We start from the raw sequence: 54,218 nt of genomic DNA on the forward strand, positions 1-54,218 counted from the left end.
CAGCGTCATCAACGGCCTATATTGGCTTTGTGAGGCCGTTCGCCACCCACGTTGGCAGCTCTTAATCGGATAGCGTTGGGTAGTCGGTATAGCCCTTGGCGCCGCCGCCGTAAAAAGTGCTTTGGTCCGGCGTGTTGAGTGGCGCATTGAGGTGCAGGCGCGTCACCAGGTCGGGGTTGGCGATGAAGGGTTTGCCAAAGGCGATCAGATCGGCGCCATCCTTCACGGCCTGCTCGGCGTGCGCCTTGTCGTAGCCGTTGTTCACCATCCAGGCGCCCTGGCCGCCAGCGGCGCGGTAGGCGGCCTTGAGCGCCGGGTAGTCGAACGGGCGCTCGGGCAGGTCGCGCGGCCCGCCGGTGGCGCCTTCAATGATGTGGATGTAGGCCAGGTCCAGCTTGGCGAGCTGCTTGATCACATAGTCAAACAGCGGCTGCGGATCGGCGTCGTAAGCATCGTTGGCCGGTGTGACCGGTGACAGGCGAATGCCGGTGCGGCTGCTGCCAACGGCGCCGGCGACGGCACGCACCACTTCGAGCAGCAGGCGGGCGCGGTTTCGTATGCTGCCGCCATAGTCGTCGTGGCGCTGGTTGGAGCCGCTTTTGAGAAACTGATCCAGCAAGTAGCCGTTGGCGGCATGGATTTCCACGCCGTCAAAGCCGGCGGTTTCGACCGCATTGCGTGCCGCCGCCTGGTAGGTGTGAACGATCTCGGGCAGCTCGCCGACATCCAGCGCGCGCGGCTCCGAGGTCGGCACGAAGACCGGTACGCCGCCTCTGATCAGCACGGTCTTGGTCTTGGCGGTGATGGCCGATGGCGCCACCGGCGCGGCGCCGCCAGGCTGCAGCTCGCGATGAGAAACCCGGCCCACATGCCAGAGCTGGGCCACGATCTTGCCGTCTTCGTCATGCACCGCCTGGGTCACCTGCTTCCAGCCGTCGAGTTGCTCGCTGCCATAGAGGCCGGGCACATCGGCATAGCCCTGGCCCTGCTGGCTGATGGCGGTGGCTTCGCTGATCAGCAGGCCGGCGCTGGCGCGCTGGGCGTAGTAGGTGGCCATCAGCGGCGTGGGAATGGCGTCGGGCGCGCGGTTGCGCGTCAGCGGCGCCATCACGATGCGGTTGGCGAGCTGCAGGTCACCGACCTGGATGGGATCGAATAAGGAAGGCATGAAAAATGATCCGGAATTGAATTGAGCCTCAAGTGTGCGCCGATGTGAATCGGCTGACCAGCCACGGCTTGCCGAAAGCCTGAGGCTGGTACCCTGCTGGCTTACTTGATCAGGCCTTCTTCCCGCATGGCGGTCTGCACGGCGGGGCGGGCCGCCATGCGTTCACGGAAGGCGGCGATATTGGCAAAACCGGAAATATCCAGACCCACAAAGTCGGCCCAGTTGGTGACGGTGAAGAGATAGGGGTCGGCCACGCTGAAGGCCTCGCCCATCAGGTAGGACTTGCCGGCGAGCTGGCCGTCCACCCATTGCAGGCGTTCCAGCAGCTTGGCAATGAGCATGGTTTTGTACTCGGCCGGGGTTGCCGGATTGAACAGCGGGCCAAAGCCCTTGTGCACCTCGGTGCCTATGAAGTTGAGCCAGGCCTGCAGCTGGGCCCGTGCCACGGTGCCATTGGCCGGCGCCAGTTTTTTCTCCGGCACCTGGTCGGCGATGTATTGCACGATGGCCGGACCCTCGGTCAGGCGGGTGCCGTCGTCGAGTTCTAGCAGCGGCACATAGCCCAGCGGGTTGATGCTGTAGTAGTCGGTGCCGTCGTCCAGCTTGTGGGTTTTGGTCGGAGCCTGAATATGTTCAAACTTCAGGCCGGCCTCGTGCAAGGTGATGTGGGGCGACAGCGAGCAGGCACCGGGGGAGTAGTAGAGCTTCATGGAAGTGTCCTTGAATGGCCGGGAAGGGCGGTTGATAAACAGGCACTAAGCCTTTCACCATCCTAGCCGGATGAGGCATTTTGCGCTCGTGGGGTCTTGTCCTACAAGCTCGGGCGGGTGCTGCCGATGGCGCTATGTGGGCGCTGACTTATGCTTCAGTGACCGCCGCATGAGTCTTTTTGCCGGCGGTGCTTGGCAGTCCATCTTTTGTTACACGATGCTGCAGAGGAGATACTGATGATTAAGTACGCGATCATTTTTGCGCTGATTTCACTGCTCGCTGGCGCCCTGGGTTTTGGCGGCGTGGCGGCTGGTGCGGCCGGCATTGCGAAGATTTTGTTCGGCCTGTTTTTAATTTTGGCGCTTATTTTTGTGGTGCTGGCGGCCTTGGGCGTGGGTGCGATCAGCAAGGGGATGAAGTAAATGAAAGTTCGTACAACCAAGCCAGGCGGCGCCGAGCCAGTCGGTGAGCCGCAGGCCAGCGCCACCGAGACAGCCAAGCCCCAGGTGGCGCTGATACCGGCGCCCCGGCGTATTTTTGGTTTTCCGGCCAGTGTGGCCGAGTTTTTGCTGCTGTTTCGCTTGCGGGTGCGCCGCTCCTCGGCTCTCTCGGTCGATGTGCTGGAGCGTGCCGCGCGCGTGGTGCTGGTGACCTGCCAGAACTGGTTCAGCCCCGGGACTGCGCCGAAAAGCGGCCCGGGCAAGCGTTCCTGAAGCGATGGCTTAAAAAACCTTTTTCAGCAGACGATCGATGGAGTGAGCACCGGCGCCGCGCACCAAGATCAGAAAGGTCATGGCGGCCCACAGCAGGGATTTTTCGGCGCCATCGTAACCCTGAGATTTCACGATCCAGTGGAAGTAAACGGTCACCAGCAGCACGATGGTGGTGGCCAGCGCCGCCGGGCGTGTCAGCAGACCCAGGGCCAGCAAAATGCCTCCTATGAATTCCGTCGCCGCCAACAGCACGGCCCACAAAGGTCCGGGGGCGAAGCCCAGCGATTCCACCATGCCTACCAGCTTCATGGGATCCTGGATCTTGGGCCAACCATGTATGGCTAAGGCTACACCCGCCATCACCCGCAGCAGGGCGAAGGAGATGTCGTGCAGGCCGTCATAAAGCTTTCCCAGGGCCGGGATGATCAAGCGCGATGAAGACGAAGAAGTAGGGATGGATGAAGCCACGGGTTTCCTTTTTTGGTTTGAATGCACAAGATGTAGATCACTGTATCTGCATGTAGGCAGAGCGCCGAAGCCAGACAAAGTTCAGTTCGGTGTTGCTGAAGTGCTGCCAAGTCGTTCGGACTTGAGTTGCTATTAAATAAATAGCTGTTGGCGCTTATTGTGCATGGGTTAAAGGCCTTTTTGGCATAAAAAAACGGCCTGGAGCGCAGGCCGCTGAGTGGGAATGCCCCGGCGCTTATTTCTGAGCGCGTATCTTGACCAGTTCGGCCTGGGTTTCGTTCCACAAGTCCATGCCGACGTCGTTGCCGATCTGGGTATAGACCTGGGTCAGCTTGTTACGCATGCGGCTGGCTTCGGCCGGCGACAGCTCGTTGACCTGCATGCCCTTGGCCTTGAGGTCGGCCATGGCCTTGGAGGCTTCGTCGCGCGTGTCCTTGCGCTCGTAGTTGCGGCTGGTCTTGGCGGCGTCCATCAGCACTTTCTGCTCGGCCTTGGAGAGCTGGTCCCACCACTTCTTGCTGACCAGCACGATCCACGGGCTGTAGACGTGGTTGGTCACGGTCAGGTACTTTTGCACCTCGTAGAACTTGCTCGACAAGATGGTGTTGTAGGGATTTTCCTGGCCGTCAACGGTCTTGGTTTCCAGCGCGCCGAAGAGCTCGGAAAAAGCCATGGGCACGGCGTTGGCGCCCAGGGTCTTGAAGCTGCTCAGGAACACGTTGTTCTGCATCACGCGCAGCTTGATGCCGTCCATGTCTTCGAGCTTTGTGACCGGGCGCTTGCTGTTGGTCAGGTTGCGAAAGCCGTTTTCCCAATAGACCAGACCGACCAGGCCTTTTTCCTGCAGCTTGTCCTTGATTTTCTCGCCGATGGGGCCGTCCAGCAGGATGTCGGCTTCCTTGGGGTTGCTGATGAGAAAGGGCGTGTCCCACAGCGCCATTTCCTTGGTAATGCCGACCAGCGTGGCGGTGGAGCCGACCATCATTTCCTGCGCGCCGCCTATCAGCGCCTGCTGCATCTGCGTGTCGGGGCCCAGCGCGGCGGCGCCAATGGCGCGCACCTTCATCTTGCCGCCCGAGGCTTTTTCTACCGCTTCGGCAAACACCTTGGTGGCGCGGCCCTGGTTGCTTTGCTCATTCAGGCCATAGCCAAAACGGATGATGCGCGGCTTGATGTCTTGCGCCAGTACCGAGAAGGAGGCGCCGAGCACGGCGACGGTGGCGGCGGCGACAAGAGTGCGTCGAATAATAGTCATGGGAATGTCTCCTGGTTTTTGGGTGAGGGTGAGGGTGAGGGTGAGGGAAGGGGCTTAGCGCATCCACGCGACGGGCGCGGTGACGATCTGGGGAAAGAGCACAAAGAGGAAGAGGATCAGCGTGTAGGTGATGAGGAAGGGGTTGACGCCCCGTATCACCTGGTGCAGCGGCATGCGGCCCACGCCGGCCACCACGTTAAGCACCGTGCCGACCGGCGGCGTGATCAGGCCGATGGCGCCGTTAAGCACAAACATCAGGCCAAAGTAGACCGGGTCTATGCCGGCCTTGACGGCAATCGGCAGCATCACCGGCGCGAAGATCAGTATGGTGGGAGTGAGGTCAAGCGCCGTGCCCACCAGGATCAGCGCGACCATCATCACGGCCATCAGCAGGCGCGGGTTATCCACCAGCGGGCCCAGCCAGTTGGTCAGCGTGCTGGGCAGGTCGGCCAGGGTGATCATGTAGCTGGCGACCTGGGCGCCGGCGCATAGAAACATCACGATGGCGGTGGTCTTGGCGGCGCGCACCAGCACGCCGTGCACTTCGGCCAGCTTCATTTCGCGGTGCACGAATAGGGCCACGACCAGCGCATAAAAGGCGGCGACCACGGCCGCTTCGGTCGGTGTGAAGATGCCGGTTTTCATGCCGCCAATGATGATGAGCGGCATCAAGAGCGCCCAAAAGGCCTTGACGGTGGCGCGCAGTCTTTCGCGCATGGGCAGCGGCTGGCCCTGGGGCAGGTCGGTCTTGCGTAGCACCAGCTTCCAGGCCACGATCAGGCCGACACCCATGATGATGCCGGGCACGATGCCGGCGATGAAGAGCGCCGAGATCGAGGTGTTGGTGGTGACGCCGTAAATCACAAAGGGCAGCGAAGGCGGAATGATGGGCGCGATGATGCCGCCCGAGGCAATCAGCCCGGCCGAGGTATGCATGGGATAGCCCTGCTGGCGCATCATGGGCAGCAGAATAGTGGCCAGCGCGGCGGTGTCGGCCAGCGCCGAGCCGCTCATGCTGGCCATCAGCACGGCCGCGCCAATCGCCACATAGCCCAGGCCGCCACGGATATGACCGACCCAGGCCTGCGCCATGGCGATGATGCGGCGGCTGATGCCGCCCGAGTTCATCAGCTCGCCGGCCAGAATGAAAAAGGGCACGGCCAGCAGCGGAAAGCTGTCCACCCCGGCGACCAGGTTTTGCGCCAGCAGCTGGGTGTCCCAAAAGCCCAGCACCCAGGCCATGCCAGCGCCGGTCAGCACCAGCGCCAGGCCCATGTTCATGCCTATGCCCATGAGCAGCAGCATGCCCAGCGAAAAAACGATGAAGGCCTGACCTTCGCTGCTCATGCTGCGCTCCGCTGCGCGTTGGCCGGCCCGGTCTGGGCGTGTGAGATGAGGGGTTTGAATGTCATGGGACTTATTCCACTTCCGCACCGTGACCGAGGTCCAGCGGCGTGCGTTTGATGATTTCGAACAGCGCCATCAGGCCTATGGCCGCGGCGCATAAAAAAGCCGGCAGTGGCAGCAGCGCGGTCGGGTAGCCGAGCACCACCGAGTAGCTGTCCAGGCCGACCACCACCTGTTGCCAGGCGCCCCAGCCCAACAGGGCGCAGCCCAGCAGCACCAGCGCGCGTATCAGCAGCGTCATGGCCAGCATGGCGCGTGGTTTTTTTTGCAGCGCGCCGACCAGGCTGGTGAAGGCCATGTGCTCGCCGGCCGGGTAGGCGGCGGTGGCGCCTATGAAGACCATCCAGACAAACAGCAGGCGCGACAGCTCTTCGCTGGCGGCCACGCCGCTGCCAAAGCCGTAGCGCAGCACCACGTTGATGAAAACCGCCACGGCCATCACGCCCAGGCAGCTGGCCATCAGCGCATTGCTGATACGTTGAAAGCGGCTCTTGGGCGCTTCGGTCACGGTGTCTGTAGTCATGCTTGCTCCTGTTGGGCCTTGAGCCAGGCGCTGACCTCGAGCTGCAATTGCGCCAGCGAGTCCAGCGCATCGACGCGCAGCACGCCGGCCTCGCCGGTGGGCAGCTCCAGCGTGGCGAACTGGCTGTCGACCAGGCTGGAGGCAAAGAAATGCAAGGGTGCGCGCGCCGCGACGCGGGCCTTGGCTTGCTCGGGGCTGATGTCCAGGAAGACGAAGCGCAGACCCGGTGCGGCCTGACGCAGGCGCTCGCGGTAGGCCCGCTTGAGCGCCGAGCAAGTGAGCACCAACGCCTCGGGATGAGCCTGCAGTTGCTCGCTCAAGGTGTTGAGCCAGCCCTCGCGGTCGGCGTCGGTCAGGGCCACGCCCTGGCTCATCTTGGCCCGGTTGGCGGGGCTGTGATAGTCGTCGCCCTCGACCAGCTGCAGGCCTGTGGTCTGGGCAATTTTGGCGCCCAGGCTGGACTTGCCGCAGCCGGCAACGCCCATGATGACAAGTGAATGGCTCATTGTGAAAAGTCTTGGATAGCGCTATCCGTGTTGCTGAAAATAAACGGTGAACTGCTGGAATGCCTGTTTTTGGATCACCTGCGTCAGGCGGTCCTAGGGATTCTCCGGCTGGTGCTCACCGTTGGATAGCGCTATCCTATGCCAGGATTCATTCATTAAAAGTTGGTAGTTTCCCTAGACTCATGAGCTCAACTCCCGCCCGTTCCCGCGCCACCGGCCGCGTCACTTTGTCCGATGTGGCCCGCAGTGCCGGCGTCAGCCCCATCACCGTGTCGCGGGCGCTGCGCGGCGAGCGCGCCGTCGATCCGGCGCTGGTGGCCAGGGTGCAGGCGGCGGCGCAGCAACTGGGCTATGTGCCCGATCCGGCCGCCCGGGCGCTGGCATCGCAGCGCAGCTCGCATGTGACGGTGCTTATTCCCATGCTTTCCAACGCCTTGTTTGTCGATTTGCTGGAGGCGGTGCAGCGCAGCCTGCGGCCGGCCGGCTACCAGACGCTGATGGGCGTGACCCATTACGACGCCGGCGAAGAGGAGTCGCTGCTGCGCGAACAGTTGGCGCAGCGCCCGGCCGGCCTGCTGCTGACCGGGCTGGAGCGCAGCGACGCGGCCCGTGCGCTGATTGCGCAAAGCGGCGTGCCCTGCGTGCATCTGATGGAAGTCTGCGCCACGCCCGGCGTCTACAGCGTCGGCTTTTCGCAGGCCGACGCCGGCGCCGAACTGACGCGCCACCTGCTGGCGCGCGGCCGGCGCCGCATCGCTTTTGTTGCGGCCCAGCTGGATTCGCGCACCTTGCAGCGGCTGGAGGGCTGGCGCCGCGAATTGCGCGCCGCCGGTTTGTACCAAGCCGAGCTGGAGTGGCTGAACCCAGCGCCCTCATCAATCGCGCTGGGCGGCCAGATGTTCGAGCAAATCATGCAGCGCCAGCCCGAGGTGGACGCGATCTTTTTCTGCAACGACGACCTGGCGCAAGGCGCTTTGCTGGCGGCGCTGCGCCTGGGCGTGGCGGTGCCTGGGCGGGTGGCGGTGGCCGGCTTTAACGACCTGACGGGCAGCGACCAGATGCTGCCGGCGCTGACCACCGTGCGCACGCCGCGCGCCGAGATTGGCCATGCGGCCGCCCGCATGCTGCTGGCGCTGATGAACGGCGAGAGCGTGGCCACGCCTGGCGTGGATCTGGGCTACGAGCTGGTGGTGCGGGCCAGCACCTGACAGCCGTCAATTGGCTACAAAAATAATAGTAACTTGCGCCCGTTCCTATTGGGCTTAAGGCTGATTTGACTTAAAAGTGCCGCCCAACAGGCCGGCGCCACTCCCGCCTCAGTCCGGCTTGATCTTGGCGCGCGCCGCCACCAGTTTCCAGCGCGCCTGTTCGGTCTTGATGAAGGCCGCGTACTGGGCCGGCGTGTCGCCCACAGGCTGGGCGGTGTCGCCGCGCAGGCGCTCGGTGGCTTGCGGGTTGTGCATGGCCTTGGCGCAGGCTTCGGCGATCTTGTCTATGGCGGCCTGCGGCATGCTGGCCGGGGCGTTCAGGCCGTACCACTGCGTCATTTCAAAGCCCGGGTAGCCGCTTTCGGCCACCGTCGGCACATCGGGCAGTTGCGGCAGGCGTTCCTTGGTGCCGGTGGCGATGCAGCGCAGCTTGCCCGACTTGATGTGCGCCAGTATGGCCGGCGCGCCCACGCTGGCGGCGTCCAGCCGGCCGGCCAGCAGATCTGTGAGCTGCGGGCCGGTGCCGCGATAGGGCACATGCAGCACAAAGGTGTCGCTGACCATCTTCAGGTATTCAAAGGCCAGGTGGCCGGCGCTGCCGTTGCCGGCCGAGCCATAGTTGAGCTGGCCCGGTTTGCTCTTGGCCAGGGCGATGAATTCCTTCAGATTTTTCACCGGCACATTGGCATTCACCACGTACAAGCTGGGCACCTTGGCCAGCAGCGAGATCGGCTTGAAATCGCGGTTGGTGTCAAAGGGCAGTTTGTCAAAGATAAAGGGGTTGACGGCAAAAGTGCCGATATGGCCCAGGATGATGGTGTGGCCATCGGTGCTGGTGGCGCATTCCTGCATGGCGATGTTGCCGCTGGCGCCGGGCTTGTTGTCGACAAACACCGACTGGCCCAGTGTTTTGCTGAGCTCATTGGCGGCCGAGCGCGCCACGATTTCCGAGCTGCCGCCCGGTGCAAAGGGCACGATCAGGCGTATCGGCTTGGCTGGCCAGGCGCTTTGCGCGTGGGCGCTGAGCAGCAGGCCGGGAAAGGCGGAAGCGGCGGCCAGGGCGCCGCCGGCCTGGAGGCCGCGTTGCAGGGCCTGGCGGCGGGTGTGGACTGGGTTCATGAAAGCGTCTCCGGGAGCGTGGTGGTGTCCGCACTGTACGACGGGCGCGCGTCTCGGCGTCTAGGTGGTTTTGCTACGCCTGTTACGACGCGAGTGGTGGCTTGTCGCTGAATCAAGGGTTTTCCCTAGGTCGCTTGGCCGGGAGGAATTCAACAATAGCTATGCAATCTCATTCATAGGCAAGGCATCTCTTGGGTGCCCCAACCCCAAGGAGAGCTCTGATGCAAAAGGTCTTGCACATCGACCCGGAAAAATGCACTGGCTGCCTGCAGTGCGAAATGGCCTGTTCTTTCGAGAACTACGGCGTTTTCGCCCCGGCCAAGTCGCGCATCAAGGTCTTCGACTTCCACGACACCGGCAAGAAGGTGCCCTACACCTGCACCCAGTGCGACGAGGCCTGGTGCTTGCATGCCTGCCCGGTCGAGGCCATCAGCGTGGACAAGGCGACCGGCGCCAAGGTGGTCAATGATTCCACCTGCGTTGGCTGCAAGGTCTGCACCATCGCCTGCCCCTTTGGCACCATCAACTACGTGCAGGAAACCGGCAAGGTGCAAAAGTGTGACCTGTGCGGCGGCGAGCCGGCCTGCGCCGAGGCCTGCCCGACGGCGGCCATCACCTTCATAGACGCCAACTGGACCGGTTTGAGCCGGATGCAGCAATGGGCCGACAAGCTGGGCAACCAGCCCTCCGCCGTTTAAGGAGTCACGAGCATGTCATGGGCTGGAAAAATCCTTCGCGTTGACCTGACTGCCGGCAGCGTCAAGTCCGAACCCCTCAATATGGACTGGGCGCACGCCTATCTGGGCTCGCGCGGCCTGGGCAGCAAATACCTGGTGTCCGAGGTCGACCCCAAGGTCGATCCGCTGTCGCCAGACAACAAGATCATCTGGGCCACCGGCCCGCTGACTGGCACCATGGCCTCCACCGGCGGGCGCTACACCGTCATCACCAAAAGCCCGCTGACCGGTGCGATTGCCTGCTCCAACTCGGGCGGCTACTGGGGCGCCGAGCTCAAGATGGCGGGCTGGGACATGGTGATTTTCGAGGGCAAGTCGCCCAAGCCGGTTTACCTCTACATCAACGACGACATCGCCGAGCTGCGCGATGCGGCGCACCTGTGGGGCAAGAGCGTCTGGGAAACCGAGCCGCTGCTCAAAAAGAGCTTGCAGGATCCGCTGCTGCGCGTTTCCAGCATTGGCAAGGCGGGTGAAAACGGCGTGCTCTACGCCGCCGTCATCAACGACCTGCACCGCGCCGCTGGCCGCTCCGGCGTGGGCACCGTGATGGGCAGCAAAAACCTCAAGGCCATCGCCGTGCGCGGCACCAAGGGCGTGGGCAATATCCGCGACCCCAAGGCCTTCATGAAGGTGACCTTCGAGAAGAAAAAAATCCTGCACGACAACGCCGTTACCGGCCAGGGCCTGCCCACCTACGGCACCCAGGTGCTGATGAATGTCATCAATGAGGTCGGCGGCCTGCCCACGCGCAACCACCAGGACGTGCAGTTCGAGGGCGCCAGGGACATCTCGGCCGAAGCCATGGCCACACCGCGCGCCAGCGACGGCAAAAAGCAGCTGGTCACCAACCAGGCCTGCTTTGGCTGCACCATTGCCTGCGGCCGCATCAGCAAGATAGACCAGACGCATTTCACCGTCAGCAACAAGCCGCAGTACTGGGGCGCCTCCGGTGGACTGGAATATGAAGCCGCCTGGGCGCTGGGCGCGGCCAATGGCGTGAAGGACCTGGAAGCGCTGCAATACGCCACCATGCTGTGCAACGAGGAGGGCATAGACCCGATCAGCTTTGGCGCCACCGTGGGCGCGGTGATGGAGCTGTACGAAATGGGTGTGCTGACCAAGGGGCAGATCGGCATAGAAGCGCCTTTCGGCTCGGCCCAGGCGCTGGCCTTTTTGACCGAGGAAACCGTTTACGGCCGCGGCTTTGGCAAGGAAATCGGCCAGGGCTCCAAGCGCCTGACGGCCAAATACGGCCACCCGGATCTGTCCATGACCTCCAAGGGCCAGGAGTTTCCGGCCTACGACGGCCGCGCCATCCAGGGCATAGGCCTGGCCTACGCCACCTCCAACCGCGGCGGCTGCCATTTGCGCGGCTACACCATTGCCTCCGAGGTGCTGGGCATTCCGGTCAAGACCGACCCGCTGGAAAGCGCAGGCAAGCCCGAGCTGGTGAAGGCCTTCCAGGATGCCACGGCGGTCTTTGACTCGGCCGGCATCTGCGTCTTCACCTCTTTTGCCTGGGGCCTGGCCGATGTGGCGCCGCAGCTGCAGGCCGCTTGCGATGAGCAGTACACGACCGAGGAGCTGGAAAAAATCGGCGAACGCATCTGGAACATGGAGCGCGAGTTCAACAACGCGGCGGGCTTTACCAAGGCCGACGATTCGCTGCCCAAGCGCCTGCTGACCGAACCGGCCAAAACCGGCCCGGCCAAGGGCAAGGTCAACCAGCTGGCCGAGATGCTGCCCAAGTACTACGCCGCGCGCGGCTGGGACAGCGAAGGCGTGCCGACGGCGGCTACTCGAACACGCCTGGGGCTTTGAATGTGGCCCCCACGCTTGTCGCTTCGCGTACTGCGCTGCCCCCCGAGGGGGCGTTGCGCCTGCGGCCCGGCGGAGCCGGTTCCGCGGCCCCGGCTGGTGTAGAGAGAAAACCCTCGTGCTTGTCGTTTGGCCTACCTTTTTAAATTCTGGAGAACGACGTCATGACCCACCATGTCATCCTGGGCGCAGGCCCAGCCGGTGTGATTGCCGCCGAAACGATTCGCCAGCACGCACCCAGCGACCGCATCACGCTGGTCGGCAATGAGGCCGAGCCGCCGTATTCGCGCATGGCGATTCCCTATCTGCTGATGGGCAACATCGACGAGCGCGGCACCTATCTGCGCAAGGGTGCCACGCATTTCGCTGATTTGAGAATAAATCAGCTTCAAGCCCAGGCTGAACGGGTGGATACGGCTACTAAAACAATAGCGTTTAACAATGGCGAAGCGCTGGCTTACGACAGGCTCTTGATTGCCACCGGCTCGCACCCGGCCAGCCCGCCGATTCCCGGTCTGGACAGCGCCGGTGTGCATCCCTGCTGGACGCTGGCCGATGCGCGAAACATCATGGCGCTGGCCCAGCCCGGTGCGCGGGTGTTGCAGATGGGGGCCGGCTTCATAGGCTGCATCATCATGGAAGCGCTGACGCAGCGCGGTGTGCGCCTGACCGTGGTCGAGATGGGCGACCGCATGGTGCCGCGCATGATGGGGCCGGTGGCCGGCGGCATGATCAAGGACTGGTGCCAGGCCCAAGGCGTGCAGGTTTTCACCGGCACCCGCGTCGAGGCGATAGTGCCCGGCACGCCGCCGCACACGCCGCTCCAGGTGCGCCTGTCCAACGGCCAGACGCTGGAGGCCGAGCTGGTCATCAGCGCCACTGGCGTCAAGCCCAATATCGGCTTTCTGGAGCATTCCGGCATCACCTGCCTGCAGGGCGTGCTGACCGACGAGCATCTGCAAACCAATGTGGCGGGTGTGTATGCCGCCGGCGACTGCGCCGAGGCCTTTGACAAGGTCAGCGGCACCACCATGGTCAGCGCCATCCAGCCCAACGCCGCCGAGCAGGCGCGGGTGGCGGCGCTCAATATGGTGGGCCAGCGCACCGCGCTGCGCGGCGTGACGCAGATCAATGTGCTGGATACGCTGGGCCTGATTTCCACCAGCTTTGGCAACTGGCAGGGGGTGGCCGGCAGCGGGCCGGCCGATCGGGTCGAGCTGACCGAGCACCAGGCCAACGGCGGCAAGGGCAGGCACCTGAGCCTGCAATTCAAGGACGATGTGATGGTGGGCTGCAACAGCGTCGGCTGGACCGAGCATGTGGGCGTGATGCGCGGCCTGGTGGAGGGCGCCATCCACCTGGGCCCGTGGAAGGAGCGGCTGAAACAAGACCCGACCCAGCTGATGCAAGCCTATCTGGCCAGCGCCCAGGGCCAGGGCGCCTGGAACGGCGCCAGTGACGAGCGACGCCGATGAAAATCACCTTCAAGCTGTTTGCCACGCTGACCGATTACCTGCCGGTGGCGGCGCGCAGCAGCAATCTTCTCGAGCTGGAGGTGGCGCCAGACGCTTCCATCAGCCAGATCATTGCGCCTTTCGGACTGCCGCCCAGGCTGGTGCATCTGGTGCTGGTCAACGGCCATTACATCCAGCCCGAACAGCGCCTGACCCGCAGGCTGCTTGAAAACGACGTGCTGGCGATCTGGCCGCCGATAGCCGGCGGCTGAGCGCCGTGCAATCCCACTACCCCGAGGCGTTCGAGCGCGACATGGGTTGCACCGAGCGCGAGTGGCTGGGCTGGCTGCCCGCAGCGCTGGGCGACAAGCCCTGGCAGCGCGATGGCGCTGGCGTGCAAGTGGCCATAGGCGCGGGCAGCCTGCGGATAGCCTGGCGGGCGGCCGCACCGCGCGTGCTGGGCCAGGCCCGCATTCCGCGTCTGCTGGTGCGCTTTGCCTTTGCCGGGCTGGATGAAGTCCAGCGCCATGCCTTCATGAAGCGCTTTGACCTTTACATGCAGCGTGGCGGTGGCTAGCTGGGCCTGATGCGGGCATGGCCGGCGTGGGCTGAGGCAGCGGGAAGACTTTGCGCTGGTGCAAGAGGCCGCCAATTCGGGCCCGGCCTTGGCCTTAGCGTAAAAAGTGCTCTCAGGCCAATGGCCATCAGCGCAAGGCGCTAGCAAATAAATAGCGGGCTGGCGCCTGCAGGCGGCTCAGTCCGTGAGGCGGCGCGCCGCAAACAGCACCTGGTCTATCACCGCCTGCACATGGTGGCGGTCCCCCTCCTTGAGCAGCTCGCCGGCCGCATCAAAGGCCTCACCAGCATGGCCTAGGGCAAAGGCCTTGGGCGCGACCCAGCAGTGGGCATTGAGCAGCAGGGGCACCAGATGGCTTTGCGAGCGCAGGCCGCCCAGGCCACCGGGCGAGGCGCTGAGCACGCCCACCACCTTGCCGGTGAAGGATTTGAAGCCTTCCAGCCAGGCCGGGTCGCTTTTGACCGGGCTGGAGACCCAGTCTATGGTGTTTTTGAGCAGGGCGGTGTAGCTGCCGTTGTACTCGGGCGAGCAGATGATCCAGGCCGGGTGCTCGTACATGATTTGCTTGAGCTTCATCACATCGGCCGGCGTGCCGCGCGCTTCCAGGTCGGCGTTGTACATGGGAATGTCGAAGTCGGCCAGTTCGATGTGCGTGACCTCGGCGCCGCTGTCGCGCGCCATTTGCGCGCTGACATGGGCCAGTTTGCGGTTGTAGGAGTTCAGGCGGGTGCTGCCGGCGAAGATCAGGAGTTTCATGGGCTGGAATGAAATGAGAGGGTGAATGAGGCGGATGGCGCTGGCTTAGCGTTCGGAGATGGCCAGGCGGGCGGCCAGGCCCAGGAAAACCGAGCCGGCCAGCCAGTTCAGCGCGCGCTGGGCGCGTGCCGAGCGCTGGAAGGCCTGACCCACCGAGGCGGCAAACCAGGCGATGGCGCCAAAGGTGAGCAGGGTCGCCAGGATGAAGACCCCGCCCAGGCAAACGATTTGCAGACCGACGCCGCCTTGCGCGGGGTTCACGAACTGCGGCAAAAAGGCCAGGAAGAAGATCACCACCTTGGGGTTGCTCAGGTTCATGATGACGCCGCGCCGGTACATCTGCGCGGCGGCCAGCGGCTGGGAGCCGGCGGTGGCCGTGCCGCCTACCGGGGCGCGAAACACCTGCCAGGCCAGATAGGCCAGGTAGGCGGCGCCGCCCAGCTTGAGCACGGTGAAGGCAGTGCTGGAAGCGGCAAATACCGCCGCCAGCCCAAGCGCCACGGCGGCGGTGTGAAACAGCAGGCCGGTGCACAGGCCCAGCACCACGAACAGGCCGGCGCGCCGGCCCTGCAGGGCCGACTGCATCAGGACTAACAGATTGTCCGGACCGGGCGACAGGCCTAGCAAAACCGAGACGCCAAAGAAGGTGAGAAGGATGTCGAAAGAAGGCATGTTGTGGCTGTTACTGCTGGATAGAGATGGTTGGGAGGTTGGCGCTCATTTTGACCTGATTCAGGGGCGATCTCGACGCTCATTAGCGATGCGCTAGCCACCTGCCCCAGAGGGCCAGGGGTTTCTTGAAATCGATAAAATGTACAAATTCAACCAATTTGTACAAATGCATACCCTGTCCTTAAGTGAATTCCGTGCCAACGCCTCGGCCATGCTGGATCTGGTTGAGCAGGGCCAGACCGTGCGTATCTTGCGCCACGGCAAGCCGGTGGCCGAACTGGTGCCCGTGAAAGCCGAGGCTGCCGCCCGCGTCCCGAGCTGGAAGCGCGACATCGAACCGCTGCGCATCGTGCGGCCAGACGGCAAGAGCGGCGCCCAGCTGATGATAGAAGAGCGCCTGGAAGGCGCGCAGGAGGCGGCTCATGCGGGTGCTGTTTGACAGCTCGGCGCTGTACAAGCGCTACAACGCCGAGGCTGGCCGCGAGCAGGTGCTGGCCGCCAGCGAGCGCGCCAGCGAAGTGGTGGTGGCGGCGCATTGCAAGGCCGAGATTGCCTCGGCCCTGAATCGCCAGCGCCATGAGGGCCTGGTCGATGCCGGCGACTACGCCCGCATCATGGCCATTGTGCAAGGCGATTTTGCCGACTTCACCTGTGTGGCGCTGGACAGCCGGGTCGAAGCCCAGTCGATCGCGGCGATGGAGGCCAGCCGGCTGCATGCCATGGACGCCCTGCACATAGGCACGGCGCAGGTGGCGCGGGTAGACCTGTTTGTCACCGCCGACCGACGCCAAGCCCTGGCGGCACAAGCCGCCGGCCTGAAAACCGAACTGATTGAGATCTGACATGTTTTACCCCCAAGAATTTGACGTCATCGTGGTTGGCGGAGGCCATGCCGGCACCGAGGCCGCGCTGGCCGCCGCCCGCATGGGCTGCAAGACCCTGCTGCTGACGCACAACATCGAGACCCTGGGCCAGATGAGCTGCAACCCGTCCATAGGCGGCATAGGCAAGGGCCATCTGGTGAAAGAGGTCGATGCCATGGGCGGCGCCATGGCGCTGGCCACAGACGAGGGCGGCATCCAGTTCCGCATTCTCAACAGCTCCAAGGGGCCGGCCGTGCGCGCCACCCGGGCCCAGGCCGACCGCATTCTGTACAAGGCGGCGATACGCCGCATGCTGGAAAACCAGCCCAATCTGTGGCTGTTCCAGCAGGCGGTGGACGACCTGATGGTGGAGGGCGATCGCGTGGTCGGCGCCGTCACCCAGGTCGGCATCAAGTTCCGCGCCCGCACCGTGGTGCTGACGGCCGGCACCTTTCTGGACGGCAAGATCCATGTGGGGCTGAACAACTACGCGGCCGGCCGGGCCGGCGATCCGCCAGCGGTGTCGCTGAGCGCCCGCCTGAAAGAGCTCAAGCTGCCGCAAGGTCGGCTGAAAACCGGCACGCCGCCGCGCATAGACGGCCGCTCCATAGATTTCAGCAAGTGCAGCGTGCAACCCGGCGACGGCATGCCGGGCGGCAACGGCGACACCGTGCCAGTGTTCAGCTTCATGGGCGGCAGCATTGCCCATCCGCAGCAAATGCCCTGCTGGATCACCCACACCAACGAGCGCACCCACGACATCATCCGCTCCGGCTTTGACCGCAGCCCCATGTTCACCGGCAAGATCGACGGCGTGGGCCCGCGCTACTGCCCCAGCGTGGAAGACAAGATCAACCGCTTTGCCGACAAGGACAGCCACCAGATTTTCCTGGAGCCCGAAGGCCTGACGACGCACGAGATCTACCCCAACGGCATCTCGACCAGCTTGCCCTTTGACATCCAGTACGAGTTGGTGCGCTCCATGGTGGGCATGGAAAACGCCCACATCCTGCGCCCGGGCTACGCCATCGAGTACGACTACTTCGATCCGCGCTCGCTCAAGAGCAGCTTTGAGACCCGGGCCGTGGCCGGCCTGTTTTTTGCCGGCCAGATCAATGGCACCACCGGCTATGAAGAGGCGGCGGCCCAGGGCATGTTTGCCGGCATCAATGCGGCGCTGCAGTGCCGGGGCAAGGAAGCCTGGTTGCCAAAGCGCGATGAGGCCTACCTGGGCGTGCTGGTCGATGACCTGATCACCAAGGGCGTGACCGAGCCCTACCGCATGTTCACCAGCCGGGCCGAGTTCCGCCTGATGCTGCGCGAAGACAATGCCGACATGCGCCTGACCGAAAAGGGCAGGGAGCTGGGCCTAGTGGATGATGCGCGCTGGGACGCCTTCAACCGCAAGCGCGACGCTGTTTCACGTGAAACAGAGCGCCTGCGTTCCATCTGGGTCAATCCCAACAATCTGCCGGTGGCGGAAGCCGAACGGGTGCTGGGCAAGGCGATAGAGCGCGAATACAACCTGGCCGACTTGCTGCGCCGCCCCGATGTGAACTATGCCGGGCTGATGTCCTTGAATGAAGGCAAATACCTCAATCCGGATATTCCGGCCGGGCAGGGCGGTGTTGTTTCACGTGAAACAGAAGGCTTGCCGGCGGATTTTTTCAAAAGCGTGATCGAACAAATCGAAATCACCGCCAAGTACGCCGGCTATATCAACCTGCAAAAGGAAGAGGTGGAAAGGGCTTCGCACTACGAAAATCTCAAACTGCCGGCCGACCTGGATTACCTGCAGGTGACGGCACTGAGCTTTGAGGCGCGCCAGACCCTGGCCAAGCACAGGCCGGAAACGCTGGGCATGGCCTCGCGCATACAGGGCATCACGCCGGCTACGGTGTCGCTGCTGCTGGTGCATTTGAAAAAGAATCTGTGGAAGAACACGGTTCCGGCCCAGGCCGCCGAGAAGGTGGGACTCTGATGCGCAGCGGTGAAAAGGATTTGCGTGCCGGATTGAAAACGCTGGAGCTGGATTTGCAAGACTCGCAAATCCAGCAGTTGCTGGACTATCTGGAACTGATCGCCAAATGGACCAAGGTTTACAACCTGACCGCCGTACGCGATCCGGCCGAAATGATGACGCACCACTTGCTGGACAGCCTGGCGGCCATCGCACCCCTGAGGCGGCATCTGCAACAGGCCGGCCTGGTACAGGGCAGCAGTCTGTTGGATGTGGGCTCGGGCGCCGGCCTGCCTGGCGTGGTGATTGCCATTTGCTGCCCGATGGTGGCCGTGACCTGCGTGGATACGGTAGCTAAAAAAGCCGCCTTCATCAAGCAGGCGGCACTGGCCCTGAAGCTACCCAATCTCACCGGCCTGCATGCGCGGGTGGAAAGCATAGGTCAGCCCTTTGATGTGATCTGCTCCCGGGCCTTTGCTTCGCTGCTTGATTTCACCCAATGGTCGGCCGCTGCGCTGGCGCCGCATGGGGTCTGGATGGCCATGAAGGGCAAGCACCCCGCCGAGGAACTGGCGGCCTTGCCGGCAAGCGTAGAGGTGTTTCACGTGGAACAACTGCAGGTGCCGGGCTTGGACGCCGAGCGCTGCATGCTCTGGTTACGGGCAAAAACCTGAAGGCCATAGCCCCGGTTTGAAATTGACGGGCAAGGCGGCGCCGGCCCTGTCGTAAACTCAAGCCCTCACTTCCGGGGGTATTTCATGCTGGGCTCATTCGTTGGCATTGCCGACTATGGCGCTTTTGTTGCTGCCATCATCATTTTTCTGGCCATTCCCGGCCCTGGCAACCTGGCCTTGATTACCTCCACCAGCAAAGGTGGCATTTCCGGTGGCCTGGGCGCCACCCTGGGTGTGATTGCCGGCGACCAGGTCTTGCTCTGGGCCGCCGTGGCTGGTGTTTCTGCGCTGATGGCAGCCTATCCCGCAGCCTTTCATGCCGTGCAGTGGCTGGGTGCTGCCTACCTGGCCTGGCTGGGCGCCAAGATGCTGCTGGCCAAGCCAGGCGCTGCGCCGATTTTGCAGATCAGGCCACATCACTACTTTCGCCAGGCGCTGCTGATCACCTTGCTCAATCCCAAGGCCATCGTGTTTTACCTGGCCTTCTTTCCCTTGTTTGTGGATCCAGCCCAGCACCAGGGGCTCAAGACTTTTGCCGTGATGGCTGCCACCATCGCGCAGCTGACTTTTCTCTATGGCCTGGTGGCGGTGCTGCTGACCTATACCCTGGCCGAGCGGCTGCGGGCCAATCCCAAGGTCTCAGCGGCGCTGGAAAAAGCTGCCGGCATGTTTCTGATCGGCTTCGGCATCAAGCTGGCGCTGTCCAAGTAAGCCCTGGCCAAGCGCCCATCCATTTCTTTTCTCTCCTTAACCGAACAAGCCCTTCACACACCACATGGCCAAAATATTCTGCATTGCCAATCAAAAGGGCGGGGTGGGCAAGACCACCACCACAGTCAACCTGTCGGCCGGTCTGGCCCAGGTCGGCCAGCGCGTGCTGATGATAGATCTGGACCCGCAGGGCAATGCCACCATGGGTTCGGGGGTGGATAAGCGCAAGCTTGAGCTCTCGGTCTACGACGTGCTGCTGGAGTCCTCCAGCATTGCCGAGGCGCGCGTGCGCAGCGAAAAATGCGGCTACGACGTGCTGGGCGCCAACCGCGAGCTGGCCGGCGCCGAGATCGAGCTGGTCGGGCTGGAGCGGCGCGAAAAGCGCCTCAAGCAGGCCTTGGCTGCCGTCGAGAAAGACTATGACTTCGTCCTGATCGATTGCCCGCCTTCGTTGAGCATGCTGACGTTAAACGGCCTGTGCGCGGCGCATGGCGTGGTGGTGCCCATGCAGTGCGAGTACTTCGCGCTCGAAGGCGTGACCGATCTGGTCAACACCATCAAGCAGGTGCACGCCAATCTGAACAAGGACTTGCAGATCATCGGCTTGTTGCGCGTGATGTTCGATCCGCGCATCACGCTGCAGCAGCAGGTCAGCGAGCAGCTCAAGGGGCATTTCGGCGACAAGGTGTTCAACACCCTGATCCCGCGCAATGTGCGCCTGGCCGAGGCGCCCAGCTATGGCTTGCCCGGCGTGATTTTTGACCCCTCTTCCAAGGGCGCACAGGCCTTTGTGGCCTTTGCCCAGGAGATGGTGGAGCGCATCAAAACCATGTAAATCGCTGGTTTTTGATGAAATAGCCCTCCAGCCCATAGATGACGGGCGCAACCAGCTATTAAAAACATAGCAAATCAATGAATTGACCTGATGCACGCAGACAAAGTCCTGATTCTTCCCGGCTGGCAAAACAGCGACGTCGATCACTGGCAAAGCCGCTGGGAGCGCGCCCAGGGCTACACCCGTGTGGAGCAGCACGACTGGATGCGGCCGCTGCGTGGCGACTGGATCGCCCGGCTGGAGGACGTGCTGCTGGCGCGCGACGTGGCGCGCCACGGCCCCGTCGTGCTGGTGGCGCACAGCCTGGGCTGCGTGCATGTGGCGGCCTGGGCCGCGCACTCGAAAAACACCCACCGCGTCAAGGCGGCGCTGCTGGTGGCACCGCCCGATGTGGAGCGTGACGATGTGCGTCAGCTGCTGCCCAGTTGGGCGCCCATGCCCTTGCAGCCACTGACCTTCAAGAGCGTGGTCTATGCCAGCAGCGACGACCCGTTCTGCGCCCCCGAGCGGGCCAGCCGCTTTGCTGCCGCCTGGGGCGCCGAGCTGATAGATGCCGGCCCGCGCGGCCACCTCAACGCCGAAAGCGGCCTGGGCGACTGGCCCGCGGCCCACGAGCGCTTGCTGCAACTAATTCGTGATGACGCTGCCAGTGCTATGCCCGGCAGCCTCAGCGCCTCCTCGCTTTAAAGAAAGACAAGAAAAGATATGGTCACCAAAAAACCCAAGGGATTGGGCCGCGGCCTGGAAGCCCTGCTAGGTCCCAAAGTCAGCGAAACCGTCGAGGCCGACGGCAGCCAAGGCAACGGCAGCGGCACCAGTCCCGGTTTGCCGGCCTCCTTGCGCCTGGTTGACATGGTGGCCGGCCAGTACCAGCCGCGCACCCGCATGGACGAGGGCGCGCTCTACGAGCTGGCCGAGTCCATCAAGGCGCAGGGCATCATGCAGCCCATCCTGGTCAGGCGCCTGAACCATGGCGCCCACGACGGCAAGTACGAGATCATCGCCGGCGAGAGGCGTTTCCGCGCCGCCAAGCTGGCCGGCCTGGACAGCGTACCGGTGCTGGTGCGCGACGTGCCCGACGAGTCGGCCGCGGCCATGGCGCTGATAGAAAACATCCAGCGCGAAGACCTCAATCCGCTGGAAGAGGCGCAAGGCCTGCAGCGCCTGGTGAAGGAGTTTGGGCTCACGCACGAGCTGGCGGCGCAGGCCGTGGGACGCTCGCGCAGCGCCGCTTCCAACCTGTTGCGCCTGCTCAACCTGGCCGACCCGGTGCAGACCATGCTGATGGCCGGCGACATTGATATGGGCCATGCGCGCGCCTTGCTGGCGCTGGACCGGGCCACGCAAATCACCGCGGCCAACCAGATCGCGGCCAAAAAGATGTCGGTGCGCGAGGCCGAAAGCCTGGTCAAAAAGCTCGATGTCGAGTTCTCGCTGAAGCCGCAAAAAGTGGCCAAGGAAAAATCGCGCGACACCCGCCGCGTCGAGGAAGAGCTGGCCGACCTGCTGATGGCCGAGGTGGAAGTCCGCATCAAAAAGCAGGTCAAACGCAATGGCCGGCGCGAAGACATGGGCGAGCTGGCGATACAGTTCGGGTCCATGGACGAGCTTAATGGGCTGATAGAGCGGCTGCGCGGCTAAGGACCAAGTCATACGCAGTTGCAAAAGCCAGGCGCAGACGGCTTGACGCGCCTTGGGGCTCTCTGTGTTGCTCGGTAGTGGTAGGGGGGCTGGCGCAAGCCAGAAAACGCCCCACAGCCTGGTTTAAAGCGGCCCCAAGGTGACTTACTGCGTGGGCCGCAACAGGCAATAAAAGAGCACGCCATGGCGTGCTCTTTTATATGGCGCAGTGCGTGGGCCACGCCTTCGGCAACTTCAAGCGGCTTACAGCGTAAATATCTTGCCCGGATTCATGATGTTCTTGGGGTCCAGTGCGCGCTTGATGCTGCGCATCATGGCCACCGCACCAGCGCCAGTCTCGGTCACCAGGAAGTCCATTTTGTGCAGGCCCACGCCGTGTTCGCCGGTGCAAGTGCCTTCAAGCGCCAGGGCGCGGGCCACCAGCTTGTGGTTCAGGGCTTCGGCGGTTTCACGCTCCTCGGGCTTGGCGGGATCTATCAGGTAGCCAAAGTGAAAATTGCCGTCGCCCACATGGCCGACCAGGAAGTAGGGAATGCCGCTGGCATCGGCCTCGGCCACTGATTCCAGCAGGCAGTCGGCCAGGCGCGAAATCGGCACGCAGGTGTCGGTGGAAATGGCGCGGCAGCCGGGCTTGCTCTGGATGGCGGCGAAATAGGCGTTGTGGCGCGCCGTCCAGAGTCGGGTGCGCTCTTCCGGTGTGCTGGCCCATTCAAAGGCCTGGCCGCCGTGGCCGCTGGCCAGTTCCTGCACCAGCTCGGCCTGTTCCTTCACGCCGGCGGGTGAGCCGTGGAACTCCATCAACAGCATGGGCTCCTCGCGCAGGCCTAGCTTGCTGTGAGCGTTGACCATGCGCACGGTGTTGGCGTCTATCAGTTCGACACGGGCAATCGGCACGCCGAGCTGTATGGTTTCTATGGTGGTGCGCACCGCCGCTTCAATGCTGGGAAAGGAACAGATTGCGGCCGAGATGGCTTCGGGCAAGGGATAGAGCTTCACCGTGACCTCGGTGATCACACCCAGCGTGCCTTCGCTGCCCACCAGCAGGCGCGTCAGGTCGTAACCAGCCGATGATTTCTTGGCGCGCGTACCGGTGCGTATCACCTCGCCGCTGGCGGTGACGACTTCCAGTGCCAGCACGTTTTCACGCATGGTGCCGTAACGCACGGCGTTGGTGCCGCTGGCGCGGGTCGCGCTCATGCCGCCCAGGGTCGCGTCGGCGCCGGGGTCTATAGGGAAGAACAGGCCAGTGCTTTTGATTTCTTCGTTGAGCTGCTTGCGCGTCACGCCGGGCTGCACCGTCACGGTCAGGTCTTCGGCGTTGATATGCAGCACCTGATTCATGCGGCTCACATCAATGCTGATGCCGCCCTGCACGGCCAGCAAATGACCTTCAAGCGAGCTGCCGACGCCAAAGGGAATGACGGGCACGCCGTACTCGCTGGCCAGCTTCACGGCATCGGCGACATCAGCCGTGTTTTCGGCAAAGATCACAGCGGCCGGCGGCGGCGCGGCAAACGAGGACTCGTCGCGGCCATGCTGCTCGCGCACCACCAGCGCGGTGGAGCAACGCTCGGCAAAGCGGGTTTTAAGGGCGTCAATCAGCGCCGCAGGGGTCTCGCGCTGATGGATTTCGGGCAGCAGGTGTTCGGCTAGGGGGGCGTTCATGTGTGTCTCCGGGATCGGAGACACAGTTTACGGCCTGTGGGCGTAGCCCCCAGGCTTAATAGCTAGAGCCTGCGGCCCGGTTGAGCTCCTCGCGCGAGATGAAATTGTCGTGGTTGGCGTCGATCTGATCGAAGCGCTGCACGACGGCCGGGAAGTGCTCGGTCTCCTGGCGGCTCAGTCTGCCATCCCGGTTCTGGTCGGCGCGGTTGAAGGCGGCGTCCAGGTCCTTGGCACTGGTCTGGTTGTGCGGAATACCGTCTTTGGTGCTGGTTGCCGTCAGTTGCGCGGCTTGTGTGTCGGGGCTGGCGGGAGGCTGGGCCCGGGCGCCTAGGCAGGCGCCCAGCAACAGCCCGGTCAATAGCAGCAGGCTGCGCGCATCAAGCTTGGGCATAGAATGTTTTTTCACGGTCGTCATTACGCGCATGTGGCTCTCTCAAGATGGAACAAGGCGCCCATTGCAACTCAGCAGGCGGTGATCTGCCAGCAGTTTTGCAGGGTGTTGCCTCACTCACACGAGGGCTTATGACGAAACATTCTTTTGCCTGGCGTAACGTCTGTGCGAAGGGATGAATTCAGGTGGCAAGACCATTGATTCACTTTCACATAACGCGCCCAGCGCACCTCAGCACATGGCCAACAGACTTTCACAAATAGCCACCCGCACCGGCGATAACGGCACCACCGGGCTGGGCGACAACACCCGCGTCTCCAAAGACAGCTTGCGCGTGCATGCCATGGGCGATGTCGATGAACTGAACTCGCACATCGGCTTGCTGCTGTGCGAAGAGTTGCCAGCCGGCGTGCGCGAGCTGCTGGTCGAGGTGCAGCACCAGCTCTTCAATCTGGGCGGCGAGTTGTCGATTCCGGGCTTTGAGTTGCTCAAGCCCGAAGCCGTGGCGCTGCTCGATGCGGCGTTGGCGGAACACAATGCCCAGCTGCCGCGCCTGGCCGAGTTCATTTTGCCGGCCGGCAACCGCGCCGCCTCACAAGCCCATGTCTGCCGCACCGTGGCGCGCCGCGCCGAACGCGCCGTGGTGGCGCTGGGCGCGGCCGAGCCGCTGAAAGAAACGCCGCGCCAGTACCTCAACCGCCTGAGCGACCTGATGTTTGTGCTGTCGCGCGTGCTCAACCGCATGAACGGCGGTGACGACGTCTACTGGAAGAGCGAGCGCATGGCGCGCGCTGCTTCCGAGTCCTAAGTCCTAAAGGTCGACCCGTTTCAGCAGTCCGGCGACCGTCTCATCGCGCAGCTTGAGGGGCTCTATCAAGTCGTTTTCGGCTGCGAAGTCACGCCCGGTGATGAGCGACGCGGTGGCCACAATGGTGTCGGTGGCCGGCATGGGCAGGCCGGCGACACGGCCTAGCGCGGCACAGAAGACCAGGCCGAAGGGCACATCCTCGGCCAGGAAGCGGGTCGCCGTGTCGGTGGGGCCGGGCGGGCCGCCGCGCGCGGCATGCAGCTCGGCCGCAATCTCGGACAGCTTTTCCGATTTGGTGGAAAACGACTGGGCGAAGTGCCGCTCTATGGTGCGCACCGTCAGTCCAAAGGCTTGTGCCAGCGCCAGCCGTTCCGCATCGAGTTTCTCGATCACGGCCGCCACTTGCGGCGTCATGTAGTGGTACTGCGGCCAGTTCTCTGCACGCTCTATGCGCGTCCAGTTGAACAAGGCCAGCGGGCCGTGCGCCGCCGGGTTGATGTTGGTCAGCGCGCTGGCAAGGGCATTGTCTTGGGCGCTAAAGCCCTCGCCAAAAAGCTCGCGGCATAGCGCCACCATCGCCTCGGTGCGCGCCTGCGGCAGGGCCGAAACGCCCAGTTCGGCGCGCCGCGTCATGATGCGCACGGCGTCCGGTGCGCTGCGTCGCGCCGTCAGCACCGTGGTGCCGAAGCTGGCCACGGTGATGTCGCGACCCAGTGCTTTGGCGCCCTCGGCGAGGTATAGCGCCGACAGCGAACTCATGGAGCTGACGATGACGGTTTGCCCATCGCGCAAATGGGGCAGCAGCCGGTCCATGACGGCGCGGTGGCCGTTGACCGGTACCGCCAGCAGCAGCACGTCTGCGCCTTTTACCAGGGCCTGGGCGCTGTCGGCCACCTGCACGCTAACTTCGGTTTCCAGCACGCCCGAAGCCCGCAGCGGCGCCTTGCGCAAGCCTTCCGCGCCCAGGCCGCCGGGCGACCAGACGCTCACCGCATGTCCGGCATGCGCCAGCCAGGCGGCGTTGGCAAAACCGATGCCGCCGGTGCCGGCAATTCCTACTTTCATCTTCGTCTTCATGGTCATCCTGTTGTGATCTTTCTCATTCCGCCTTGATATTGCCTTGGCGGATCACCTTGCTCCAGCGCTGCAAGTCATCCGTCACGACCTTGGCCAGTTCCTTGCTGCCGCCGCAGGTGGGCACAGCGCCCACCGCCCTGAAGTGCGCCCTGGTCTCGGGCATGTTGCAGATGGCCAGGATCTCGGCGGACAGTTTTTCCACCTGCGCCGCAGGCGTTTTGCTGGGGGCCAGCAGGCCTACCCATACCGGCACTTCCAGGCCCTTGATGCCGGCCGCCTCGTTCATGGTGGGCGCGCCGCGCAAGGTGGGCATGCGGCCGCTGGTAAAGCTGGCCAGCACGCGGGCCTTGCCGCCTTCCACCATGGGGTCTATGGAGGTGGCGCTGGTCACCACCAGCGCTACCTGGCCGCCCAGCAGGTCGGTCATGGCCGGACCCGCGCCGCGGTAGGGCACATGCAGCAGTTGCACGCCGGCGGTCTGGGCAAACAGCTCGCCGGTGAGGTGGGAGACCGTGCCGTTGCCGGTGGAGGCAAAGGTCACCTGGCCTGGCCTGGCCTTGGCGTCGCGCAACACGTCGGCCACGCTGGTATAGGGGCTTTGGCTGCGCACGCCCAGCGTCATGGGGGTGTCGGCCAGCATGGCCACGGCGGTGAAGTCGCGCTTCACGTCATAGGGCAGCTTGGGGTTGAGGTGGGGCGCGATGCTGATGGCACCGCCGGTGGCCAGCAGCAGCGTGTTGCCGTCCGGCAGCGACTTGGCCACGGCATCGGCGGCGATCACGCCACCGGCGCCGGCCTTGTTGTCGATGATTACCGGTACGCCCAGGCGGGTCGCCAGCTTGTTGCCCAGGTAGCGTCCTATGGCATCTTGTGCGCCGCCCACCGTGAACGGGATCACGATGTGCAGCGCCTTGGCATCGGCGGTCGGTGTCTGGGCCGAGGCGGCGGTCAGGGAAAGCGCCAGAGCGGCGACGAGGGCAAGCGGGGCGTAGCGAAATTTCATCAGGACTCCGTGAAACAAGCAGTAAAGAGATCGGATTGATTATGCTGGATGGATCTGTGCGCGCAGGCCTTGTCAGGCGCCCTGCCGGTGCGTTGTCCCGGCGACGGCGTGCGCTTGATAGCGTCCCCGTGGACTCGCTTCAACTTTCGTTGTGCGCGACGTTGACACGCTGGCGTGTACCTGCAGAAACGTCATAGGTATTGAAGCTGTTCATGGTTCGGCCGTAAAGATGCAGGCTCACGGCGCGCGGCCTGTCCGATGGCACGCCGGTGACGTGGATGTGGTCGGGGTTGGGCACAAAGCTCGTGACTGTGCCGTTCCCCAACAGGAAGACGCCGCCACGCACAAGATCAATGCCTTCATTGGCCCCGTTACTGGGTGACAGGCGCACGTAGTTGCGTTCCTCCAGCACGCCCTCCAGGACGCCGACGACACCCCAGCTGCCGTGGTCGTGTACCGGCGTCCATTGTCCCGGCGACCACACCAGGGCGTAGAGCGAGAGGCTGGCATCCGGTGCCTCGTAGACGAGATTGCGGGCGTAGTGCTCAGGGTCGCTTCTATAGTGCTGCGGTTCAAGAAACGTCTTGGCCTGGTCCATGAGGTCGAGCATCAATGGGGCCAGCGCCAGCACGCAGTCGGCAGGCTCGCAGAGATGGCGCGTGTGCTCCATGGCTTTGGAGACGAAGGATTCGAGAGCAAGCGAGGTCATGTTTAGTCCTTACCGAATATCGTGCGGATTCATGAAACCAGTTTAGGCTTCTGATACGGGAAAAATATTGCTAACTAAACCAATAAATTGAGACAAGAGGGCATGAACTGCCAGAATATGGCTATTAATTGGTAAATTATTTCAAATGACCTTAGACAAGTTTGACCAGGCCATCCTCGAGGCCTTGCAGCAAGACGCCACCGTGCCGGTGGCCGAACTCGCCAGCCGCATAGGCCTGAGCGCCACGCCCTGCTGGCGCCGCATCCAGCGCCTGGAAGCCCAGGGCCTGATCCGCAAGCGGGTGGCCTTGCTGGACGCGCAGCGCCTCAATGTCGGCGTCACCGTGTTCGTCTCGGTGCGCACCAGCCACCACAACGTCGAGTGGCTGCAAGCCTTTCACCAGCTGGTGTCGTCGATTCCTGAGGTGATGGAGTTCTACCGCATGGCCGGGCAGACCGATTACCTCTTGCGCGTGGTGGTGCCCGACATCGCCGCCTATGACCGCGTCTACAAGCGGCTGATCAACGGCGCCGACCTGGGCGATGTGAGCTCCAGCTTTGCCATGGAGCAGATCAAATACACCACCCAGCTGCCGCTGGGCTACGCCACCGCCTGAGCATCCGGCGCATCGCTCAGGGCTTTCTCTATGCTGGCGCGGTTCAGCGTGGGGGCGAAGGAGGTGATGAAGGCATAGACATAGCCGCGCAGATAGCCGCCGCGCCGCAGCGCCAGCTTGGTCAGGTTGATGCCGAAGAGGGCGCCGGCGTCGAGCGCGCACAGGGCCGTGTCGCGCTCGGCCTCGTAGGCGATGGACGCCACTATGCCCACGCCCATGCCCAACTGCACATAGGTCTTGATGACGTCGGCGTCCATGGCCGTCAGCACGATGTTGGGCGCTAGCCGGCGCTGGCTGAAGGCCTCGTCGATGTGGCTGCGGCCGGTAAAGCCGTTGTCGTAGGTGATCAGCGGATAGCGCGCCAGGTTTTCCAGCGTCAGCGGGCCGTCCAGCAGCGGGTGGCCGGGCGGGACTATCACCGAATGGGTCCAGCGGTAGCAGGGCAGGGTCACCAGCTCGGGATAGTCGTTGAGGGCCTCGGTGGCGATGCCGACATCGACCTCGCCCGATAGCAGCATGTCGGCCACCTGCTTGGGCGAGCCCTGGTGCAAATGCAGTTTCACCTGGGGAAACTGGCTGCGAAATTCCTGCACCGCCGGCGGCAGCGCATAGCGCGCCTGCGAGTGCGTGGCGGCTATGGACAGCCGGCCGTTTTGCTGCGCCATGAACTCCTGGCCGGCTTTCTTCAGGTTGCGGCTTTCCAGCAGCAGGCGCTCGACGATGGGCAGCACATGGGCGCCCGGTTCGGTCAGGCCGGTCAGGCGTTTGCCGGCGCGCACAAACAGCTCTATGCCCAGCTCTTCTTCCAGCTCACGGATTTGCCGGCTCACGCCGGGCTGCGAGGTGTGCAGCGCTTGGGCCACGTCGGTGAGGTTGAAGTTGCATCGCACGGCCTCGCGCACGGAGCGCAATTGCTGAAAGTTCATGGTGGCGGGGTGCGAAACGCACGGTGATCGCAAGAGTCGAAACACCGGATTGTGGGCAGCGCACCTTATTTCTGGAACAACTGTTTTGTTGTTTTGAAATGCCTAAAACATCCGAAGCAAGGCGGACACTTTCAGGCGATGGCTTGTCAGGATGCAGCTATCGCCTCCACCAAACGGTTGCCGCCTACAGCCGATAGGCCGCCTGTCGCGCCGGCGTCAAGGCGGTGCTGGCATAGACTGGGGTGACATAAACATGAAAGCGAATCCGTTATGACACGCGGCCCTAAATGGCTGGTGGGCTTGGGCCTGTTTGCCGGCCTGCTGGCATTGCTCTGGGGCGTCGTTGCAAGCCTGATCCCGTCCGACGAGGAACTGGCCCGGCGTACGGCGACGGCGCTGGAAAGCCTGCTCGGCGTGCCTGTCACCGTGGGCACGCTGCACTGGCGGCTGCTGCCTTTGCCCGCGCTGGTGCTTGAAAACGTTGTCACGGCGCAGCCCCAGCCCATCACGCTGCAAAAGCTCAGGCTTGAGCCGGATCTGCTGGCGCTGTGGCAAGGCCGGCTGAAGATCGACCATGCCGAACTGGTGGGCGCCGTGGTGCCGCAGCTGTCATTGGGCAAACTGGGGACCCAAGCTGAGGCTCAAGCCGACGCGCCCATGCCGGGCGGGCTGCTCGCCGATGCGCTGCCGCTGGCGCGTTTCGTGTTTCGCGATGTGCGCTGGATCTCGCGCAACGGCATCGCGGTGAGCTACGACGGCGAGGTGGACTTTGACCCCGGCTGGCGGCCGCGCCAGGCCCAGTTGCGCCGCCCCGATTTCAAACCCGTCATGGACCTGACGCTAAGCCGAAAAGGCCAGAGCGGCCAGGACAAAGAGGACCGCTGGGACCTGCGCATCAACGCCGGCGGGGGCACGGCGCACGGCGAGCTGCAGTTGCAGACCAGCGCCAAGGGGCAGCTGCAGCTGCAGGGCAAGCTGCAGCCACGCGAGATCGAGGTCGCCGGTGCGCTGGCCGCCTTTAACCGTCATTCTGTCGTGGCGGGCAAGGTTTCGGGCAGCACCGTGCTGTCGGCCCAGGGCAGCAATGTGAGCGAGTTGGCGCAGTCGCTGCACAGCCAAACCGCCTTCACCATGGGCCGCGCCACCTTGCTGCGCTTTGACCTGGACAAGACGGTTCGCAGCGCGGGCAAGGAGTACGCCGGGCAGACCACGCTCGATTCGGTGACGGGACAACTCGACACGCAAAACACCGCGCAAGGCATGGTGCTCAGCTACAGCAAGCTCAAGGCCAGCTCGGGCGCGCTGAGCATTTCGGGCAAGGCGCGCTTGGCCAATCGGCAGATCGAGGCCGAGTTTGCGGTGGACCTGGTCGATGGGCTGGTCGGCGTGCCGCTGCAGGTCAGCGGCCCGCTGGACAAGGTCAGCTTTTCCGTCCCAAGAGGTGTGCTGATGGGCGCCGCAGTGGGCACCGCCGTGCTGCCGGGGGTGGGTACCGCCATTGGCGCCCGCGTCGGGGCCACGCTGGGCAGGATTTTCAGCCCGCAGCCCGATCGCAAAAGCAGTACGGCGCCAGACAGATAAGGCCGCCCAGGGGTTGATTCGCAGCTCGGCGGCGCAAGCGGTGGTGTGCGCTCAGACTGCTTCTGTTTTTATAGCTGCTAGCGCTTTCCCTGATTGGGCTAGGGCCACTTTTTGCTCTTATTTCGGCACCAGCCTCAGGCCCGCATGTCGCCGGTCTTGACGTAGCGCTGGTGCCAGCTCAAGGCTTCATCCAGCAAATGCGGCGTGTGGCGGCCCGGGCCGTGGTCCCAGGCGCGTGCTGTGTAGTCGAGCAGGGCGCCCTTGAAGTCCGGGTGCGCGCAGTTCTCGATGATGAGCTTGGCGCGCTGGCGTGGCGACAGGCCGCGCAGGTCGGCCAGGCCTTGTTCGGTGACGATGATTTGCACGTCGTGCTCGGTGTGATCCACATGCGAGACCATGGGGACTATGCAGGAGATGCTGCCGCCCTTGGCCACCGAGGGCGTGACGAAGAAAGATAGATAGCCGTTGCGCGCATAGTCGCCCGAGCCGCCTATGCCGTTCATCATGTTGGAACCCATGGTGTGGGTGGAATTGACGTTGCCGTAGAGGTCGGCCTCGATCATGGCGTTCATGGCGATGATGCCCAGGCGCCGCACCAGCTCGGGGTGGTTGCTGATTTCCTGGGTGCGCAGCACGATGCGCTGGCGGTAAAAATCAATGTTGGCGTTGAAGTCGGCCAGCGCCTGACTGCTGAGCGAGATAGAGGTGGCCGAGGCCGATGTCATCTTGCCTGAGCGCAGCAGGTCCAGCATGCCGTCTTGCAGCACCTCGGTGAAACCGGTCAGCTGGTTGAAGGGGCCGTTGTTCAGACCGGCCAGCACGGCATTGGCGACATTGCCCACGCCGGACTGCAGCGGCAGCAGGTTTTCGGGCAGCCGGCCCTTTTTCACCTCGCCCTGCAGGAACTCGATGATGTGGCCGGCGATGCGCTGCGAGTTGTCGTCGGGCGCGGCAAAGCTGGAGTTGCGGTCGGACTGGTGGGCCGCCACGATGGCAACGATCTTGTCGGGGTCGCAGCGCAGATAAGGCTCACCAATGCGGTCATCGGGCTGCAGCAGCGGAATCGGCTTGCGATGGGGCGGCAGGTCGGTGCCGTAATAGATGTCGTGCATGCCTTCCAGGGCCTCGGGTTGCATGGTGTTGACTTCGATGATGACCTTGTCGGCCAGGTCCAGCCAGGTCTTGTTGTTGCCCACCGCCATGGAGGGGATGAGTCGGCCATCGGGCAGTATGCCGACCACTTCGATCACCGCCACGTCGAGGTGGCCCAAAAAGCCGAACCAGGCATGCTGGGCCACATGCGAGAGGTGCATGTCGCTGAAATGCATCTGGCCGGAATTGATTTTCTGGCGGCAGATCGGGTCGGACTGAAAGGGCAGGCGCATTTCTATGCCATCGACCTGGGCCAGCGCACCATCCAGTTCGGGCGCGGTGGAAGCGCCGGTCCAGATGCTGATGCGGAACTCTTCACCGGCGGCATGCAGGCCCTCTATGCGCTTGGCCAGCGCCTGCGGCACGGCCTTGGGATAGCCGGCGCCGGTAAAGCCGCTCATGCCGACATTGGCGCCAGCGGGAATCAGCGCGGCGGCGGCCTCGGCCGACATGATTCGGGATTTCAGGGCAGGGTGGCGCACACGGTCAGCGATGGACATCAGGGAGGGCTCCGAAGGAAGCGACGGCGCGTTTGCGCACGACTGAAGCCCCAAATCTTAGCAGCCAGCGCGATCAATCCAAGGGTAAACCCTTTGTACAAAATAAGGCGGTATCAACGGTCATCTTGAATTTTGCTATCAAATTAATAGCTTTTGTCGTATGACCGATAAGCGCTAACGGCCTATTTCATGCTGAACTGATGTTTATTTGGGGGCCAGCACGGCCATGGTGATGCGCGACACGCAGGTCAGCTCGCCGGCGTCGTTGCGCAGCTCTATCGTCCAGACCTGGGTGCTGCGGCCCAGATGCACCGGGCGCGTGATGCCGGTGACCCAGCCGCTGGTCGTGCCCTTGAGGTGGTTGGCATTGATGTCCAGCCCGACCGTGCGGTGGCCTTCGGGCACCGTGAAGGCCGCGCCGCAGGAGCCCAGGGTTTCGGCCAGCGTCACCGACACGCCGCCGTGCAGCAGGCGGTAGGGCTGGACGGTGCGCGAGTCCACCGGCACGCGGGCGCGGATGAAGTCGTCGCCCACTTCCAGGAATTCAATGCCCAGGTGCGCCACCGCCGTGTCGAGCGAGAGGGCGGTGAGTTGTTCGACGGAGATGGCTTGCTTCCAGATACGCATGGCGATTCTTTCGGAGGTGTCAATGTTCCCACTATAAAAGCAAGGCCATCGCTCCCAACGCTGGCGGGGACGGCGCGGGCCGCCGCCGCTTGAGCCCGCTGGCCGACTGGGGCTTGGCACCCTGCGGGGGCGGGAGTATATTGACGCGAAATATAGTGAAAAAGGCTTTCTCACACCGCTCGCCGGGCTAGTCCCGGTCTTTTTACCCAGAAGGACACGCTCTTTTTCAAATGACCGCCATGCCCTCAAAGCCGCCTGTCTCACCCGCCGTCACGCCTTTGGAGCGTGCGCTGGATCAGAACGAAGCCGTCAAAGACACCGTAGCGCAATCGGCTGACGAGTTGCTGGTGATCAACACCGTGCTCAAGCAGGAAATTCCCGATCAATTGCAAACTGGTGAGGTGGCGCAAGCGCTGCAGAAAACGGACCAGCTGGAAATCCGCATCCAGGCCTCGGCCGAGGACCTGGCGCAGGTCAACCAGGTGTTGGAGCAGGAGATTGATGAGCGCGCCAGCCTGGAGAAAGAGCTGAAAAAAACAAAGGCTGCCCTGGCGCAAGCCAAGGCAGCCTCATCACCGAAGTGAGTCCCCGCTCAGGGGATTAGCTTTTGGCCGGGCGGTTCAGCAAGGCGTAAAGCAGGATGGCGCCGAAGGTGGCGGTACCGATTCCGCCCAGCGCGAACTGGCCGAACTTCAGCGTGAAGTCGCCGGTGCCCAGCACCAGGGTGATGGCAGCGACCAGCAGGTTTTTGTTGTCAGAGAAGTCCACCTTGTTGGCGACCCAGATCTTGGCGCCGGCAATCGCAATCAGGCCGAACACCACGATGCTGACGCCGCCCATCACCGGCAGCGGAATCGCCTGGATCAGCGCGCCGAACTTGGGGCTGAAGCCCAACATCACGGCAATCAGCGCCGCCACCACGAAGACGGCGGTGGAGTAGATCTTGGTGGCCGCCATCACGCCGATGTTCTCGGCGTAGGTGGTGACGCCGGTGCCGCCGGCGCTGCCCGAAACCATGGTCGCCACGCCATCGCCTATGAAGGCGCGGCCCATGTAGACGTCCAGGTTTTTGCCGGTCATGGCCGTCACGGCCTTGATGTGGCCGAGGTTTTCCGCCACCAGGATGATGACCACGGGCACGATCAGCAGCATGGCGTTGGCCGTGAACACCGGCGCGGTAAAGCCGGGCAGGCCGACCCAGGCGGCGCTGGCGATGCCTGACACGTCAATCGGCTTGCCCCAGCCCAGGCCGTTGGTCAGCAGCGCATAAATGATGCTGGCGACGATCAGGCCGATCAGGATCAAGAGGCGCTGCAGCATGCCGCGCGTCATCACGGCGACCAGCGCCACGCTGACAAAGGTCACCACCTGCATCCAGGAATCAAAGTTGCTGGCCGCCATGTTCTTGACCGGAATGCTGGCCAGGTTCAGGCCTATCACCGCCACCACGGCGCCGGTGACCACGGGCGGCATGAAGCGCTCTATCCATTGGGTGCCCACCGCCTGCACGATGAAGCCGACCAAGGTGTAGACCGCGCCGCAGGCGATGATGCCGCCCAGCGCCACGCCGATGTTGGCATTGGGGCCCTTGCCGGCGTAGGCGGTGGCGGCAATCACCACGCCTATGAAGGCAAAGCTGGAGCCCAGGTAGCTGGGCACCTTGCCGCCGGTGATGAGGAAAAAGATCAACGTGCCTATGCCGCTCATCAGGATGGCGATGTTGGGATCGAACCCCATCAGCAGGGGCGCCAGCACGGTGGAGCCAAACATGGCGATCACATGCTGTACCCCCATGACCGAGGTCAGCGGCCAGCTCAGGCGTTCATCAGGTCCTATTACCCCGCCTTGTTGCAGCACCGCGCTGCTTTTTTCCGTCCAATCCAGCATGCCCATTCATCACTCCTGTTTTTAAAAGTGTGGCAATGCTAGGGGTAACGGGCGCCCGGCACAAGCGCCATGCGCGAGGTCGGTGCTGCAAGCATTGCTTGCGGCGGGCCTAGGCCCTCAACCCGATTGCATGCTCAGGCTGGCGGTGTCGGGGCGGCGCCCGGAGTGCAGGCGTATGCGCAGCGAGAGATCGGTCCTGGAGTCGGCATAGTCGATCGCCTGCTCCTGGGTGATGTCGCCACGCACGTAGAGCTGGTACAGCGACTGGTCGAAGGTCGCCATGCCGAGTTCGGTGCTCCTGGCGATGGCGGCCTTGATGTCGTCGGTCTGGCCCTTTTGGATCAGGTCGGCGATATAGGGCGACAGCAGCATCACTTCCACCGCCGGCACCCGCTGCTCGGCCAGGCCGCGCAGCAGCCGCAGGCCGACCACACCTTGCAGGTTGAGCGACAAATCCATCAGCACCTGGCGGTGCGCGGTCTCGGGAAAGAAATTGAGGATGCGCTGTATCGCCTGGTTGGCATTGTTGGCGTGCAGCGTGGAGACGCACAGGTGGCCAGTTTCGGCATAGGCCAGGGCGTGCTGCATGGTGTCCCGGTCGCGAATCTCGCCCAGCATGATGACGTCGGGCGCCTCACGCATGGCGTGGCGCAGGGCATCGTGGAAGGAGCGGGTATCCAGCCCGACCTCGCGCTGGTCGATGATGGATTGCTTGTGCGTATGCTCGAACTCCATCGGGTCCTCCACCGTCAGGATGTGGCTGCTGGTGGTCTGGTTGCGATAGTCCAGCATGGCGGCCAGCGTGGTCGACTTGCCGGAGCCGGCCGCGCCGACCACCAGCACCAGTCCGCGCTGCAGCAGGGCCAGTGTCTTCAGTACGGGCGGCAGCTTGAGCGCTTCTATGGACGGGATCTGGTGGTTGATGTGGCGCACCACCATTGCCACGTCACCGCGCTGCCGGTAGACGTTGACGCGAAAGCGCCCCAGCCCTTGCATAGCAATCGCCAGGTCGAATTCGAGGTCGGCCTCGAACTGTTGAATCTGCTGTTCGCGCATCACCGAATACGCCAGCGTCCTGATGCGTTCGCCATCCAGGGGCGCTTCCGGCAGGGGCTGGACCCGGCCCTCGATCTTGAGCGAAGCCGGTGCGCCACAGGACAGAAACAGGTCTGAGGCGGCACGCTGCACCATCAATGTCAGATAGTGGCCGAGCTCGTCGGGCTTGAAGGACGCGGGCAGTACCAGTTTCATGGGCGGGTGCTCCTGAACAGTGAAATTCAGTATCGCACGAACACGCCCGGCCGACGAGCGCCGGCCTGCCTGCGCCGCGTCGGATCAAACGCCCAGGTAGCCCGCCAGTGCCGAGCTGTTGGCCACTTCAGCGGCCGTGCCATGCAGCACCACTTGGCCTTTTTGCAGCACCAGCGCCCGGTCCGATTGCGACAAGACCTTGCGGTAGTCGCGGTCCACGATCAGCGTGGCAATGCCGCTGGCCCGGATGGCGCTGATGACCTTCCAGATATCGAGAACAATCAGCGGCGCCAGGCCTTCGGTGGCTTCGTCCAGGATGATGAGTTCCGGGTGCGTCATCAGCGCCCGGCCTATCGACAGCATTTGCTGCTCACCGCCCGAGAGCTGCGCGCCCAGATTGCCCAGGCGCTCCTTCAGGCGCGGAAAGGTTTCCAGCACGCGCTCGTAGGACCAGTCGTTGCGGCCGTCGCGGCCGCGCCGCGCCGCCATCACCAGGTTCTCGCGCACCGACAGGTTGGGGAACACGCCGCGGCCTTCGGGCACATAGGCCACGCCCAGGCGCGCCACTTCATGCGGCTTGGCGCGCGAAGCATCTTGCCCAAAGAGGGTTATGCGGCCGTCGCGCTGCGCCACATGACCGAGCAAGGTGCGGATCAGCGTGCTCTTGCCCATGCCGTTGCGGCCCAGCAGGCCTATGGTCTCGCCTTGCTTGATCTGCAGATCTATGCCGTGCAGCACATGGCTGGAGCCGTACCAGGCGTGCACCTCGCGCGCATCGAGAATGAATTCGGAAGACTTCACGTTCAGTGTTCTCCAAGATAGGCGAGGCGCACCTGTGGGTTGCTGCGTATGCCGGCTGGCGCGTCGGAAGCGATCACCGCGCCATTGACCATCACGGTGATGCGTTCGGCAATGCGAAACACCGCATCCATGTCGTGCTCCACCAGCAAAATGGCATGGCCGGTTTTGAGTTCGGACAAGAGCGCGAGCATGCGTTCGGTTTCCTCTGCTCCCATGCCGGCCAGCGGCTCGTCGAGCAGTAGAACCTGGGGGCTGGTCGCCAGGCACATGGCGATTTCAAGCTGGCGCTTCTGGCCATGCGACAGCAGTCCGGCCGGGCGGTCCAGCAAATCGGTCAGACCGGCGCGGGCGGCGGCCTGGCGCGCGGCCGAGGTGCTGGCCTCGCAGTGCTGGGCGCTGCGCCACCACTGCCAGGGCTTCTGGGTGCTGGCCTGCGCGGCGAGGCGGCAGTTCTCGAACACCGTGAAGCTGGGATAAATGGTATTGCGCTGGTAGCTGCGGCCCAGGCCCAGGCGTGCTCGCCGGGGTTGCGTCCAGTCCGTCACGTCCTGGCCCAGTAGCTCCACGCTGCCGTTGGACGGTGGAATCTCACCCGACAAAATATTGATCAGGGTGGACTTGCCGGCACCATTGGTGCCTATCACGGCATGAACGCTGCCGCGCTCCAGCGCCAGGGAGACACGGTCAAGCGCGACCAGACCGCCCCAGCGACGGGTGATCTCGTGGCCCCGCAGCAAGACTTCAGACGACGTATCAGACGGCTTCATGACCTACCTCCTGCATGCCTCTGCGACCAAACAGCCGCGCACGCACTTGTCCCGGCACGCCCACCAGGCCGCGCGGCAGGAAAACCACGCTGGCAATGATGCTCAGGCCCAGTCCCAAATGCCAGTGCTTGGCAAAGGCGCCAAACACCGCTTCGGACTTGAAAAACTCCTGCAGCAAGGCAAAAGCAAAAGCGCCTATCAGCGCACCGCGCAAATGGCCCAGCCCGCCCAGAATAATCATGATGAGCACAGCACCCGACAAGTGCCAGCTCATCATTTCAGGGTTGACGAAACCGTCCTTGACGGCAAACAGAAAGCCTGCCAACCCGGCCATGCCACCCGAAATGACAAAGGCCGCCAGCTTGTAGGGGTAGGTCGAAAAACCGGTGGCGCGCATGCGCTGCTCGTTGACGCGAATGCCGGCCAGCGCGCGGCCAAAGCGCGAGCGCAGCAGCAGTGCCAGAAAGCCGAACACCAGTGCCAGCAGCACCAGCGTCAAGCCATAAAGCGTCAGCGGCTTGTCCAGGTCCAGCAGGCTGCCGAGCACCGGTTTCAGGGTCAGGTAAATGCCGTCGGTGCCGCCGCCAAGCGGTGTGTCATGCACCATGTAATAAGCCATCTGTGCGAAGGCCAGGGTGACCATGATGAAGTAGGCGCCCTTGGTACGCAAGGACAGCGCGCCGACGACCAGCGCGTACAGCGCCGCCAGCAACACGCAGGCCGGTAGCAGCCACAGCAGCGAGGGTGCGTCGGTCTGCGGTGACAGCAATACGGCGGCATAGGCGCCTATGCCGAAGAAGGCCGCCTGGCCAAAACACACCAGGCCGGTGGTGCCGACCAACAGTTCCAGGCTGAGCGCGAAGATGGCGTAAATCATGATCTTGGTGATCAGATCAATGCCGTAGTTGCTGGCCGTCAGTGGATACAGCGCCAGTGCGGCAAAGGCCAGCAGCACAAAAAGATTTTTTGAGCGGTTCATGCGATTCATCCGGCCTTGAAAAGACCATCGGGTTTCCACAGCAGGATTAGCGCCATGAGGATATAGATCAGCACGCCGGCGGCCTGCGGCAGGAACACCTTGCCAAAGGTATCGACAAAGCCGATCAGCAAGGCCGCCAGCAGCGCGCCGCGAATAGAGCCGATACCGCCAATCACGACGATGACGAAGCAGATGATCAGCACCGAGTCACCCATGCCCGGGTAGACCGAGGAGACGGGCGCGGCGACCATGCCGGCAAGCACCGCCACGCCCAGGCCGGCGGCGAACACCACGCGATAGAGGAACTTGATGTCAATGCCCAGCGACTGCACCATCTCGCGATTGGTGCTGCCGGCACGGATCATCATGCCCAGCCGGGTCCGGGTGAAAACCAGGTACATCCCCAACGCCAGCACGAGGCAGACGCCGGAGATGAAAAGCCGGTACACAGGGTAGGTCATCAGATCGCCCAGCGGCAAGGTGCCGGCCAGGAAATCGGGCGCTTGCACGCCATGCACTTCATCGCCAACCAGCAGGCTGCGCAGCTCCTCGAACACCAGAATCAAGCCGTAGGTCATCAAGACCTGCTGCAAATGCTCGCGTTCATAAAGAAAGCTGAAAAATGCCCACTCCAACACATAGCCCAATAGCACCGCCAGCACCACGCCCACCAGCAGCGTGGCAAAAAAGCCGCCACCCAGGGTGGCGGCAACGATGGGCGCCAGGGCAAAAGCCATATAGGCGCCAATCATGTAGAAGCTGCCATGCGCCAGGTTGATGACGCCCATGATGCCGAAGATCAGCGTCAGGCCGGAGGCGACCAGGAATAAAAGCAGCCCATATTGCAGTGCATTGAGGCACTGGATCAGGAAGACGGAAAGATCCATGAAGGAAGCCTTGTCCTTGGGTGGGTGATAGGAGCGGTGCGGTGAAGTAGCTGTGTTGGACTTACATCCGGCAGCCGCGGCCTGGATCGGTCAGGGACTTGCTGGCAATGCTGATCAGCTTGTTCTCCTTGCCCGAGACCTGGCGCAGGTAGATGTCCTGCACCGGGTTGTTGAACTTGGAAATCGTGAAAGGTCCGCGCGGGCTGTCGATCTTGGCCTTGTGCAGGGCGGCAGCAAACTCTGCCTTCTTGCTGGTGTCGCCTTTGACGGCCGTCAGGCCTATGCCCAGCATTTGCGCCGCATCGTAGCCCTGTACCGCGTACACATCGGGCTGCAGCTTGTAGTTCTTGGCATAGGCCAGGCGGAAGCTGTTATCGCGTGGCGTGCCCAGTGCGTCGGCATAGTGCAGCGTGGTCAACAGGCCTTCGGCGTCATTGCCCTGCGCTTCCAGCGTGCCGTCGGTGATGAAGCCTGCGCCGTACAGCGGAATGCTTTTCTTCAAGCCTGCAGCGGCATAGTCCTTGACGAACTTGACCGCACCGCCGCCGGCAAAAAAGGTATAGACGGCATCGGGCTTGGTGGCTGCAATTTCGGTCAGCAAGGCCTGGAACTCGACGTTGGGGAAGGGCACGCTGAGCTCTTTGACGACCTTGCCGCCGCCCTTTTCAAAGGCTTCCTTGAAGCCGCGCACCGACTCGTCGCCAGCGGCGTATTTCCAGGTGATGGTCACCACTTTTTTGTGGCCCTTCTTGGCGACCACTTCGCCCATGGCGTAGCCCGGCTGCCAGTTGGAGAATGAGCTGCGGAAGATGTTTGGCGCGCACATGGCGCCGGTCACGGCATCGGCGCCAGCGTTGGGAACGATCATCAGCGTACCGGTGTCCTTGGCCACCTTGGCCATCGCCATGGCAACGCCGGAATGCACCGTGCCTATCAGCACGTCCACGTTGTCGCGCTTGATCAGCTTGTTGACGTTATCTGTGGCCTTGGAGGGGTCGGACTCATCATCGACCTTGACGAATTCGATCTCCCGACCGCCCAGCTTGTTGCCCTGCTCGGCCACATACATACGGAAGCCATTTTCAATCGCCGTACCGAGCGACGCGTAGGTGCCGGTGTAGGGCAGCATCAGCCCGACCTTGAGCTTGGCCGGTGCTTGCGCGGAGGCGGCGCTGGCGCACAGGACGGCGGCGGCGGCGATCAGATGGAAGCGAATTTTTGTCATGGTTTGTCTCCTTGTCGTTGAATGAAAGCGGCGATGGCAGTGATCAACTGTTCGGGTTGATCGCGATGCGGGGAGTGACCGCAGGCGGTCAGCTCCAGCAACTCGGTTTGTGGCACCCGGCGCGCGATGCCGTGAATCTGCTCCAGTGTGCCGTATTCGTCGTCCAGTCCCTGCACCGCCAGCAGTGGGCAGCCGATGCTGCCAATCTCGTCCTGGATGGACCAGTGCTTGAAATCCGGCCTAAGCCAGATGTTATTCCAGCCCCAGAAGGCCGAATCTGGGTCGTCGTGGTGGCGCGCCAGGCGCTGCCGCAAGTCGGTTTCAAGATAGGCCGTGCGCGTTTTTTCAATGCTGCTGACGGACAGCTCTTCCACCAGGATGTGCGGCGCCAGTACCACCGCGCCGGCGATGTGCTGTGGATACCTGGCGGCGTACAGCAGCGTGATGGAGCCGCCGTCGCTGTGGCCCAGCAGCCAGGGGCGTTGTACCGCCGCATCAATGCCCAGCGCCGCCAGCAGGGCGGGCAGCACCTCATGGGCCTGGCGATGCATGAAATCCAGGTCCCAGGCATCTTCGGCTGTGCGTGGCGTCGAGCGGCCATAGCCGGGACGTGAATACACCAGTCCCTGACAAGCGGCAGCTTCGCATAGGCGTTGCGGGAAATCCCGCCACATCGTCACCGAGCCCAGACCTTCGTGCAAAAAGACGATCAGCGGTGCTGTCGCCCGGTCGCGGCCAATCCACTGGTATTCAATGCCGACCTTGCGACCGGCCCAGGCTATGTCTATCAGCGCCGTCTCCGGCTGCTGCGCCGCTTCCTTCATTTGGCTGCGCCGTCCAGGTCACGCAGCTTGAAGCGCTGGATCTTGCCGGTAGCGGTCTTGGGCAGTTCGGCCAGGAACTCTATGCTGCGCGGGTATTTATAGGGCGCCAGACGCTCCTTGACGAAGGCCTTGAGCTGGTCTTCGCTGACTTGCTGGCCAGACTTGAGCACCACATAGGCCTTGGTTTTGGTCAGGCCTTGGGTGTCAGGAATGCCAACGACAGCGGCTTCCAGCACTGCGGGGTGCTGGACCAGGGTGGCCTCGACCTCGAAGGGCGACACGTAAATGCCGCTGACCTTGAGCATGTCGTCGCTGCGGCCCGAATAGGTGTAGGTGCCGTCGGCGTTGCGAACGTATTTGTCGCCGCTTTTGGTCCAGGCGCCCTGAAAAGTCTCGCGCGATTTGATGCGGTTGCCCCAGTACATCAAGGCCGCGCTGGGTCCCTTGATATAGAGGTCGCCGGTATCGCCATCGGGCACGGCGCCGCCCTCATCGCTGCGCAGCTCAAGCTCATAGCCGGGCACGGGCCAGCCGGTGGTGCCGTAGCGCACTTTTCCGGGCAGGTTGGATAAAAAGATATGCAGCATCTCGGTCGAACCAATGCCGTCGATGATTTCGACGCCAAAGTGTGCCGTGAAGCGCTCACCCAGGTCGGCCGGCAAGGCTTCGCCGGCCGAAGACGCCAGGCGCAGGGAGACCTGGTTTTTCGCCGGCAAATCGGGCGAGGCCAGCATGCCGGCAAAGCCGGTGGGCGCACCAAAAAATACCGTGGGTTGATGGTCAATCCAGCGCTTGAAGGTGGCCGCCGGAGTGGGGCGCTCAGCCATCAACACCACGGTCGCGCCCACGCTGAGCGGAAAGCTCAGGCCATTGCCCAGGCCGTAGGCGAAGAACAGCTTGGCGGCGGAAAAGCATATGTCGCGCTCGCTAATGCCCAGTACCGGTTTGCCGTAGAGCTCGGCCGTCCAGTAGGGATTGGCATGCGTGTGCAGCGTGCCTTTGGGGCGGCCGGTGGAGCCCGACGAGTAGAGCCAGAAGCCCGGGTCATCGGGGCCGGTGGTGGCCGGTTGCGCCAGTGGAGCATGCTGAGCGATGAGGGTGTCCAGCGCCACGCTTGCTTCGGGTAATGCAGCCTCAGGGCGCGAAACGATGATGGTCCTGACTTCGTGGGCGGCTTTGGCCATGGCTTCTTGCAGCATGGGCAAGAGCGTGCCCGAGACCAGCACTGCTTGGGCGCGGCTGTGCTCCAGCATATAGGCATAGTCTTCACGCGTCAGCAGCGTGTTGACCGCCACCGGCACGATGCCGGCATACATGGCGCCCAGAAAGCTGACCGGCCAATCACTGCAGTCGTGCATTAGCAGCAGCACGCGTTCTTCGCGGCGCACGCCGGCGGCCAGCAGTCCCGCCGCCAGACGGCGTATGCGTTCGGCCAGCTGGCCGTAGTTCACGGTTCCTACATCATCGATATAGGCGGTTTTTTCGGGGCGCGCGAGGTTGCACTCGATCAGGTGCTGGGCGAAGTTGAAGGGCGCGCCGCTGATCGGCGTGTGGGGCGTGGTGCTCGATAGGGCGGTCATCTCGGTCTCCTGCTTTTCTATGGCTCAGACCGCTGTAGGGGGCTGTAAATGCGCCAGCACGGCAGTGCTGGCCTGCACCGCGCTGCGGCGGTGATAGAAATTCAGTGCGCGCACTCCGCCCAGCTCCTCACCGCCGCCCGCGCGGCCCGGACCGCCGTGCAGCGACTGGGGCATGACGTTGCCGTGGCCGGTCTGCAGCTGGGCGACGTCGGGAGAGATGACATGCACACGGCCGTGGCTGTCGGCCAGCTCCAGCGCGGTGGCCGACAGCGCGGCGGTATCGCTGCCGTAGAGCGAGGTCACCAGCGAGCCCTGGCCCCGACGTACCAGCGCCAGCGCATGGGCGGTATCGCGGTAAGGCACCAGCGTGGCCACGGGTCCAAACACTTCGGTGTCATGGATGCGATCGGCGCTATCGCTGCCAGCGGCGTTGCGCGTGCCCAGCAGCGTAGGCCCGACGCAGCAGGCCACGGCCGGGTCGGCGTCGACCAGGGCGTGGCTGCTGCCGTCATGCAGCACTTCCGCCTGCGCCGCCAGATGAGCCAGGCCTTCGCGCACCGCCGCCAGCTGGCTGCGGTTGACCAGGGCGCCCATGCGCACCGCTTCGTTGCGCGGGTTGCCCACCGTGGTCTTGGCCAGTCGCGCCGAAATCGCTTCGGCAGCCGCGGCATACAAGGCTTCGGGAACGAAAACGCGGCGTATGGCGGTGCATTTCTGGCCCGACTTGACCGTCATTTCGCGTGCCACTTCCTTGACCAGCAAGTCAAAAGCCGGGCTGCCCGCCGCCTCGCCCGGCAACAGCAGGGCGGAGTTCAGGCTGTCGGCCTCGATGTTGACGCGCACCGAGCGCTGCACCACGGCCGGATGCGAGCGAATCACCGCCGCCGTTTCGGCCGAGCCGGTGAAGGAAACCACATCAAAGGGCTGCAACTGGTCCATCAGTCCGGCCGAGCTGCCGCAAATGATGGACAGCGCGCCGGGCGGGAAAATGCCTGCATCGACCACGTCCTTGACCATGCGCTGCGTCAGCCAGGCCGTGGCCGTGGCGGGTTTGATGATGACCGGCACACCCGACAGCAGCGCCGGCGCGGCTTTTTCCCACAAGCCCCAGGCGGGGAAGTTGAAGGCATTGATGAAGAGAGCCACGCCGCGTGTCGGCGTGAGCACATGCTGCGACTGAAATAGCAACTCCTTGCCCAGCCGCGCCATGTCGCCGTCTGGCATGAAGCGGCGCTCGCCCAGCGAGTCGCCCAGCTTGGCATAGGTGCCCAGGGTGAAAAGGCCGCCGTCGATGTCCACGGCCGAATCGGTTTTCACGGTGCCGCTATTGGCGATGGCGATGTCGTAGTAGGCGTCGCGATTGGCCTGCAGCACCTTGAGCGCGGCGCTCAGCAGCGCGGCGCGCTCGCGGTAGTTCAGGGCGCGCAGAGCGGCGCCGCCCTGTTCACGGGCGAACTCAAAGCCGGCGGCCAAATCAAGCCCGGTGGCATCGACGCGCACCAGTTCGTTGCCCAGCACGGGGTCGAACAGCGGTGTGCCGGTGCCGGTGCCGGACTGCCAGCGGCCGCCCAGGTAGTTGGAAAGCAGTTCAGTCATTTGGAGTCGTTCCTGAAAAATTAGTGACGGGTAAATTCGATGCTGCCCTGGGGCAACAGGTAAAGCACCAGCGCGCGTCCGCCGGAAACGGTGGGCCGGTGTGCGCTGCCCGGTGGACACACCAGCCAGCCGGCGGGGCGACCATCAAATCTGGCCTCCTCGTCCAGCGGCATGATGAGGTCAATCTCGCCCTGAGGATGGGCGTGGTGTGGGCCGGCGATGTCCTTCATGTCCACCACATCGACCGAAAAGCCGTGCAGGTCGTCGGCCGGCTTGAAGATGCGGCCATAACGGATGCCGCCACCCTCGCGCTCGCACAACCAGCCCTCGGCGACGCCGGTCATGCAGGCCTGTTTAAGTTGCTGGAAAGTGGCGCTGGCGACGCCGTGCTCGGCATTGAGCCAGGCATCCAGCCCGGCATCCAGGGGGCGGCCGTCGAGTTGGGCCGTCAGTTGTGCGATCTGCTCGCGGAACTCGGTGGGTGACACGTAGCGTTCTCCGTATAGTGGTCAACTTGCCAATCCACATAATATGAATTATTGTGCGTGTATGAACCATAAAGCCTGAAAAACATCATGTCAAGCAATATATTGCATAAGTCAGGGTTAACACCCGATTCATTTGAGCTGGCGGAGCCGGACGCCACGGCGGTCGCAACGGCGCCGGCTGCGGGCCCGGAACCGGAGGAAAAAAACCCTTTTCTCGTCGCCCTGGGGGACCGGGTGCGGGCACTGCGTGCCCGGCGCGGCATCACGCGCAAGGCGGCGGCCATGGCGGCCGACGTGTCGGAGCGGCATTTGGCCAATCTGGAATACGGGGAAGGCAATGCCTCCATCCTGGTATTGCTACAGGTGGCCCGCGCCCTGCAATGCTCACTGGCCGAGCTGATTGGCGATGTGACGACCTCGACGCCCGAGTGGCTGTTGATTCGCGAGTTGCTGGAAGGCCGCGATGATGCGGCACTGCGGCGCGTACGCGTAACCATCGGCGAACTGCTGGGCACGGGCGGTAGCCATGCCGGCATCAATCCGCGGGTGGCGTTGATTGGCTTGCGCGGGGCGGGCAAGTCAAGCTTGGGCCATATGCTGGCCGAAGATCTTGGTTTTCCCTTTGTCGAGTTGAGCCGCGAAATCGAGAAGTTTGCCGGTTGTAGCGTGTCCGAAATCCAGGCGCTCTATGGCATGAATGCCTACCGGCGCTACGAGCGGCGCGCGCTCGAGGAGGCGATCCAGATTTACCCGGAGGCAGTGATAGCCACGCCTGGCGGCCTGGTGTCCGATCCGGCCACCTTTAACCAGTTGCTGTCGCACTGCACCACCGTCTGGCTGCAGGCCGATCCCGAAGACCATATGAAGCGAGTGCAGGCGCAGGGCGATTTGCGGCCCATGGCCGCCAGCAAGCAGGCCATGGAGGATCTCAAGGGCATTCTGGCTGGCCGTGCGGCCTTTTACTCGAAGGCGCAATACAAGATCAATACCAGTGGGCAGTCGCTTGAGTCGGCCTTCCAGGCCTTGCGCCAGACCGTACGGGAGGCGCTGCAGCTTCCGGCCTAAAACTTACAAAAAATGCACAAAAGTGCTTGATCGTTTGTATTGGTGTGCATTATTATGCGTGTGTTGAATTTCAATTAATGCAGTTTTATGCATCAACCGAGGACATCAAGCCATGACTACCGCCTCCCACGTCGACTACCAAACCGACCCTTCCCAATATAAGCACTGGAAACTCAGCTTCAATGGTCCGGTCGCCACGCTGGCGGTGGATATTGATGAAAACGCCGGTCTGCGTCCCGGCTACAAGCTCAAGCTCAACAGCTATGACCTCGGGGTTGACATCGAATTGAACGACGCCATCAGCCGCATCCGCTTCGAGCACCCCGAAGTTCGCACGGTGGTGGTGACCAGCGCGAAAGAAAAAGTGTTCTGCTCCGGCGCCAACATCTTCATGCTGGGCGTGAGCAGCCACTCCTGGAAAGTGAACTTCTGCAAGTTCACCAACGAGACCCGCAATGGTCTGGAAGACTCCTCGACATACAGCGGCCTGAAGTTCCTGGCCGCGGTCAATGGCGCTTGCGCCGGCGGCGGTTATGAACTGGCGCTGGCCTGCGATGAAATCATTCTGATTGACGACCGTTCCAGCGCCGTCAGCTTGCCTGAAGTGCCTTTGCTGGGCGTGTTGCCCGGCACCGGCGGCCTGACCCGCGTCACCGACAAGCGCCATGTGCGCCACGACCTGGCCGACCTGTTTTGCACCAGCGTCGAAGGCGTGCGCGGCCAGAAGGCCAAGGACTGGCGTCTGGTCGATGACATTGCCAAGGCGGTTGATTTTGCCCAGAAGGTGCAGACCCGGGCGCTTGAACTGGCCGAGCAAAGCGACCGTCCTGCCGACGGCAAGGGCGTGACGCTCACACCGCTGAATCGCGCGGTGGAGGCCGATGCGCTGCGCTACTCGCACGTCAGCGTAGAGATCGACCGGGCCAAGCGCACCGCCACCTGGACCATCAAGGCACCGTCGGGTGTGCAGCCTGCAGACGTCGCCGGTATTGAAGCGGCTGGGGCCGACTGGTTCCCTCTGGCCATGGCGCGCGAACTGGAAGACGCCATCTTGATGATGCGTACCAACGAACTGGAGATAGGCACCTGGCTGATCAAGACCGAAGGGGATGCCAGCGCCGTGCTGGCCATGGACGCCGTGCTGCTGGCCAACCAGACGCACTGGCTGGTGCGCGAAACCATAGGCCTGCTGCGCCGCACGCTGAGCCGCCTGGACCTGTCCTCGCGCAGCCTGTTTGCCTTGATTGAGCCAGGCTCCTGCTTTGTCGGTACTTATCTGGAACTGGCGCTGGCCTGCGATCGCAGCTACCACCTGGCGCTGCCCGATGACGAAGCCCGCGCGCCCAAAATTTCGGTGGCCGAGACCAACTTTGCCCTCTACCCCATGGTCACCGGCCAGAGTCGCCTGGGTCGCCGCTTTTATGACGAGCAGCCAGCACTGGAGGCGGTGCGCGCCAAGCTCGGCCAGGCGCTGGACGCCGATACCGCTTTTGCGATTGGCCTGGTCACCGCCAATCCCGACGACATCGACTGGGCCGACGAGGTGCGCATTGCCATCGAGGAGCGCGTGGCGATGTCGCCCGACGCCCTGACCGGCATGGAAGCCAACCTGCGCTTCAACGGCACGGAAAACATGTTCACCCGCATCTTTGGTCGGCTCACCGCCTGGCAGAACTGGATCTTCCAGCGTCCCAATGCCGTGGGTGAGAAGGGCGCGCTCAAGGTCTACGGCAAGGGTGAAAAGTCCCAGTTCGACTGGAACCGCGTCTAACAATTTTCGTTGTGCGGCGCGATCCGGGTGGCGCGCCGCAACCGAAATCTTTCCCCCGAATCCGCCTCGTTTTTTGGAGATCAAGATGTCCAGCATTAATTACAGCGAAAAAATTCCCAACAACGTCAATCTGAGCGACGACCGCACCTTGCAGCGCGCGCTTGAGCAATGGCAGCCCAACTTCATCAACTGGTGGGACGACGTCGGCCCCGAAGGCTCGACCAACTTTGACGTCTATCTGCGCACCGCCATCAGCGTCGATCCGAACGGCTGGGCCCAGTTTGGCCATGTCAAGATGCGCGACTACCGCTGGGGCATCTTCCTGAACCCGGGCGAGGCCGACCGCAATATTCACTTCGGCGACCACAAGGGTGAGAAGGCCTGGCAGGACGTTCCCGGCGAGCACCGTGCCAATCTGCGCCGCATCATCGTGACCCAGGGCGACACCGAGCCGGCCTCGGTCGAGCAGCAGCGCCACCTGGGCCTGACAGCGCCCAGCATGTACGACCTGCGCAACCTGTTCCAGATCAACGTCGAAGAAGGCCGCCACCTGTGGGCCATGGTCTACCTGCTGCACAAGCACTTTGGCCGCGACGGCCGCGACGAGGCCGAGGGTCTGCTGGAGCGGCGCAGCGGCGACGCCAACAATCCGCGGATCCTGGGGGCCTTCAATGAAGCCACGCCGGACTGGCTGAGCTTTTTCATGTTCACCTACTTCACCGACCGCGACGGCAAGTTCCAGCTCTGCGCGCTGGCCGAAAGCGCGTTTGACCCGCTGGCCCGCACCACCAAGTTCATGCTGACCGAAGAAGCGCATCACATGTTCGTCGGTGAAAGTGGCATTTCACGCGTCATCCAGCGCACCACGCAGAAGATGAACGAGCTGAAGACCGACGACGTGGGCAAGCTGCGTGCCGCCGGCGTGATCGACCTGCCGACCATACAGCGCTATATCAACTTCCACTACAGCGTCACCATTGACCTGTTTGGCGCCGACGAGTCAAGCAACGCGGCCATCTTCTACAGCTCGGGCCTGAAGGGCCGCTACGAAGAAGGCAAGCGTGTCGATGACCATGTGCTCAAGGGCCAGACCTACAAGGTGCTGGAAGCTCGCGGCGACCAGCTGGTCGAAAAAGAAGTGCCCATGCTCAACGCGCTCAATGAAGTGCTGCGCGACGACTACATCAAGGACTCGGTGTCCGGTGTCGAGCGCTGGAACAAGGTGCTGGACAAGGCCGGCATTCCGGTTCGTTTGCGGGTGCCGCACAAGGCTTTCCACCGCAACATCGGTGCGCTGTCAGGCGTCAAGGTGTCGCCCGATGGCCGCGTGGTGTCCGAAGCCGAATGGCTGGCTTCGAAGGACCAGTGGCTGCCAAGCAGCGAAGACCGCGCCTACGTCGCCAGCCTGATGGGCCGCGTGGTCGAGCCGGGCAAGTTTGCCAACTGGATTGCGCCGCCTGTCATGGGCATCAACCGCCAGCCGGTGGACTTTGAGTACGTGCGCTTCAATTGATGACCCCCACGCTTGTCGCTTCGCGTACTGCGCTGCCCCCGAGGGGGCTGGCCTTGCTTGGGGCGGCCCGTCGCTGCGGCCGCTGGCCAAGTGCGGCGACCGGGCGCTTTACGCCACTGGGCTAGAACGATAAATTAGGGCGTAGCTCGCGCTTAGATTTGCGCTTCAAGCCGACTACTGGAGACCGCCATGGACATGACCGAAATACACGTTATCAAGCAGCACCTGATTGATCCGGAAATCTGCATACGCTGCAACACCTGCGAATCGGTTTGCCCGACCGGGGCGATCACGCACGACTCGATGAACTACGTCGTCAACGCCGAGACCTGCAACCTCTGCATGGCCTGCATCTCGCCTTGCCCGACCGGCTCCATCGACAACTGGCGCACCATGCTCAAGGCCAAGGCCTACACGATAGAAGAGCAGTTCGGCTGGGACACGTTGCCCGCCGAGGTGCCGCTGCCCGAGGGCGTTGAACTCAATGAAGGCGCTCAAGCGCCAGCGCCGCAGCCGGTGCCGGCGACGCAGCTCGAGTCGGGCGAGGTGCCCTTCGTCTCGTCGGCCTGGGGCGCGACCTTGCCGCCCTGGTCGGCGGCCCATGCTTATATCAATCTGTACGGCCCCAAGACCGGCCCGACCAGCGCGACGGTGACCGGCAACTTCCGCGTCACCGAAGTCGGTAGCGACTACGACACCCATCACGTCGTGCTGGATTTCGGCAGCATGCCCTTTCCCTTGCTGGAGGGCCAATCCATAGGTATTTTGCCGCCCGGCCTGGACGCCAACGGCAAGCCGCATTACGCGCGCCAGTATTCGGTGGCCAGTCCGCGCAATGGTGAGCGGCCCGGCTACAACAATGTGTCTCTGACGATCAAGCGCGTGCTCGAAGACCATCAGGGCAATCCGGTGCGCGGCGTCGGCTCCAACTACATGTGCGACCTGCAGGTGGGCGATGTGGTGCAGGTGATAGGCCCGTTTGGCAGCAGCTTTCTGATGCCCAACCACCCGCGCTCCAACATCGTGATGATCTGCACCGGCACCGGCAGCGCGCCCATGCGCGCCATGACCGAATGGCGGCGTCGGCTGCGCGCCTCGGGCAAGTTCGAAGGCGGCAAGCTGATGCTGTTTTTCGGCGCCCGCACCAAGGAAGAGCTGCCTTACTTCGGCCCGCTGCAAAGCCTGCCCAAGGACTTCATTGACATCAATTTCGCCTTCTCACGCACGCCAGGCGCGCCCAAGCGCTATGTGCAGGATGTGATGCGCGAGCGCGCCGCCGACATTGCCAAACTGCTGGCCGATGCCGACACCTGCTTTTATGTGTGCGGCCTGAAAAGCATGGAAGAGGGCGTGGTGCTGGCCCTGCGCGATGTGGCCCAACAGGCCGGGCTGGACTGGGACACGCTGGGCGCCGCGCTCAAGCAAGAAGGCCGGCTGCATCTGGAGACCTATTGATGAGCGAATTGCAAACCCTGAGCGTGCTGCGCCGCGCCAATGGTATGGCGCAGGTAACCATGGCCCGCCCGGCGGTGTTCAATGCCTTCGATGAGCTGATGATTGCCGAGCTCGATGCCGTCTTTGCCCAACTGGCTAGCGACCCGGCGGTGCGAGTGATCGTGCTGGCTGGCGAAGGCCGTCATTTCAGCGCCGGCGCCGACCTGCAGTGGATGCAGCGCGCCAGCACCGCTTCGCGCGAATGGAATCTGGCCGATGCGCGCCGCTTTGCCGACATGCTGTCGCGCATAGAAAACTGCCCCAAGCCCACCGTGGCGCGGGTGCAGGGCGCGGCTCTGGGCGGCGGCGTTGGCCTGGCCTGCGTCTGCGACATCGCCATCGCCTCTGACCAAGCAACCTTTGCGGTCAGCGAGGCCAAGTTCGGCATTTTGCCCGCGGTCATAGGCCCTTACCTGACCAATGCGGTTGGCAAGCGGCAGGCCAAGCGCCTGGCGCTGACGACCAGTCGCATCAACGCCGACCAGGCGCTGGCCATGGGCCTGGTGCAGCAGGTGGTGGCGCTTGACGGCCTGGATGCGGCGGTCGATGCAACTGTCGCGGAATTGCTGATCGCAGGGCCGCAGGCGCAGCGTGAAATCAAGGCGCTGTATGCCCAGTTCGATGTCGGCAGCGTCACGCCCGAAGTGCGTGAGCTGACCGCCCAGACCATCAGCCGCGTACGCGGCACCGAGGAGGCACGCGAGGGCTTTGCCGCTTTCCTGGGCAAGCGGGCCGCCAGCTGGATCGCCCCATGACGGGCGGTCAGCTGAACGGCGTGACTGTGCTGGTGGTCGGCGCCGGCATCATGGGGGTAGGCATTGCGCAGGTGGCGGCGCAAGCCGGACATGCCGTGATGCTGTATGACCTGCGTGAAGGCGCGGCCGGCGAGGCCAAGACCCGGCTTGCCAGCAGTCTGAATGCGCTGGTTTTGAAGGGCAAGCTGGGCGCCGACGCCGTGGCACAAACACTGGCGCGGATTGAGCCGATTGACGCGCTGCAAGCCGCCGCTTCGGCCGGCCTGGTGGTCGAAGCCATTGTTGAAAAGCTCGATGCCAAGCGCACGCTGTTCCAGCGGCTCGAGGCCGTGGTTGCCGCCGACTGCGTCTTGGCGACCAACACCTCGTCGATCTCGGTGACGGCCATTGCCAACGGCCTGCAGCATCCGGCGCGTCTGGTCGGCATGCATTTTTTTAATCCGGTGCCGCTGATGAAGCTGGTCGAGGTGGTGTCCGGCCTGCAGACCGATCCGGTCGTGGCGCAGGCGATTTTTGAGCTGTCCCAGGCCTGGGGCAAAGTGCCGGTCCATGCGCGCTCCACGCCCGGCTTTATCGTTAACCGCATCGCCAGGCCTTTTTATGCCGAAACGCTGGCGCTGTTGCAGGAGCGGGCTGCTCAGCCGGCGCTGCTCGATGTTTGTCTGCGTGCGGCGGGCTTTCGCATGGGGCCGTGTGAGCTGATAGACCTGATTGGCCAGGACACCAATTTCTCGGTGACCAGCTCGGTGTATGAGGCCAATTTTTATGACAAGCGCTTTGTGCCCTCGCTGGTGCAGCGCGAGCTGGTCGATGGCGGCCTGCTGGGCCGCAAATCGGGGCGCGGTTTTTATGACTACACGGCAGGCGCCGCGTCGGTAGCGCTACCGGCTTTTGAAGCGCTGGAGCTTGGGGCTACGCCACCGCTGACCACCGCCTTGTGCGTGGCGGGCCGGGGCGCCGTCGCCGAGCGACTGGCGTCCAGGCTGGTTTCGGCCGGCTGCGCCTTCGAGCGTGATGCCGATGCCGACTGGATAGGCCTGAGCGCGGATGGCGCCCAGTTGCGCCTGACCGACGGCCGGCCGGCATCGCAGATTGGCGCGCAGGTGGCGGTGTTTGACTGGCCCCTGGCCCAGCAAGGCGGCGCGGCGTTGGCCTGGGCGGCGTCCTCCGGCGCATCGCCAGCCTGGCTGGCCTTGGCGCCTCAGTGGCTGCGGGTTTTGGGCTTTAGCCCCAGGCAAGTGGCCGATACGCCCGCGCTGGTGGTGGCCAGAACGCTTGCCATGCTGATCAACGAGGCGGCGGATGCCGTGCTGCAGGGGGTATGCAGCCAGGATGGCGCTGATGCCGCCATGAAGCTGGGCGTCAACTATCCGGCTGGGCCTTTTGAGTGGCTGCAGGACTGGAAGCGCGGGGCGGTGATAGCGGTGCTGGACGCGCTGGATGCGCATTACCGCGGTGAGCGCTATCGCGTCAGCCCCTGGTTGCGTCAACGAACCTGGACGGAGGACGGGACATGAGCCGACGAATCGATTTGGCACTGAATCTGCACGTGGAGATTGGCGAAGACGGCGTGGCCGAGCTGATCTTTGGCCCCGAGGGCGGCATGCCTGCCACCGATGCGCAGGGCCACGCGGCACTGGGCACGGTCTGGGCGCAGCTGGCGGCCGAACCCGGGGTGCGCTGCATTCTGGTTCGCAGCCTGGGCAAGGGCTTTTGCGCCGGCGGCACGCCCGAGGTGGTGCAAAGCATGCTGGACAGCCAATCGGCGCGGCTGCGCGTGATGCGTGAAGGGCGCGCCATTGTGCAGGGCATGATGGATTGCGACCTGCCCATCGTCTCGGCCATCAACGGCGCAGCCGTGGGCGCCGGGGCCGCTGTGGCCTTGCTGGCCGATGTGTCCATCGCCGGCCAGCGCGCCAAGATCATTGACGGTCATACCAAGATAGGCGTGGCGGCGGGCGACCATGCCGCCATCATCTGGCCGCTGCTGTGCGGCATGGCCAAGGCCAAATACCACTTGCTGATGTGCACGGCCATAGACGGCACCGAGGCCGAGCGCATTGGCCTGGTAAGCCTGGCCTTGCCCGATGAGCAACTGCTGGACAAGGCCCGCGAGGTGGCCCGCACCCTGGCGGCCGGCAGTCCCAGCGCACTGGCCTTTACCAAGCGCAGCCTGAACCACTGGCTGCGTGCCGCCTGGCCCGCATTCGAGCATTCTCTGGCGCTGGAGATTCTCGGTTTCGCCGGTGCCGACGCGCGCGAAGGCTTTGCCGCCATCCAGGAAAGGCGAGCACCCAAGTTTGAGCAAAGCTAGCGCGGTCATTGCTGGCTATGAAATTTGCGGATTTTCACCCCCGGGCTGTTGATAGAAGCCGGACCCTATGCGCTCACGCAAGCCGAGGTCTTGCAGTTTGCCAAGGCCTATGACCCGCAATGGTTTCACACCGATGCGCAGGCTGCTGCTGGCGGGCCCTTTGGCGGCCTGATTGCCAGCGGCTGGCACA

General features: G+C 63.5%; 57 protein-coding genes and 1 pseudogene (2 of these 58 only partly in view). 29 read left to right on the forward strand and 29 right to left on the reverse strand.

Features of this window, described 5'->3' with window-relative positions:
• Positions 1 to 33, forward strand: the 3' end of a protein-coding gene (locus tag BM160_RS04960) for a gluconokinase (RefSeq protein ID WP_255368643.1). Its footprint begins 528 nt before the window's first position; the window shows 33 of its 561 coding nt (coding positions 529–561); the start codon falls outside the window, past its left edge; it ends in the stop codon at positions 31 to 33.
• Positions 34 to 61: 28 nt separating this feature from the next.
• Here the strand turns inward: BM160_RS04960 and BM160_RS04965 are convergent, their stop codons facing one another.
• Together BM160_RS04965 and gstA are read right to left on the reverse strand one after the other, a co-directional pair.
• Positions 62 to 1,168: an alkene reductase gene (locus BM160_RS04965; protein WP_092001478.1), complete on the reverse strand. Its 1,107-nt coding sequence runs from the start codon at positions 1,166 to 1,168 to the stop codon at positions 62 to 64.
• 101 nt (positions 1,169 to 1,269) lie between these two features.
• Positions 1,270 to 1,878 carry a glutathione transferase GstA gene (gstA, locus tag BM160_RS04970; protein WP_092001481.1) on the reverse strand — a complete coding sequence of 203 codons (609 nt, stop codon included), beginning with the start codon at positions 1,876 to 1,878 and terminating at the stop codon, positions 1,270 to 1,272.
• Between the two features lie 237 nt (positions 1,879 to 2,115).
• Here gstA and BM160_RS04975 point away from each other — a divergent pair, with 237 nt between their 5' ends.
• Complete coding sequence (locus BM160_RS04975; RefSeq protein ID WP_092001484.1) at positions 2,116 to 2,301, forward strand: DUF1328 family protein; 186 nt, start codon at positions 2,116 to 2,118, stop codon at positions 2,299 to 2,301.
• Positions 2,302 to 2,592, forward strand: a complete 291-nt coding sequence (locus tag BM160_RS04980; RefSeq protein WP_092001487.1) for a hypothetical protein — start codon at positions 2,302 to 2,304, stop codon at positions 2,590 to 2,592. It abuts the gene before it with no gap.
• Positions 2,593 to 2,601: 9 nt separating this feature from the next.
• Here BM160_RS04980 and BM160_RS04985 read toward each other — a convergent pair whose 3' ends face one another.
• The 5 genes from BM160_RS04985 to BM160_RS05005 form a co-directional block, all read right to left on the reverse strand.
• A complete protein-coding gene (locus BM160_RS04985; RefSeq protein WP_218156588.1) occupies positions 2,602 to 3,060 on the reverse strand; it encodes a DoxX family protein in 459 nt (152 codons plus the stop codon).
• A 235-nt stretch (positions 3,061 to 3,295) separates the two neighbouring features.
• Positions 3,296 to 4,315, reverse strand: a complete 1,020-nt coding sequence (locus BM160_RS04990) for a TRAP transporter substrate-binding protein (RefSeq protein ID WP_092001491.1) — start codon at positions 4,313 to 4,315, stop codon at positions 3,296 to 3,298.
• 54 nt (positions 4,316 to 4,369) lie between these two features.
• Positions 4,370 to 5,662: a TRAP transporter large permease gene (locus tag BM160_RS04995; protein WP_092001494.1), complete on the reverse strand. Its 1,293-nt coding sequence runs from the start codon at positions 5,660 to 5,662 to the stop codon at positions 4,370 to 4,372.
• Positions 5,663 to 5,732: 70 nt separating this feature from the next.
• A complete protein-coding gene (locus BM160_RS05000) occupies positions 5,733 to 6,245 on the reverse strand; it encodes a TRAP transporter small permease subunit (RefSeq protein ID WP_092001497.1) in 513 nt (170 codons plus the stop codon).
• Positions 6,242 to 6,751: a gluconokinase gene (locus tag BM160_RS05005; protein ID WP_092001500.1), complete on the reverse strand. Its 510-nt coding sequence runs from the start codon at positions 6,749 to 6,751 to the stop codon at positions 6,242 to 6,244. Before BM160_RS05005 ends, BM160_RS05000 begins: the two co-directional genes overlap by 4 nt.
• 182 nt (positions 6,752 to 6,933) lie before the next feature.
• Here BM160_RS05005 and BM160_RS05010 point away from each other — a divergent pair, with 182 nt between their 5' ends.
• Positions 6,934 to 7,959, forward strand: coding sequence for an HTH-type transcriptional regulator GntR (locus BM160_RS05010; RefSeq protein ID WP_092001503.1), 1,026 nt, complete (start codon positions 6,934 to 6,936; stop codon positions 7,957 to 7,959).
• A 108-nt stretch (positions 7,960 to 8,067) separates the two neighbouring features.
• On the opposite strand, the gene BM160_RS05015 is transcribed toward BM160_RS05010, so the two are convergent.
• On the reverse strand, positions 8,068 to 9,078 hold the full coding sequence (locus tag BM160_RS05015) for a Bug family tripartite tricarboxylate transporter substrate binding protein (RefSeq protein WP_092001506.1): 1,011 nt from the start codon (positions 9,076 to 9,078) through the stop codon (positions 8,068 to 8,070).
• Positions 9,079 to 9,299: 221 nt separating this feature from the next.
• Between BM160_RS05015 and BM160_RS05020 the strand changes: the two genes are divergently transcribed.
• The 5 genes from BM160_RS05020 to BM160_RS05040 all read left to right on the forward strand — a co-directional run bounded on the left by BM160_RS05020 (position 9,300) and on the right by BM160_RS05040 (position 13,664).
• Positions 9,300 to 9,776: a 4Fe-4S dicluster domain-containing protein gene (locus tag BM160_RS05020; protein WP_092001509.1), complete on the forward strand. Its 477-nt coding sequence runs from the start codon at positions 9,300 to 9,302 to the stop codon at positions 9,774 to 9,776.
• Positions 9,777 to 9,788: 12 nt separating this feature from the next.
• Complete coding sequence (locus BM160_RS05025; protein WP_092001513.1) at positions 9,789 to 11,636, forward strand: aldehyde ferredoxin oxidoreductase family protein; 1,848 nt, start codon at positions 9,789 to 9,791, stop codon at positions 11,634 to 11,636.
• Positions 11,637 to 11,797: 161 nt separating this feature from the next.
• Positions 11,798 to 13,108 (forward strand): NAD(P)/FAD-dependent oxidoreductase, encoded by a 1,311-nt coding sequence (locus tag BM160_RS05030; protein WP_092001516.1) that lies wholly within the window; start codon positions 11,798 to 11,800, stop codon positions 13,106 to 13,108.
• Positions 13,105 to 13,359 (forward strand): sulfur carrier protein ThiS, encoded by a 255-nt coding sequence (locus BM160_RS05035; RefSeq protein ID WP_092001519.1) that lies wholly within the window; start codon positions 13,105 to 13,107, stop codon positions 13,357 to 13,359. Before BM160_RS05030 ends, BM160_RS05035 begins: the two co-directional genes overlap by 4 nt.
• Before the next feature lie 5 nt (positions 13,360 to 13,364).
• Complete coding sequence (locus BM160_RS05040) at positions 13,365 to 13,664, forward strand: hypothetical protein (protein WP_092001522.1); 300 nt, start codon at positions 13,365 to 13,367, stop codon at positions 13,662 to 13,664.
• A gap of 177 nt (positions 13,665 to 13,841) precedes the next feature.
• Here BM160_RS05040 and BM160_RS05045 read toward each other — a convergent pair whose 3' ends face one another.
• The gene (locus BM160_RS05045; RefSeq protein ID WP_092001525.1) at positions 13,842 to 14,420 is read right to left on the reverse strand and encodes an NADPH-dependent FMN reductase; all 579 of its coding nucleotides are present in this window, start codon (positions 14,418 to 14,420) and stop codon (positions 13,842 to 13,844) included.
• Between the two features lie 45 nt (positions 14,421 to 14,465).
• Positions 14,466 to 15,092: a LysE family translocator gene (locus BM160_RS05050; RefSeq protein WP_092001528.1), complete on the reverse strand. Its 627-nt coding sequence runs from the start codon at positions 15,090 to 15,092 to the stop codon at positions 14,466 to 14,468.
• A 139-nt stretch (positions 15,093 to 15,231) separates the two neighbouring features.
• On the opposite strand from BM160_RS05050, the gene BM160_RS05055 reads away from it, so the two are divergent.
• The 8 genes from BM160_RS05055 to BM160_RS05090 all read left to right on the forward strand — a co-directional run bounded on the left by BM160_RS05055 (position 15,232) and on the right by BM160_RS05090 (position 21,776).
• A complete protein-coding gene (locus BM160_RS05055; protein ID WP_255368647.1) occupies positions 15,232 to 15,531 on the forward strand; it encodes a type II toxin-antitoxin system Phd/YefM family antitoxin in 300 nt (99 codons plus the stop codon).
• Entirely contained in the window at positions 15,515 to 15,934 is a 420-nt protein-coding gene (locus BM160_RS05060; protein WP_092001531.1) for a type II toxin-antitoxin system VapC family toxin, read from the forward strand. The genes BM160_RS05055 and BM160_RS05060 overlap by 17 nt, the downstream gene beginning before the upstream one ends.
• Before the next feature lies 1 nt (position 15,935).
• Positions 15,936 to 17,936, forward strand: coding sequence for a tRNA uridine-5-carboxymethylaminomethyl(34) synthesis enzyme MnmG (gene mnmG / locus BM160_RS05065; RefSeq protein WP_092001534.1), 2,001 nt, complete (start codon positions 15,936 to 15,938; stop codon positions 17,934 to 17,936).
• Positions 17,936 to 18,589: a 16S rRNA (guanine(527)-N(7))-methyltransferase RsmG gene (gene rsmG / locus BM160_RS05070; protein ID WP_092001537.1), complete on the forward strand. Its 654-nt coding sequence runs from the start codon at positions 17,936 to 17,938 to the stop codon at positions 18,587 to 18,589. Before mnmG ends, rsmG begins: the two co-directional genes overlap by 1 nt.
• Before the next feature lie 84 nt (positions 18,590 to 18,673).
• Positions 18,674 to 19,300 (forward strand): LysE family transporter, encoded by a 627-nt coding sequence (locus tag BM160_RS05075; RefSeq protein ID WP_092001541.1) that lies wholly within the window; start codon positions 18,674 to 18,676, stop codon positions 19,298 to 19,300.
• A 64-nt stretch (positions 19,301 to 19,364) separates the two neighbouring features.
• On the forward strand, positions 19,365 to 20,135 hold the full coding sequence (locus BM160_RS05080) for a ParA family protein (protein ID WP_092001545.1): 771 nt from the start codon (positions 19,365 to 19,367) through the stop codon (positions 20,133 to 20,135).
• A 90-nt stretch (positions 20,136 to 20,225) separates the two neighbouring features.
• The gene (locus BM160_RS05085) at positions 20,226 to 20,822 is read left to right on the forward strand and encodes an RBBP9/YdeN family alpha/beta hydrolase (protein ID WP_092001548.1); all 597 of its coding nucleotides are present in this window, start codon (positions 20,226 to 20,228) and stop codon (positions 20,820 to 20,822) included.
• 18 nt (positions 20,823 to 20,840) lie between these two features.
• Entirely contained in the window at positions 20,841 to 21,776 is a 936-nt protein-coding gene (locus BM160_RS05090; RefSeq protein ID WP_092001551.1) for a ParB/RepB/Spo0J family partition protein, read from the forward strand.
• Between the two features lie 243 nt (positions 21,777 to 22,019).
• On the opposite strand, the gene BM160_RS05095 is transcribed toward BM160_RS05090, so the two are convergent.
• Positions 22,020 to 23,441, reverse strand: coding sequence for an FAD-binding oxidoreductase (locus BM160_RS05095; protein ID WP_092001554.1), 1,422 nt, complete (start codon positions 23,439 to 23,441; stop codon positions 22,020 to 22,022).
• A 55-nt stretch (positions 23,442 to 23,496) separates the two neighbouring features.
• Positions 23,497 to 23,856, reverse strand: coding sequence for an EF-hand domain-containing protein (locus BM160_RS05100; RefSeq protein ID WP_092001557.1), 360 nt, complete (start codon positions 23,854 to 23,856; stop codon positions 23,497 to 23,499).
• A 214-nt stretch (positions 23,857 to 24,070) separates the two neighbouring features.
• On the opposite strand from BM160_RS05100, the gene BM160_RS05105 reads away from it, so the two are divergent.
• The gene (locus BM160_RS05105; RefSeq protein ID WP_092001560.1) at positions 24,071 to 24,640 is read left to right on the forward strand and encodes a cob(I)yrinic acid a,c-diamide adenosyltransferase; all 570 of its coding nucleotides are present in this window, start codon (positions 24,071 to 24,073) and stop codon (positions 24,638 to 24,640) included.
• Between the two features lie 3 nt (positions 24,641 to 24,643).
• Here BM160_RS05105 and BM160_RS05110 read toward each other — a convergent pair whose 3' ends face one another.
• The 3 genes from BM160_RS05110 to BM160_RS05120 form a co-directional block, all read right to left on the reverse strand.
• Complete coding sequence (locus BM160_RS05110; RefSeq protein ID WP_255368649.1) at positions 24,644 to 25,717, reverse strand: NAD/NADP octopine/nopaline dehydrogenase family protein; 1,074 nt, start codon at positions 25,715 to 25,717, stop codon at positions 24,644 to 24,646.
• A 22-nt stretch (positions 25,718 to 25,739) separates the two neighbouring features.
• Positions 25,740 to 26,720, reverse strand: coding sequence for a Bug family tripartite tricarboxylate transporter substrate binding protein (locus BM160_RS05115; RefSeq protein ID WP_092001566.1), 981 nt, complete (start codon positions 26,718 to 26,720; stop codon positions 25,740 to 25,742).
• A 139-nt stretch (positions 26,721 to 26,859) separates the two neighbouring features.
• Positions 26,860 to 27,429 (reverse strand): cysteine dioxygenase family protein, encoded by a 570-nt coding sequence (locus BM160_RS05120; RefSeq protein WP_092001570.1) that lies wholly within the window; start codon positions 27,427 to 27,429, stop codon positions 26,860 to 26,862.
• Between the two features lie 145 nt (positions 27,430 to 27,574).
• On the opposite strand from BM160_RS05120, the gene BM160_RS05125 reads away from it, so the two are divergent.
• On the forward strand, positions 27,575 to 28,045 hold the full coding sequence (locus tag BM160_RS05125) for an Lrp/AsnC family transcriptional regulator (RefSeq protein WP_092001573.1): 471 nt from the start codon (positions 27,575 to 27,577) through the stop codon (positions 28,043 to 28,045).
• On the opposite strand, the gene BM160_RS05130 is transcribed toward BM160_RS05125, so the two are convergent.
• Complete coding sequence (locus BM160_RS05130; protein WP_092001578.1) at positions 28,030 to 28,971, reverse strand: CysB family HTH-type transcriptional regulator; 942 nt, start codon at positions 28,969 to 28,971, stop codon at positions 28,030 to 28,032. The two genes, BM160_RS05125 and BM160_RS05130, sit on opposite strands and share 16 nt — an antisense overlap.
• 270 nt (positions 28,972 to 29,241) lie before the next feature.
• Here BM160_RS05130 and BM160_RS05135 point away from each other — a divergent pair, with 270 nt between their 5' ends.
• Entirely contained in the window at positions 29,242 to 30,552 is a 1,311-nt protein-coding gene (locus BM160_RS05135; protein ID WP_092001582.1) for a glycine zipper domain-containing protein, read from the forward strand.
• A gap of 134 nt (positions 30,553 to 30,686) precedes the next feature.
• Here the strand turns inward: BM160_RS05135 and BM160_RS05140 are convergent, their stop codons facing one another.
• Positions 30,687 to 32,204 carry an acetyl-CoA hydrolase/transferase family protein gene (locus BM160_RS05140; protein WP_092001585.1) on the reverse strand — a complete coding sequence of 506 codons (1,518 nt, stop codon included), beginning with the start codon at positions 32,202 to 32,204 and terminating at the stop codon, positions 30,687 to 30,689.
• Between the two features lie 204 nt (positions 32,205 to 32,408).
• Entirely contained in the window at positions 32,409 to 32,831 is a 423-nt protein-coding gene (locus BM160_RS05145; RefSeq protein WP_092001588.1) for a hotdog fold thioesterase, read from the reverse strand.
• A gap of 239 nt (positions 32,832 to 33,070) precedes the next feature.
• On the opposite strand from BM160_RS05145, the gene BM160_RS05150 reads away from it, so the two are divergent.
• Positions 33,071 to 33,415 (forward strand): hypothetical protein, encoded by a 345-nt coding sequence (locus tag BM160_RS05150; RefSeq protein ID WP_092001590.1) that lies wholly within the window; start codon positions 33,071 to 33,073, stop codon positions 33,413 to 33,415.
• A 16-nt stretch (positions 33,416 to 33,431) separates the two neighbouring features.
• Here the strand turns inward: BM160_RS05150 and BM160_RS05155 are convergent, their stop codons facing one another.
• The 11 genes from BM160_RS05155 to BM160_RS05205 all read right to left on the reverse strand — a co-directional run bounded on the left by BM160_RS05155 (position 33,432) and on the right by BM160_RS05205 (position 45,116).
• Complete coding sequence (locus BM160_RS05155; RefSeq protein ID WP_092001593.1) at positions 33,432 to 34,724, reverse strand: solute carrier family 23 protein; 1,293 nt, start codon at positions 34,722 to 34,724, stop codon at positions 33,432 to 33,434.
• Positions 34,725 to 34,835: 111 nt separating this feature from the next.
• Positions 34,836 to 35,969: a PilT/PilU family type 4a pilus ATPase gene (locus BM160_RS05160; RefSeq protein ID WP_092001596.1), complete on the reverse strand. Its 1,134-nt coding sequence runs from the start codon at positions 35,967 to 35,969 to the stop codon at positions 34,836 to 34,838.
• Positions 35,970 to 36,053: 84 nt separating this feature from the next.
• Positions 36,054 to 36,770, reverse strand: coding sequence for an ABC transporter ATP-binding protein (locus BM160_RS05165; protein WP_092001599.1), 717 nt, complete (start codon positions 36,768 to 36,770; stop codon positions 36,054 to 36,056).
• 2 nt (positions 36,771 to 36,772) lie between these two features.
• A complete protein-coding gene (locus BM160_RS05170) occupies positions 36,773 to 37,537 on the reverse strand; it encodes an ABC transporter ATP-binding protein (protein ID WP_092001603.1) in 765 nt (254 codons plus the stop codon).
• Positions 37,524 to 38,516 (reverse strand): branched-chain amino acid ABC transporter permease, encoded by a 993-nt coding sequence (locus BM160_RS05175; RefSeq protein ID WP_369821747.1) that lies wholly within the window; start codon positions 38,514 to 38,516, stop codon positions 37,524 to 37,526. The genes BM160_RS05170 and BM160_RS05175 overlap by 14 nt, the downstream gene beginning before the upstream one ends.
• Positions 38,517 to 38,521: 5 nt before the next feature.
• On the reverse strand, positions 38,522 to 39,403 hold the full coding sequence (locus BM160_RS05180) for a branched-chain amino acid ABC transporter permease (RefSeq protein WP_092001609.1): 882 nt from the start codon (positions 39,401 to 39,403) through the stop codon (positions 38,522 to 38,524).
• A 61-nt stretch (positions 39,404 to 39,464) separates the two neighbouring features.
• The gene (locus BM160_RS05185) at positions 39,465 to 40,628 is read right to left on the reverse strand and encodes an ABC transporter substrate-binding protein (protein WP_092001612.1); all 1,164 of its coding nucleotides are present in this window, start codon (positions 40,626 to 40,628) and stop codon (positions 39,465 to 39,467) included.
• Positions 40,625 to 41,452 carry an alpha/beta fold hydrolase gene (locus tag BM160_RS05190; RefSeq protein ID WP_092001616.1) on the reverse strand — a complete coding sequence of 276 codons (828 nt, stop codon included), beginning with the start codon at positions 41,450 to 41,452 and terminating at the stop codon, positions 40,625 to 40,627. The genes BM160_RS05185 and BM160_RS05190 overlap by 4 nt, the downstream gene beginning before the upstream one ends.
• Positions 41,449 to 43,032, reverse strand: a complete 1,584-nt coding sequence (locus tag BM160_RS05195) for a benzoate-CoA ligase family protein (RefSeq protein ID WP_092001619.1) — start codon at positions 43,030 to 43,032, stop codon at positions 41,449 to 41,451. The genes BM160_RS05190 and BM160_RS05195 overlap by 4 nt, the downstream gene beginning before the upstream one ends.
• A 24-nt stretch (positions 43,033 to 43,056) precedes the next feature.
• A complete protein-coding gene (locus tag BM160_RS05200) occupies positions 43,057 to 44,628 on the reverse strand; it encodes a 3,4-dehydroadipyl-CoA semialdehyde dehydrogenase (protein ID WP_092001621.1) in 1,572 nt (523 codons plus the stop codon).
• 20 nt (positions 44,629 to 44,648) lie between these two features.
• Positions 44,649 to 45,116 (reverse strand): DUF4863 family protein, encoded by a 468-nt coding sequence (locus tag BM160_RS05205; protein ID WP_092001624.1) that lies wholly within the window; start codon positions 45,114 to 45,116, stop codon positions 44,649 to 44,651.
• 87 nt (positions 45,117 to 45,203) lie between these two features.
• Between BM160_RS05205 and BM160_RS05210 the strand changes: the two genes are divergently transcribed.
• From BM160_RS05210 to BM160_RS05245, 8 genes and pseudogenes are all read left to right on the forward strand, one after another.
• Complete coding sequence (locus BM160_RS05210; RefSeq protein ID WP_092001627.1) at positions 45,204 to 46,181, forward strand: helix-turn-helix transcriptional regulator; 978 nt, start codon at positions 45,204 to 45,206, stop codon at positions 46,179 to 46,181.
• Between the two features lie 112 nt (positions 46,182 to 46,293).
• Positions 46,294 to 47,952 (forward strand): 2,3-epoxybenzoyl-CoA dihydrolase, encoded by a 1,659-nt coding sequence (boxC, locus tag BM160_RS05215; RefSeq protein WP_092001629.1) that lies wholly within the window; start codon positions 46,294 to 46,296, stop codon positions 47,950 to 47,952.
• Between the two features lie 85 nt (positions 47,953 to 48,037).
• On the forward strand, positions 48,038 to 49,465 hold the full coding sequence (gene boxB / locus BM160_RS05220) for a benzoyl-CoA 2,3-epoxidase subunit BoxB (RefSeq protein WP_092001632.1): 1,428 nt from the start codon (positions 48,038 to 48,040) through the stop codon (positions 49,463 to 49,465).
• A 189-nt stretch (positions 49,466 to 49,654) separates the two neighbouring features.
• Entirely contained in the window at positions 49,655 to 50,920 is a 1,266-nt protein-coding gene (gene boxA / locus BM160_RS05225) for a benzoyl-CoA 2,3-epoxidase subunit BoxA (protein ID WP_092001635.1), read from the forward strand.
• Positions 50,920 to 51,714, forward strand: coding sequence for an enoyl-CoA hydratase-related protein (locus tag BM160_RS05230; protein ID WP_092001638.1), 795 nt, complete (start codon positions 50,920 to 50,922; stop codon positions 51,712 to 51,714). Before boxA ends, BM160_RS05230 begins: the two co-directional genes overlap by 1 nt.
• Complete coding sequence (locus BM160_RS05235; RefSeq protein ID WP_092001641.1) at positions 51,711 to 53,231, forward strand: 3-hydroxyacyl-CoA dehydrogenase; 1,521 nt, start codon at positions 51,711 to 51,713, stop codon at positions 53,229 to 53,231. Before BM160_RS05230 ends, BM160_RS05235 begins: the two co-directional genes overlap by 4 nt.
• The gene (locus tag BM160_RS05240; protein WP_092001644.1) at positions 53,228 to 54,028 is read left to right on the forward strand and encodes an enoyl-CoA hydratase/isomerase family protein; all 801 of its coding nucleotides are present in this window, start codon (positions 53,228 to 53,230) and stop codon (positions 54,026 to 54,028) included. Before BM160_RS05235 ends, BM160_RS05240 begins: the two co-directional genes overlap by 4 nt.
• A 17-nt stretch (positions 54,029 to 54,045) precedes the next feature.
• A pseudogene (locus tag BM160_RS05245) lies at positions 54,046 to 54,218 on the forward strand (MaoC family dehydratase) (it continues 269 nt past the right edge of the window).

The sequence above is a fragment of the Polaromonas sp. OV174 genome (assembly GCF_900112285.1).
GTDB lineage: Bacteria > Pseudomonadota > Gammaproteobacteria > Burkholderiales > Burkholderiaceae_C > Polaromonas.

Excerpts from the sequence above, each read along its gene's own strand:
- rsmG (WP_092001537.1), top strand. The coding sequence starts at position 17,936 with ATGCGCAGCGGTGAAAAGGATTTGCGTGCCGGATTGAAAACGCTGGAG.
- mnmG (WP_092001534.1), top strand. The coding sequence starts at position 15,936 with ATGTTTTACCCCCAAGAATTTGACGTCATCGTGGTTGGCGGAGGCCAT.
- BM160_RS05195 (WP_092001619.1), bottom strand. The coding sequence starts at position 43,032 with ATGACCGCCCTATCGAGCACCACGCCCCACACGCCGATCAGCGGCGCG.
- BM160_RS05200 (WP_092001621.1), bottom strand. The coding sequence starts at position 44,628 with ATGACTGAACTGCTTTCCAACTACCTGGGCGGCCGCTGGCAGTCCGGC.
- gstA (WP_092001481.1), bottom strand. The coding sequence starts at position 1,878 with ATGAAGCTCTACTACTCCCCCGGTGCCTGCTCGCTGTCGCCCCACATC.
- BM160_RS04965 (WP_092001478.1), bottom strand. The coding sequence starts at position 1,168 with ATGCCTTCCTTATTCGATCCCATCCAGGTCGGTGACCTGCAGCTCGCC.
- boxB (WP_092001632.1), top strand. The coding sequence starts at position 48,038 with ATGTCCAGCATTAATTACAGCGAAAAAATTCCCAACAACGTCAATCTG.
- BM160_RS04980 (WP_092001487.1), top strand. The coding sequence starts at position 2,302 with ATGAAAGTTCGTACAACCAAGCCAGGCGGCGCCGAGCCAGTCGGTGAG.
- BM160_RS05005 (WP_092001500.1), bottom strand. The coding sequence starts at position 6,751 with ATGAGCCATTCACTTGTCATCATGGGCGTTGCCGGCTGCGGCAAGTCC.
- boxA (WP_092001635.1), top strand. The coding sequence starts at position 49,655 with ATGGACATGACCGAAATACACGTTATCAAGCAGCACCTGATTGATCCG.
- BM160_RS05090 (WP_092001551.1), top strand. The coding sequence starts at position 20,841 with ATGGTCACCAAAAAACCCAAGGGATTGGGCCGCGGCCTGGAAGCCCTG.
- BM160_RS05230 (WP_092001638.1), top strand. The coding sequence starts at position 50,920 with ATGAGCGAATTGCAAACCCTGAGCGTGCTGCGCCGCGCCAATGGTATG.
- BM160_RS05190 (WP_092001616.1), bottom strand. The coding sequence starts at position 41,452 with ATGAAGGAAGCGGCGCAGCAGCCGGAGACGGCGCTGATAGACATAGCC.
- BM160_RS05075 (WP_092001541.1), top strand. The coding sequence starts at position 18,674 with ATGCTGGGCTCATTCGTTGGCATTGCCGACTATGGCGCTTTTGTTGCT.
- BM160_RS05235 (WP_092001641.1), top strand. The coding sequence starts at position 51,711 with ATGACGGGCGGTCAGCTGAACGGCGTGACTGTGCTGGTGGTCGGCGCC.
- BM160_RS05020 (WP_092001509.1), top strand. The coding sequence starts at position 9,300 with ATGCAAAAGGTCTTGCACATCGACCCGGAAAAATGCACTGGCTGCCTG.
- BM160_RS05135 (WP_092001582.1), top strand. The coding sequence starts at position 29,242 with ATGACACGCGGCCCTAAATGGCTGGTGGGCTTGGGCCTGTTTGCCGGC.
- BM160_RS05110 (WP_255368649.1), bottom strand. The coding sequence starts at position 25,717 with ATGAAGACGAAGATGAAAGTAGGAATTGCCGGCACCGGCGGCATCGGT.
- boxC (WP_092001629.1), top strand. The coding sequence starts at position 46,294 with ATGACTACCGCCTCCCACGTCGACTACCAAACCGACCCTTCCCAATAT.
- BM160_RS05025 (WP_092001513.1), top strand. The coding sequence starts at position 9,789 with ATGTCATGGGCTGGAAAAATCCTTCGCGTTGACCTGACTGCCGGCAGC.
- BM160_RS05120 (WP_092001570.1), bottom strand. The coding sequence starts at position 27,429 with ATGACCTCGCTTGCTCTCGAATCCTTCGTCTCCAAAGCCATGGAGCAC.
- BM160_RS05160 (WP_092001596.1), bottom strand. The coding sequence starts at position 35,969 with ATGAAACTGGTACTGCCCGCGTCCTTCAAGCCCGACGAGCTCGGCCAC.
- BM160_RS05155 (WP_092001593.1), bottom strand. The coding sequence starts at position 34,724 with ATGGGCATGCTGGATTGGACGGAAAAAAGCAGCGCGGTGCTGCAACAA.
- BM160_RS05030 (WP_092001516.1), top strand. The coding sequence starts at position 11,798 with ATGACCCACCATGTCATCCTGGGCGCAGGCCCAGCCGGTGTGATTGCC.
- BM160_RS05010 (WP_092001503.1), top strand. The coding sequence starts at position 6,934 with ATGAGCTCAACTCCCGCCCGTTCCCGCGCCACCGGCCGCGTCACTTTG.
- BM160_RS05185 (WP_092001612.1), bottom strand. The coding sequence starts at position 40,628 with ATGACAAAAATTCGCTTCCATCTGATCGCCGCCGCCGCCGTCCTGTGC.
- BM160_RS05100 (WP_092001557.1), bottom strand. The coding sequence starts at position 23,856 with ATGACGACCGTGAAAAAACATTCTATGCCCAAGCTTGATGCGCGCAGC.
- BM160_RS05180 (WP_092001609.1), bottom strand. The coding sequence starts at position 39,403 with ATGGATCTTTCCGTCTTCCTGATCCAGTGCCTCAATGCACTGCAATAT.
- BM160_RS05125 (WP_092001573.1), top strand. The coding sequence starts at position 27,575 with ATGACCTTAGACAAGTTTGACCAGGCCATCCTCGAGGCCTTGCAGCAA.
- BM160_RS05095 (WP_092001554.1), bottom strand. The coding sequence starts at position 23,441 with ATGAACGCCCCCCTAGCCGAACACCTGCTGCCCGAAATCCATCAGCGC.
- BM160_RS05060 (WP_092001531.1), top strand. The coding sequence starts at position 15,515 with ATGCGGGTGCTGTTTGACAGCTCGGCGCTGTACAAGCGCTACAACGCC.
- BM160_RS05045 (WP_092001525.1), bottom strand. The coding sequence starts at position 14,420 with ATGAAACTCCTGATCTTCGCCGGCAGCACCCGCCTGAACTCCTACAAC.
- BM160_RS05170 (WP_092001603.1), bottom strand. The coding sequence starts at position 37,537 with ATGAAGCCGTCTGATACGTCGTCTGAAGTCTTGCTGCGGGGCCACGAG.
- BM160_RS05015 (WP_092001506.1), bottom strand. The coding sequence starts at position 9,078 with ATGAACCCAGTCCACACCCGCCGCCAGGCCCTGCAACGCGGCCTCCAG.
- BM160_RS05140 (WP_092001585.1), bottom strand. The coding sequence starts at position 32,204 with ATGTCCATCGCTGACCGTGTGCGCCACCCTGCCCTGAAATCCCGAATC.
- BM160_RS05035 (WP_092001519.1), top strand. The coding sequence starts at position 13,105 with ATGAAAATCACCTTCAAGCTGTTTGCCACGCTGACCGATTACCTGCCG.
- BM160_RS05000 (WP_092001497.1), bottom strand. The coding sequence starts at position 6,245 with ATGACTACAGACACCGTGACCGAAGCGCCCAAGAGCCGCTTTCAACGT.
- BM160_RS04990 (WP_092001491.1), bottom strand. The coding sequence starts at position 4,315 with ATGACTATTATTCGACGCACTCTTGTCGCCGCCGCCACCGTCGCCGTG.
- BM160_RS05115 (WP_092001566.1), bottom strand. The coding sequence starts at position 26,720 with ATGAAATTTCGCTACGCCCCGCTTGCCCTCGTCGCCGCTCTGGCGCTT.
- BM160_RS05210 (WP_092001627.1), top strand. The coding sequence starts at position 45,204 with ATGTCAAGCAATATATTGCATAAGTCAGGGTTAACACCCGATTCATTT.
- BM160_RS05080 (WP_092001545.1), top strand. The coding sequence starts at position 19,365 with ATGGCCAAAATATTCTGCATTGCCAATCAAAAGGGCGGGGTGGGCAAG.
- BM160_RS04995 (WP_092001494.1), bottom strand. The coding sequence starts at position 5,662 with ATGAGCAGCGAAGGTCAGGCCTTCATCGTTTTTTCGCTGGGCATGCTG.
- BM160_RS05240 (WP_092001644.1), top strand. The coding sequence starts at position 53,228 with ATGAGCCGACGAATCGATTTGGCACTGAATCTGCACGTGGAGATTGGC.
- BM160_RS05050 (WP_092001528.1), bottom strand. The coding sequence starts at position 15,092 with ATGCCTTCTTTCGACATCCTTCTCACCTTCTTTGGCGTCTCGGTTTTG.
- BM160_RS05085 (WP_092001548.1), top strand. The coding sequence starts at position 20,226 with ATGCACGCAGACAAAGTCCTGATTCTTCCCGGCTGGCAAAACAGCGAC.
- BM160_RS04975 (WP_092001484.1), top strand. The coding sequence starts at position 2,116 with ATGATTAAGTACGCGATCATTTTTGCGCTGATTTCACTGCTCGCTGGC.
- BM160_RS05055 (WP_255368647.1), top strand. The coding sequence starts at position 15,232 with ATGTACAAATTCAACCAATTTGTACAAATGCATACCCTGTCCTTAAGT.
- BM160_RS05145 (WP_092001588.1), bottom strand. The coding sequence starts at position 32,831 with ATGCGTATCTGGAAGCAAGCCATCTCCGTCGAACAACTCACCGCCCTC.
- BM160_RS05105 (WP_092001560.1), top strand. The coding sequence starts at position 24,071 with ATGGCCAACAGACTTTCACAAATAGCCACCCGCACCGGCGATAACGGC.
- BM160_RS05150 (WP_092001590.1), top strand. The coding sequence starts at position 33,071 with ATGCCCTCAAAGCCGCCTGTCTCACCCGCCGTCACGCCTTTGGAGCGT.
- BM160_RS05130 (WP_092001578.1), bottom strand. The coding sequence starts at position 28,971 with ATGAACTTTCAGCAATTGCGCTCCGTGCGCGAGGCCGTGCGATGCAAC.
- BM160_RS05175 (WP_369821747.1), bottom strand. The coding sequence starts at position 38,516 with ATGAACCGCTCAAAAAATCTTTTTGTGCTGCTGGCCTTTGCCGCACTG.